Source organism: Actinoplanes sp. NPDC048967, assembly GCF_040649415.1.
In the GTDB taxonomy this organism is placed as follows: Bacteria; Actinomycetota; Actinomycetes; order Mycobacteriales; family Micromonosporaceae; genus Actinoplanes.
Genome location: NZ_JBEZFL010000005.1, coordinates 497,817 through 554,118, shown reverse-complemented (window position 1 = coordinate 554,118; position 56,302 = coordinate 497,817). Strand labels below are relative to the sequence as shown.

Below are 56,302 nucleotides of genomic sequence, written 5' to 3'. Positions count from 1 at the left end.
TAGTACTGGTTGGTATGGACCCGAGAGTGGACCGATGCGCCCGTGGGATTGGGTGACGAGCTGCTGCGCGGCAGCCAGACACCGTTTTCCGCATCGTTCACCCCGATACCGAACCGGTCGAGCTGCGCCCTCGCCGGAGCCGCCTTGGGCGAGTTGCCCGCGACGATGTGGTGGGGCGAGTGGGGTGTGCTCGGCTCGAGGTCACCGGCATCATTCAGAGCATTTCGCAGCTTCTCCGCGGATCCCTTCTCACAGTTATGGACGAGCACTGGCGTGTCGCCGGCCACCACGTAGTACGTGTGGGCACCGCTGACCGTGAGGTTGTAGACGGTGGTGCTGGTGGTGGTCGGATCCCCGACCAGTGCGACGCTGACCTCAGCGCCGGACTCGTCCCGGAGGGTGTCGCCGGTCCGGAGTTCGGCCGCCGGGATCCAGCCTCGGTCGGGGCTGTAGAACTTGTGTCCCGCGGTGGCGGTGATGACCGACGGCGGCCCGCCGCCACCGGAACCGGCCCCCACCAGGGTGAGCTCGACGAGGTCCTTGTCGCCGGTGCCCTCCACGGTGGCGGTCACCTGCTGCGGTTCGGTCGCGCCGGTCACCGGGTCGGTGGCGGTGACCGTGTCGCCCGGTTGCAGCTTCTCGATCGGCTTGGTGCTGCCGCCGGCCAGCAGCACCAGGGTGCCGGCGGCGAACGAGTTCGACGCGAGACGAGCCTTGTTGCCCTGGGCTATCTTGCAGCTCTCGCCGGTCGAGGATTCCTTTTTCTTCGCCTGTTTGGCGTTGTCGGCCGCCTTCTGCGAGGTCGCTTTGGCCCTGCCGCCGGCGTCCTTGGCCCCCTTCGCCGCCTTCGCCGCCTCGTCGGCGTACTTCTTGCTGTCAGCGGCCTCGTCCGCGGTCTGGGTGGCTTTCTTGATGTAGCGCGGGATGCTCGACAGCGCGTTCTTCGCCGATTTCAGCCGGCTGTACGCGTCGATGAGGCGGCGGCCGACCCCGATGGCCTTGATCGCCACCTTGGCCGCCTTGAACATCTTGCCCCAGGGCACGGCCTGCAGTGCGGTGGAGACACAGGCGACGATGTCGCCCTCGGTGATGCACTTCTTGGCGTCGTTGAAGCCGACCAGGTCGAGGATCAGATTGACGATCTCGTCGCCGATCTGCTTCACGAAGCCCTCGGACTCGTCGACGATCTTCTTCGCGTTCAGCCAGTCCGGGTTGTCGGTCGCCTGCTCGCCCTCGCCGGCGGACGGGGTGTTGGCGTCCGTGGTCCCCTGGCAGGCGCCCGGATTGTTGGCGCAGGCCATCGACGAGTAGTAGTCGACGTACGCCTGGGTCATCCCGTTGCCGTCCGGATCGCCCCCGGTGGGGTCGGTCAGCACGGTCGGGCGGGCATTGGTGTACGAGTACGTCGACACAGCCTGATCGGTGGCGGGCTGGGCGACCGGGTCCGCCGAGGCGAAGCGGCCGGTGCCCGGGTCGTAGCTGCGCGCACCCATCGCGTACCGGTCGCCCTGACTGACATCCTGGTACGTCCCGGCGTACTGCATCGGGTTGGCCGGCGCGTCCTCGGCTTCCTTGGTGCCGCCCTGGGTGAGGCCGGTGCCGCGGGCGACGCCGAACGCGTCGTAGTCGTAACTCCATTCCGGTGCCCCGGACGGGGAGACGACACCCGCCACACCCCCGAGCCAGTCGCGCAGGTACGAGTGCGCGGCCATCCCGTCGGCAGACGGCACTATCAAGGCGAGTGGCTGCCCGGACGGGTCGTACAGGTAATCGCGTCCCACCGTGCCGGTGGCGTCGGTCTGCCGTTCCTGGGCCAGCAGCGGCCGGCCGGCGTTGACGTCCCAGCTCCAGGTCTGGGTGACCGCACCCGCGCCGGAGCCGGTGACCGCCCTGATCCGGTTGCCCGTGGCGTCGTACGCGTAATTCGTGGTCTTGCCGCCGACGGTCGCCGACGTCATGGTGTGGTCCAGCGCGTACGTGAACCGCTCCGACCCGGCCTCGGTCTGGTTGCCCTCCAGGTCGTACGCGAACGAGCGGGTGCTCGAGCGGCTGCCCGTGACGCTCTCGCGGGTCAGCTGGTCGGCACCGTCGTACGTGTAGCTGGTCGTGGTGTTCTCGCCCGGAGCGACCCGGGTCTTGGTCTTGCGGTTGCCGACCAGGTCGTAGGTGTAGTCGGTGCGGTCGGCGACCGCGCCGGCGCAGGTCTGCGCGCCGAAGCACTCGGCGGTCAACCGGTTGGCCGCGTCGTACGTGTAGGCGGTGGCCTCGGTGACCGTCGGCTGGCCGGGCTCGCCGTCGGTCTCGACGACCCGGGTCGGGTTGCCGACCTTGTCGAGCGTGAGGTCGAACGCGGACAGCGTCGTGTCGCCCTTGGCCGCGGCGATCCGGGTCATCCGGCCGGCCCGGTCGTACTCCCGGCTCTCCGAGACGCCGGTCGACTCCGGGTAGGTGATCCCGGTCAGCTGATCCGCGACGTCGTACGAGAATCCGTACTCGGCGCTGCTCCCGCCGCGGGTGGCCGTGAGCGAACGGATCCGGTCGCCGGCGTCGTACGTGGCGCCGATCCGCGTGCCGTCCGGGTAGGTCCGTGCGGTGACCCGGTCGGAGCTGTCGTACTCGTACTTGAACGTGTCCTGCCCGCGGGTCACCGAGGTGAGCCGGTCGGTGACGTCGTAGACGTACGACTGCACGCCGGCCGGATCCGCGGCACTGACCACCCGGTTCTTCGCGTCGTAGCCGAACGAGTAGGTGACCCCGTCGGCGCCGAGCTGCTTGCTGGTCAGCCGGCCCAGGTTGTCGTAGGCGTAGAAGATGGACCGCGCCGGCCGGTTCGGGTCCGGTCGTCCCTCCTCGACGATGCGGGCGGTGACCTCCTGGATGAGGTTGGAGTCGGCGTCGTAGACGTACTCGCGGCGACGGCCGATCGGGTCGGTGGTCACGGTGGTGCGCCCGGCCCGGTCGTACTCGGTCGAGGCGGTACGGCCGAGCGGATCGGTCCGCTTGATCACCTGGCCGTTGGCGTTGTAGCCGTAGACCAGGCCCTGCCCGCCGGTCGCGTCCGGGCCGATGACCGTGGCGAGCCGGTCGGCGGCGTCGTAGGTGAAGCGGGTGGTCTTGCCGTTGGCGTCGGTCTGCGCCGTGGGCCGGTTGATCCCGTCGTACTCGATCTTGGTGGCGTTGCCCAGCGGGTCGGTCACGGACTCCGGGTTGCCGGCCCGGTCGTAGGCGTACCGGGTGGTGTAGTTGTCGGGGTCGGCGCCGGAGACGTTGCCGCGCGGTTCGGTGACCGCGACGACGCGGCCGTCGTCGTCGTACCGGGTGGTGATCACACCGCCGGTCGGGGTGGTCTGGCGGACCGGGTTGCCCGCGTCGTCGTATTCGATGCCGGCCGCGCCCGCGGCGGGCCCGGAGCTTCCGGTACGGCGGTTCGCCTCGTCGTAGGTGTTGGTCAGCTCTTCGCCGCGCTCGTTGGTCATCGAGACGACGTTGCCGTTGTTGTCGTAGCCGACCGTGGTGCCCTGCTTGAACTGGTCGCGCTGGGTGGTCGGCCGGTCCAGGGCGTCGAAGGCGGTGTCCACCTCGACCCGTTGACCGTCGGAGCCGTACGGCCGGTCGGCGCGGATCAGGTTGCCGTTGTAGTCGTAGTGGAAGACCGCAGTGAACAGGGCGGCCCGGGGCGGGTCGGCGTTGCCGCGCGGCGAGGTCTCGGTCGCCACCCGGCCGTTGCCGTCGTACGTCCAGGAGGTCTTGTTGCCCTCGCCGTCGGTCACCGAGGCGCGCCGCCCGCCGGGCGTGTACGTCGTCGCGACGACGTTGCCGATCGGGTCCTTGGCCTCGATGGCCCGGCTCGCCTTGTCGTAGGTGAAGCGGGTCGAGTTGCTCAGCGGATCGGTGGTGACGACCACGTTGCCGAGCTCGTCGTAGACCGTGCGGGACGGCTGGGCCTTGCCCGGCTGCCACACCTCGGTGATCTGGCTCTGCTCGTTGTAGACGTACCGCGTGCGGTAGGCGTCCTTGTTGCCGCCGGAGACGGTGCCGCGCGGGTCGACCACCGAGGCGAGGCGGCCGGTGCCGTCGTAGGTCATCTCGGTGCGCCGGCCGGTCGGGGCGATCTCCGCCGTACGGTTGCCGTGGGTGTCGTACTCGTAGCGGGTGACCTTGCCGCGCGGGTCGGTGCGGGAGACGAGCTGGCCCTTGGTGTCGTAGGCGTACTCGTACCCGGTGTCCTGCTTCGGGTTCTTCTGCCCGACCATCTCGTTGAACTCGTTGTACTTGTAGTCCCAGTCGTTCTTGCGACCGTCGGTGTACTTCGTCAGGTTGCTGCGGTTGTCGAACGTGCTGGTCTCGGTGAAGGCGAACGGCTCCGGCGCGGTCCGGGCGACCGGGTTGCCGCTGTCGTCGAAGCGGGTCTCCTCCTGGTTGCCCTTCGGGTCGACGACCAGGCTCTTGTTCAGCTTGCCGGTGTACCGGTGGTTGACGGTGTCGTTGCCGGCGTTCTGGCTGTAGAGCAGCACGTTGTTGCGGTAGCCGTCGACGACCGCCACGCCGTCCGGGTCGGTGGTGCGGGCGACCTGCTGGCCGGCGTCCCACCGGAACTCGGTCCGCGCGTTCTCCGGGTCCAGTTGCTCGGTGACCCGGCCCGCGGCGTCGTAGGTGTTGCGGATCAGCTTGTTGCCGCGGGCGTCGGTGATGTCGTTGAGCCGGCCGCCGGCGTCGTAGCCGTAGGTGGTGACGTTGCGGCGCGGGTCCTGGACCTTGAGCAGGCGCCCGTTCTGGTAGTCGAACTGGGTGGACCGGCCGTCCGGCAGCGTGATCTTCGTGACGAGCCGCAGGTCGGTACGGGACTCGAAGCGCACCACCCGCCCGCTCGCGTCGGTGACGGTGTTGAGGAGCCCTTCGGCGGTGTACGCGAACGTCACGCCGGAGCCGCGCGCGTTCTTGATGGAGAGGAGCTGACCGGTGGCGTTGAACCGCAGCACTCGCCGGTCCGGCGGCACCAGCTGCCACCCGCCGTCCACCTTGGACAGGTTCGCACGGACACCGGCCGGGCGGTCGTACGACCCGTCGGCGTTCGCGGTGTAGACCGCCTCGGAGCCGTCCTCCGCCCGCACCCGGACCGCGCCGTTGTCGGCGGCGATGATCCTGATGTCGTACGAGGAGCTCCAGCCCGGCCCGAACATGCCGGTGGCCGGGTTGCCGGACGAGTAGTAGCGCGCGTGGTTGAACGGGATGCCGTACGACGGCATCACGAAGTCCTTCTCCACCCGCAGGTAGGCGCCGGTCGCCGTGTTCACCGTCGCACCGCGCAGAGCCTGCGCGGTCACTGTCGGGCCGAGCACCGTGGCGCAGCCACAGCCGGTGGCCTGCCCGGCGGGCAGCGTCGGCACGTCGTCGGTCTTGCGCGGCCTGGCCTCCGCCGAGGCCGCGCTGGTCAGCTCCGTGCCGTCCGGCGCGACCTCGGTGATCGTCACCGTGTAGAGCCGCGCGGGGTCGAGCACCCAGCCGTCCGCGGCACCGAAGCTGCGGCACAGCAGAGCCGGGCTGTAGCACCGGCTCAGATCCGCCTGGCCGAGCTCGGCGGACCGCTGCTCGGCCCCGGACCCGACCTCGGTGACGGTCGCGAACCAGCGGCCCCACGACGTCGGATCACCGTCGTCGACGACGGCGTCCCAGTACACGACGAGCGAGGTGTCGCCGAGCAGGAATCCCGGGCGGGCGATCGGCCGGCCCGGCAACTCCGCCTGCCGGGCGGCCACCACCCGCGCGGCTGCGATCGCCTTGGCGCGCCGCTGGGCCTTCTCGGTCGCGGTCGGCACCCGAACCTTGCCGCCGGCCTCGACCGCGGGCGGCACCGGAGGCGCCGACTTACCGGCGGGCAGGCCGTGATTCTTGGTCGCCGTGGCCGGCAGCGGGCTGTTGACCGGGCCCGCACCCGGCGTCGCCGCCGGTGCGGCCGAGGCCCGCGTGGACGGCAGGACGAAGAGGAAAGAAATGACGAGTGCCCAGATCAGGGCATGGCTGAGCAGCCGGAACCGGCTGGAAACGCGCACGATGCACTCCCCCGTGGAGATGGCGTTGCAGTCCGCAGACACCATTACGCATCGATCCACGTCGACACATCCACCGAACGGTCCAGATGGGAGCGCTTCCACGGCCGGGCCGGGGCAAGAGGGGCCACATTCGTCGATACCAGCTGATACGGTCTCCCGCGTCGCATCGACACCAGTGACTTCACGGCCTCGCCGTGGCTGAGTTGTGCGGACAACTGAACATCGTGTCTTTTCGACTACGGGGGAAAGAAATGTCGGAGAGGAAGCACGGGCGCGCGCGCCTGTGGACAGTGATTGCTGCCTGTGTGGCGGTGACGGTCGCCGGCGGAGTCGCCGTGCCGACCGCGGCGACGGCGAGCCCCGCGGTGCTCGCGCAGGCCGCCGATACCACGATCGACGAGAAATACCAGGCGGCGGCCGTGCTGGGCTGGGTGCCCCGCGAGGAGGTCACGCTCACCGACCGCGACTTCGTCACGGTGCTCTGGGAGAAGGCCTCGGAGAAGCACAATCCCGCGGTGAAAGCGGCGGCGCTGGCCGCGTTCAGCGACGCCACCGATGCCGAGGCCGCCTCGGCCGAGTTCGTCCGGACCGGCATCTTCGCGGCGAACGACCGGGACGCGGCGCTGAAGGCGCGCAAGGCCGAGCTCGACACGCTCCGGTTGCGCGCGGCCCAGGAGATCAACTGGGTGCCGGCGACCACCGCCGAGCGCACCACCATGCTGGATCAGACGTTGCAGAACTACCTGCTGGCGCTCTGGCGCAAGGCGGCCACCTGGCCGGAGGTCAAGGCCGCGGCCGAACCGCTCACCGTCGCCGACGCCACCGACGAGCAGCGGCTGGACTTCCTCCAGCACGCGCTGTTCGACAAGGCCGAAGCCGACCGGCAGAACGAGATCGCCAACGGTAACGCCGAGGAGCTGGCGGCCCGCCAGGCCGCGGCGCTGCGCTCGGCGAAGGAGAAGGCGGTGGCCACCGCACTCAAGCGCTCGGCGACGCCGTACGAGCTGGACGAGCTGGAACTGCGCGAGCTCATCCACCTGTTCGCGGCGGAGAGCACCGGCCGGAAGGTCAAGTCGGACGCGACTGTCGCGTACGCCGACAGCGCCGAGGAGGCGTGGGTCGCCTTCGTCTTCACCGGGGTGCACCTCGCGAACAAGGTCGACCTCGACGAGCGCGACCTGTCCGAGGCGCGGGCCAACGAGGTCAAGGTGCGCGACATCATGTACGCCGCCGAGGCGGACGGGTTCAAGCCCACCGTGGTGACGACGGCCAAGAAGGCGCTCGAGGGCGTAGCCCTGGACCGTAGCCTCTACCTGCTCGGCGGCCACGACACCGCCCGCCAGGCCGACTTCATCCGGCCGTCGGCCGATCGCACCGTGATGATCCAGGCCAACGGCTACAACGGCTGCATCGCCCGGCCCACCCGCCTGCAGATGTTCGCCCGCGCCGACGTGCGGCTCCGGGTCGACCCGTGCAACGAGAACAACCTCATGCAGCGGTGGCTGCTGAAGGCGGACACCACCGCGGGCCGGTACAAGCTGTTCAACGCCTTCAACGGAACGTGGTGTCCGTTCCCGGAGCGGGCCAAGGTCCAGCAGGACGGCGCTCCGATCATGACCTTCGACTGCTACAACCCGCCGGACGGCGCGCCCGCCGCGGCGGACGTGTGGGAACTGCTCGACGGCGGTCAGGGCAACGTGGAGATCCGCAACGTCACCAACAACAAGGTGATCACCGCGGTGGCGGGCTCGGCCGCGGGTTCGCTCACCGTCGTGCAGAACCCCAACGGGCACACGGCCACCCAGCAGTGGCGGCTGATCGACCCGTCGCACCAGGGGAACGCGAGCAAGCCGCCGACGGGCTCCTTCCGCCTCAAGAACGTCAAGTCGGGTCGCTGTGCCCGGCCGGTCGGTGCGCTCGACAAGCCGGGTCAGGGCGGGCTCGCGTCCTGGGCCAACCTGGAAGTGCGCGACTGCGGCACCGGCACCGAGCAGATCTGGGACGTCGCCACGCTGTCCGACACGCGTTTCACTCTGCGCAACCGGGCCTCGCAGTACTGTGCCGTCCTCGGCGCCGACGACGACGCGGAAATGGCGATCCTCCGGCAGGGTGGGTGCACCAGCACCAATGCGCCCTGGGTCGCGATGTTCACCAAGGCGTCCGGGCTGTACCTGCGCTCGGGGGCCAACGGCGACTACATGGGCCTGCGCGACGGCGGCACCGCCAACGGCACGCTGGCGACCACGATGGAGTATTCGACGATCACCGACGAGCAGTGGATCCTCGAACCGGTGTCGGACGCCGCGACCCAGCCGACGCCGGTGTGGGTCGCCCCGGGCAAGCCGATCACCAGCTACTCCGGGACCGCCGTCACCTTCCAGCCGGAATGCAGCGGCACCGGCGTCCAGCTGAGTGTCGGCGCGTCCAGCACGACCTCCAAGCCGATTCGCACCCACGTGGCGAACCCGATCAAGAATCTGGTCCGGGCCGATGTCGCCACCGGCGGCACCACGGAGAACAACTGGCAGGTCTGCGTCGTGGCCAGTCCCACCAGCAGCAAGCTGGAAGTGACGCTGAAGAGCACGGCCTCCAAGGCCTTCGCCCGCGAGGGCACCAACCCCAGCGCGGGTCTCATCGCCGACCAGACGAACGCGGCCAACGCCGAGCGCTTCATCCTGCAGCTGCGCGGTTCCAAGGTGCGGCTGACCCTGGCCTACGACGTACTCCAGTCCAAGAAGACCAACAAGTTCGCGGTGCCCGACACGGCCGCGACGGGAACCCTGAACGGGGCCATCCGCTTCACGAGTGCGACCCCGGTCGCAGCCGGGGAGCTGGGCGTCTTCTGGTAGCGGATGCACCGCGGCGGGCGCACTGCCCGCCGCGGCTCCGTCCTTGCTCTCAAGTCTTCGCCGGCCCGGGGCATGCCCCGGGCCGCCGTTTCAGCGTGCCGTCAGGAGGCACCCCATGTTGAAGGTCGACACCCGGGGCCGGATGTTGCTGGTCGCCCTGGCATCCGTTCTCACCCTGCTCTTCGCACAGACACCGGCGGTCGCGGCCGCCAGCCAGGCCGACCGGGACCGGGTCCAGTGGCGGGCCATGTCCGACGGCCGCTGGGAGGTCCGCTCCGCCGCCGCCGTGGCGTTCAACGACAAGAAAGACCCCGACGCCGTCACCAAGTTCCTCAAGACCGGCCTGAACGCGGCCATCAACCGTGCGGCCGCCTTCGAACGCGCCAACATCGCGGAGATCAACTACTGGTTCCGGATCTCGCCCGCGGATTCAGCTGTCCACATCGGATGCGAGCGCGCGCTGGCGGCGACGCACGACGAGAAGGACGACTTCGTCCGTACCGGGCTGGCCATCGCCCGGGAGCTGGACGAGTCCGGTCAGCACCAGCACGAGGAGGAGGTGGCGAAGCAGGACCAGGCGGACCGTGACTTCGTCGCCTCCCTCGCCGACACGGACCCGGGGCTGCACGTCCAGCAAGCGGCGGCCGCGGCGGTCGAAGGCGGTACGGACGCGGACATCGCCGACTTCTTCAAGTACTACTGGGTCGCCGGGGCGCGACTCGACGACGAAGCGTACAAGCTCGCGATCAGCGACCTGGATCTCAAGGGGAACGCACGGCTGGCGCAGCTCCAGCAGGCGGCCCTCACCGCGGCGGCGAAGGAGGCCGGGGCCAGCGGGGAGGCCGCCGAGAAGCTGCACGCCGAGACTGTCGCCGCCTGGCACGCCGTCGCGACCGCGGCCACCGGCACCAGCGAGAACTGGGCCGCCGAACGCGACCGGGCAGCCCAGCAGGCGCAGAAGTGGACCGCCGTGGCCGAGTACGCCCGGGGCGCCACCACCGAACAGGACTGGTCCGCCGTGGTGGCTCGGGCCGGCACCAACGTCACGGCCTGGCAGGACGCGGTCCGCTGGGCCGAGCAGCAGACCGCCGAGTGGGCCCGGATCGCCGAGGAGATGGACGAGCGATGAGCCGGCGGATACTGCACGTCGCCCTGACCGCCGTCCTCGGCTTCTCGCTGGCCGGCACGGTCGTGACCGGGCCGGCGCACGCCGACCCGAAGCCGGCGGCCGTCGCGGCGGATGCCGTCGACTGGACCGAGGAAGAAGCGGACTGGTATCGCGACAGCGTCGCCGACATCGCGGTCTACGCGGCCGAGCCGGAGGTCCGTACAGCGGCCGCCGCAGCCCTGGCGGCCGGCACCACGCAGGCCGTGGCGGACTTCGTGGAGGTCGGCTGGGCCAAGGCCCGCACGGCCGCCGCCCAGCGCAAGAGCCGCGAGAAGAACCAGGTCAAGACCTGGGCCAGCACCGGCGGGAACAACGTCAAGAAGGCCGCCAACCTGGCGCTGACCGGCGGCGACTACGCGATCAGCGAATTCGTGGCGTACGGCTACGAGATCGCCGACCGGCTGGACCACCCGGTCGCCGACACAGCCGCCGAGCGGGAGCGGATCTACCAGCGCGTCGAGCTGATGATCACGATCGGCGGACCGACCGTCGTCGCCGAGGGTGGCGCGGCCCTCGCCTCCGGGGATCCGGCGGTCATCGCCGAGTTCTACACCACCGGCTACGCGGTGGCCAACAAGACCGACTGGGACAACCGCGAACGCGTCCGGCTCGCCATCGAGCTGCGCAACCAGACGCTGGACGACCTGACGGCGGCCGCCGGGGCCGCCGCGGCCGGGGCCCAGGCGCGGGCCGAGATCGTGGCCGCCAACATCGACGGCCTGCGGTACCTCGAGGACGCACTGCTCACCATGAGGCAGTCGGCCGGTGCGGCCAACGCCGCGGAGCAGGTCTTCGAGCAGGACCGGATGCAGCGCCCGAGCGGCGGGCGGGGCCGCACGGCTCTGCTGGAGGCCCACAAGGCCGACGCCATCGCCGGCGCGACCCGGGCCAGCCAGACGGCGACGCAGATGAACGCCGTCATCGCCCGGGTGCAGGTGGCGGCCAAGGACCTGAAGGAGTCCGGGCAGGACCACGGTCAGGACTGGGCGCAGGTCACCATCGCGGTCGGCCTGTCCGCGCAGGCGGCTGCGCATGCCGCCGCGACGGCAGCCGCGGCCGCCACCGCGACGCTCGCCGACAGCCTGGCCCTGGACGCCGACCAGAACGCGACGCTGCGCGCGAACAACGCGGCCCGCTGGCTGGCCGAGACCAAGTACCAGGAGAAGGTGGCCGCCGACCAGGCGGCCGTGGCCAAGCAGCAACAGAAGATCGCCGAGGCCGCGGCCAAGCGGGCCAAGGACCAGCGCGGCGTCGCCGAGAGCGCCGCCACCGACGCCCGCAAGCACGCGGACAACGCCAAGCAGCTGCGGGCCGACGCGCAGCGGGCGTCCGACAACGCGGTCGCCCAGGCCCAGACCGCGGCCTCGGCCCAGCTGGCGGCCAACGACGCCACTCAGCGGGAACAGGCGGCGATCGACCGGGTCAACCGGGCCGGCGAGGAACTCTCGGCGGCCACCAACCGGTGTTATGCGGCCGAGCAGGAGTACAACGCGATCACCGCGGCGCTGCAGAAGGCCCGCGATGAGGCCGAGGCGGCCGGGAAGGACGCCGACGAGGCCACCCGGGACCTGCAGATCCAGGCCGACCGGGCCCGCGACGCGTACCACGCGGCGCTGGCCTGGGCGGACAAGGCGCGGGCGGCCGCCAACGCGGCCCGCGACGAGGCCGAGAAGGCCAGTGCCGCGGCCAAGGTGGCCCGCAACGCGGCCAAGGCGGCGCAGCAGAGCGCGCTGACCGCCCGGCGCGCCTCGGACAAGGCCGGGCAGGCCGCGGTCGGCAGTGTGCAGGCCGCGGAGGCCGCCCGGGTCAACGCGGACCGGGTGGCGGACGAGGCCGGGGCCGCCGTGCAGGAGGCCGGCCAGGCCATCGTGCAGGCGGACATAGCCGGCAACGCGTCCGGCAGCGCCGCCGCGCTGGCTCAGCTGACCGTCGACCGGGCCGGCACCGCGAGCTACATCGCCGTTCGGTTCGCCGCGGTCAACGCCGATGCGCGGGACGCGTTGTCGGTCGCGTCCGAGTCGCTGGTGCTGGCTCAGGAGCAGGCCGCGGCGGCCGCGAAGCGCGCGGCCGAAGCCGAGGCGGCGGCGACCCACGCCGGCGAGCAGGCGCAGGACGCGGCCGCTGACATCAAGCCGGCGTACGAGTCGGTGGCCCGGGCGGTCGATTCGGCGAAGACGGCGATCGTCGCGGCCAACAAGGCGTACGAGGCCGCGGTGGCCGCCACCAACGACGCGAACAGCGCGACCGTGGCCGCCCGCACCGCCACCAACTGGGAGTCGGTGGCGTGGCGGGAAGCCAGCATCGCGGACAACGCGGCGCAGACGGCCAGCCTGGCCGCGGCCAGCGCGGGCCGGGCGTCGGCGAGCATCGACCGGGCGTACGCGTGGGCCAAGGGAGCCACCGCGAGCATCCACACCCAGGCCAAGAAGCTCGGCGACACGCTCAAGGGCCTGCAGGACGAGAAGGCCAAGCAGGACGCGATCCTGCGCGAGCAGCAGGAGTTCGAGGACAAGGTCGAGGAGGGCATCCTCAACTACCTCAAGTGCCAGGCCGCGATGACGGCCGCCTGCGAGAAGCTGTGGAACCTGGTGCAGCCGCACCTGCGTACGGCGCTGGACGCCAGCAAGAACCACATCGCCCTGCTGGCCAAGTGCTACACGGGTGACAAGCCCGCCTGTGACGCGGCGCAGGCCAACGGCGACAAGGTGCAGGACTTCTTCGTCCAGGTCGGCGCCGGCCTGCTCGAAGGGGCCAAGGGCTTCGTCACGGGTCTCAAGGCGCTGGCGGACTGCGGCAGCTGGATCGTGGTCGGCCTCAGCGGCGACTACTTCCGCAACAACTGCGGCAAGACCGTCGAGGGTCTGCGGCAGATGCCGAAGATGCTCCGCGAGCACCCGCTCGAGCTGATCCACATCTCCGAGTGGCGCGACAACCCGGGCAAGGCGTTCGGGCTGACCCTGTTCGACGTCGCCTCGTTCGCGATTCCGGGCGTGGGCGAGGTCGGCGGGGCGCTCAACAAGACGCTCGGCGGGCTCAGCAACCTGCTGCGTTTCAGCGTCACCCGGCTCTCCGGCGGCCTGGGCCGGCTGGAGCGGTTCGCCCTGCGCGTGGCCGACGTGCCGGGCGCGCCCGCGGGCCGGATCGCCAAGATCACCGGTGTCGGGCTGCGGCTGGAGAACGGCGTCGCGAAGTTCGACGAGGCGATCGCCCTCATCGACGACAAGATCTACAAGGTCGGTCCCACCACCGCCCGCCTCGACGCGCCGGTCGGCGAGCTCGAGGGTGCCGTCGTGCACTTCGACGGGGGCCTGGTCTCGGTCGAGAACGGGGTCGTCAAGATCCGTGATCTGGTGCTCAAGCCCAGTCACGACGTCGACCTGCCCGAGACGCCGGCCGCCTGCCGGTTGCTCGCGGCGGCGAAGACGGCGAAGGCCGCAACGGCAGCGAAAGCCGCCGCGGCGGTGCCCTGCAACGGCACGCAGCCCGACGGGAGCTGGTACAACCAGGAGAACGGTGTCCCCCTCACCCTCAACGCGGCTGACAACGCGGCCGCCGACGCGGCGCTCGCGGCGGCCAAGAAGGTCGAAGAGGGTGTCAGCGGTGGCCCGCGGAGCCTGACCCACCGGGTGCAGGAGCTGATCCAGACGGTCCCGGGCTCGTCCCGGGAGGGTTACGACTTCCGGCTGAAGGGCGCCGACTCGCTCAAGCGCAAGCTGGCCGCCGACCGCAAGAAGAACCCGCACCTGACCCCCACGGAGCTGGTCGCGGGGATCGGCGACAACATCCGGTACACCACGCTGTTCGAGGTGGAGCGCTACGTCTCCGGAGTGCAGGAGACCGTGCGGGCGCTCAAGGCCAAGGGTTACGAGCTGACCAAGGTCAAGAACGGCTGGAACGGCAGCATGGGCAACTACAAGGGCATCAACCTGACTTGGCGGGATCCGGAGACCGGCCACCTGTTCGAGCTCCAGTTCCACACCCCCGACAGCTTCTGGATCAACAAGGGCGAGCACCTCTACTACGAGATCAAGCGGCTCCCCGAGGGCGACCCGGGCGACACCGGAGAATGGGGCCTGACCAAGCAGGAGGCGAAGGAGCTGTCCACGGAGATGTGGTCGCACGCCGATCTGCCGGACGGGGCCGACGATCTCGACTTCGCCCTGGGAAGGTGATCAGGTGAATCAGTACTTCGCGGTCACCGACGACCGGCACGACGCCAAGGATCCCGTCACTGTCGTCCGGGTCGTCGAGGGCGCCGGGCCGTACGGCATCACCCGGCTCAACGACGACGCGGCGTGGGTGCGCACCACCCTGCTGGACCAGATCGAGTCCGGCGAGGTGCCGTACCGGCTGCGGTCGGTCTCGCGGAAGGCAGCCGCCCGCATCCGCGAGCGCCGGGAGAAGAAGATCGCCTTCCGGTACTCCATCCTGGTGCGGGACGACGATCCGAGCGACGAACCCATAGGTGTCCTGCGCGAATGGGATGCCGCGAGCGGCGACTCGTCGTACGCGGAGACGTTCACCCGGGACGGCGAATGGGAGCACACCACCGTGCGCCTGGACATCGAGCGGGGCAGCGACATCCGCAACCGGATCGTGCCCAGCGACGCGGCAACTGTGCACCGGTTCATCGAATCGCTGCCGGTGCGATAGGGCACGGAAAGCAGAGCGCCGGCCGGGTGGCTGTGACCATCCGGCCGGCGCTCTCAGTACTCCTTCTTGATGACGAAATAGGAGCCGCGGATGGTGCCGGCCAGCTTCGACTTCTGCCGGGCGAACTTGAACGCCCCGAGCTCCTCCGGAACGTCCATGCCGTCGGAGAGCTTGAAGCCGACCGCCCGTTTCCCGCCGTCGTCGAGCGTGTACATCACGTTGATCGACAGGCCGTTCTCGTAGAAGACGTAGGCCATTCGGATGTTCTCGACCTGGAAAGCCGTCGCCTCGAGCGGCGGCGAAGAGATGACCAGGCCGCGCTCCTCCTCGAGAATGCGGTTCACCCAGGCGATGGTCGGCTGCGCTTCACTCGCGGGCTCCACCGTGAAGGTGTGGTCGTATTTGTTCTTGAAATAGCGGGCCTCGTTCGCCCGCAGACCGGCCAGCGCATCCGCCACCGGCGACGACTCCAGGCCGACGGTCGAAACGGTGCCGAAGTCCACCGCATAAGACATGACAGCTACCTCCGCGTGTCGGCTCGTCCCGATCGGGCCGTCATCAGCGTAGCGGTGTGCGTGCTCGTTCCAGGTAGCGTTCGCTGCCATCGCGGGCCGGAACGCCGAGAAGTTCACGGTCACTGCCAAGGCGAGCGACCCGTACGGGATCGCTAGCCTGGACAGGACATCGACGAGGGTGGTGGCCGTGAACGGTATCGATGCTGCTGAAGACTGGCTGGACGCTTGGGTCGGGCAGACCAACGCCCAAGCGGCACGCAGCGTCGAGCTGTCGCGCCGCGTGGCCGCGCTGACCAGTACGGCGGAAGGGCGCGACGGCGCGATCCGGGTGACGGTCGGCTCGGCCGGTCAGGTCGAGCGCCTCGAGCTCAACGAGCGAGTCCACGAGCTGGCCGGCCCTCGACTGGCCGAGGGGATCATGGCGGTGATACGGCGTGCTCAGGCGGCCCTTTCCCGCCGTGTGGCTGAGGACGTGCAGGACACCGTCGGCGCGGACACCGAAACGGGACGCGCGGTGATCCGTTCCTTCGACACCCGGTTTCCCCCGGCCGAGCGCGAGGACGACCGGTGAGCGCGGACGTCGAGTTTGCGGCCGAGGCGGTGTTGCAGCATGCCGACGCGGTGAGCGAGGCCTCCGACGCCATGGCTCAAGCTCGGGCGGCAGCGGGCGAGGTCGTCATGGACAGCCAGGCCTACGGCCAACTCTGCCAATTCCTGCCGGCACTGCTGAGTCCGCTGTTCGGCACCATGACGGAGGTCATGAATCAAGCGGTGGACGCCGTCGCAGAGAGCGCGCTGAACCTCCGGAAGACCGCTGCCGACATGACGGCCACCGACTCCGGCAATGCCCGGAGAATGGACGCAGCCGGCGGCCCCGGCATCGAACTGCCGCTGTGACCGACAACCCGCTGGTCGCTCAAGCGCACAGCTCGACCACCTGGTACACGGGCCTCAGCCTGGTCGAGGACGCCGTACAGATCAACAGCGGCATCCAGAACGGCAGCTGGGTGGACGGCACGCTGGGTGGCGTCAGCGGCGGTCTGGACATGCTCGGCCTGGTCGTTGATCCCCTCGGTTCACTGGTGGCCTGGGGCGTCGGCTGGCTGATGGAGCACGTACAGCCGCTGAAGGATGCGCTGGATTGGCTGGCGGGCCAGCCCGACGAGATTGCCGCCCACGCTGCCACCTGGCGCAACGTCGCCGCGGCCACGACCGCCACCCAACAGCGATATGCCGACGCCGTGCGAACGCAGACGGCCGGCTGGTCAGGGGCCTCCGGCGATGCCTATCGCAGTCACGCGGCCCAGCAGGCTGAGGTCCTGGGCGGCATGGCCCAGGCTTCCCAGGCGATCTCGTCCGCGGTCGAGGGCGCCGGTCAGCTCGTCGGCCTGGTCCGCGGCATCGTCCGGGAACTGATCGCCCAGTTCGTGGCCACGCTCGCCGCTCGCCTGCCGCAATGGCTCGCGGAGGCAGGTCTGACTCTCGGCATCGCAACCCCGGTCGTCATCGGTCAGGTGGCCGCGCTGGTCGCCAAGTGGGTCGACCGGATCCAGGGTTTTCTTCGAGCACTGATCAGCAGTCTGCGGCGGCTCAGCGGCAAGCTCGATGACCTGACCGGCGTTCTTGACGGGCTCAAAGAGGCACTCCGAAAGCTCAGCCGTTCCGATCCGACCGCAGCCGCGTCCGACACGACGTCCGCAGCGCGCCAGACCGGGGGTGAGCTGCGGCGTCCGCGCGGCGACATCGACTTCGAGGACGCTTGGCCGGAGCAGGCCTACGACGCGATCCGGGCCGGCGACGACGAGCTTCCGGCGGTGGCCGCAAGCGCACGCGAGTACGGTTTCAGCGCCGACGACATCACGAGGATCAAGAATCACGTGTTCCGTGACGAGCACGTGCTCGATTCGTACGGTGAAAGCACCGTCGCCCGTTTCGACGCCAATCCTCGGATGGCTGAGGCGTGGCAGCGGCTCGCTGAGGGAAATCCTCACCCGGCGGACATCGACCTGTTGCGGCACGAGCGATTCGAGGCGGAGTACATGGCCAGCACCGGTGACCAGAGTTACCGGCGTGCGCACGCCGCCACGAACGAGGCCGGCTTCACGTGGGACCCTGAAGCCGCTGCTCGGGACGGCGTCGGCTATCAGCGAAGGGACTGACAGTGCTCGGTGACTTTGGGCGGTGCCGGCGATGACCGCCTCGATCGGCATCTGGGCACACGGTGACCCGACCGGCGCAGTGGTGCTGTACCGGTGGGAGGCCGATCAACAGACCGGGTTCGTGACCTTTGAGGTCTCCTCGCGGCGAATCCGGCCGGCGGACAGCACCGGCCGGCCGGTCGGGGATCTGCTGTTCGATCCGGCGCAGGACGAACCGTCGGGCACCGCAGCCGGCGTGGACCGGCGGTTGTTCGCTCAGGTGGTCGTCGCGATCATGCGCGCGTACCGGCGAGCGGGGAAGGCCCCGGAGACTGCCCACGCCTACTACTACTGAGAGCGCCGTCAGCCCTACGACTTGGGGGTGATCAGGTAGTCGTCGGCCTCGGGACTCCACTTGAGGTCGATCGCGTTGCTTGTCGCTGCTGCTTTGCAGAACTGGAGGAAGCTGCGGTAGCCCAGCTTCTTCTCGCTGAAGTCCGGCGCCACCTTGCGGACCTGGTTCTTCAGGCCGGACAGGGCCGCTGCGCCGGTGCTTCCCGCCAGGTCGGAGACCACGCCGCGGAGCAGCGCGAATGCCGCCTCCCGGTCCCCGTGCTCCGGCAGCGCCACCTCCGGGTCGCCCTTGGCCGAGCCGCCGCCGATCAGTTCGACCACGTTGTGCCCGGCCAGGTAGCGCAGCATTTCCCCGAACGCCCGGAACCCGTAGTCCGCCTCGTTGAAGGTCGGGTCCTTCCGCAGCAGCGTCCGCTTGAGCGTCGAAGCGGTCACCGTCCCGCTGGAACTGCGCTGCAGTCCCGCCACCGTCTGCGCGACCAGAGCCGACAGCGTCTCCACGTCCCGTACCGGCTCGCTCGGCGCCGGCTGCGGCTCCTGGACCACCACCGCCGGGATCTCCACGCCCTCGAGGCGGTCGTAATAGAGGAACTCGTCGCACGCCGGGGGCAGCAGCTTCGATGTTGATCTCTCGACCCCCACCCCGATGACCCGCTTGTTGAGCTCGCGCAGCTTGTGCACCAGTGGGGTGAAATCGCTGTCGCCCGTGCACAGCACGAAAGTCGAGATGTACGACCGCTCGAACGCCACCTCCAGCGCGTCCACCACCATCTTGATGTCGGCCGCGTTCTTGCGGGAGGCGCCCATCCGCTGCGGGATGTCGATGAGTTCGACGTGCGAGCGGGTCAGCATGCGGCGGTCCTCGTCGAAGTACGACCAGTCCGCGTACGCCCGGCGGACCACCACCCGGCCCCGCTCGGCGAGCGCGTCGGCCACCGGGCGCAGCTCGAAGGGCATGCCGCCCAGGTGGTCACGGGCGCTGATGGCCAGGTTCTCGTAGTCCAGGAACATCGCGATGCGCTCTTCGTGATCCACCCGGTCAGCGTACGCATGCCGGAGAGCCCCGCGGACGAAGCGTGAGAGGATCCCGCCCATGGAAAACGACCGGCTCGCCCTCGCGCAGGACCGTACGACCGCCGCCGCGACGCTTTACGAGCTGGCCTCCGACCCCTCCGTTCAGGTTCGCGCCGCCGTCGCCGCCCGGCCGGACGCGCCGGCGGAGGCGCTGCGGCCGCTCGCCCGTGATCGTGACCGCACTGTCCGGCAGGCGGTCGCCGGGAATCCGGCCACCAGTCAGGGCAACCTGCTGCGCCTCGTCGGTGACGCCGACCGGTGGGTGCGCTGGGCGGTCGCGGCCAACCCGTCCTGCGATGCCCGGGTCCGCCAGGTGATGGTGAAGGCGCAGGACAAGGAGTTGCGCGGGCTGCTCGCCGAGATGGGTGAGCTCGAGCCGGAGCTGGCCGCGATCCTGGTCAAGGACGCCTCCCCCGAGGTGCGGGAGCGGCTGGCCAGTCACACCTTCGACCCGGACGTCATCGCCGCTCTCCTCCAGGACCGGACGGTCCGGGTGCGCAAGGGTCTCGCCATCAACGAGCAGACCACCGCCGAGCACCGGCACGCGCTGGCCCAGGACTCGTCGCCCGATGTCCGCGCCGCGCTGGTCCGGGCGTTGCCGCTGGACGAGGCGGACCTGCGGGCCCTGGTCAACGACCGGTCGGTGGAGGTGCGGCGTTCGCTGGCCACGTCGGCCGTCACCCCGCCGCACATCCGGCAGGCGCTGGAGAACGACGCCGACGAGACGGTGGCCGAAGATGCCCGCCGGTATCGGGCCACCGCCGCGCCGGTGGCGGCTCCCCGCCCCGGGCACCGCCGGCCGATCGGCAAGCGCTTCCCGGGCCGGGCCGGCCGTTGATCAGCCGGCGGTGAGCTGGAGTGCTCCCCGGAGCAGGGCCACAGCCTGGGGCGCGACCGAGGCCTCGTCCAGCGGCCGGGCCGGGTCGGACAGCATCAGGCTCGCCGTGACGAGGTCACCGTCGGCGGCGCGGGCGAAGTAGTTGAGCGTCAGCACGCCGGGCTCCGATCCGCCCTTGAACCACACGGTCGGGAACTCCGCCGTGGGCAGGGCGACACCGCCGTCGTTGATGGTCAGAGCCGCGTTCACCGCGGGGTCGCGCTGCTGCCACAGGCCGGCGTACGCCTGGCACATGTCCACCGGTGAGCCGAACCATTCCACCTTGTCGATCATCCGCGGGTTCGGCCAGGCGGTGATCGACGTGAGCGGGACCCGGTCGAGCAGCGGCAGCATCCGCGCCCGCAGGGCCGGGCTCAGGGCGGCGTACGACGCCGCGGCGGCCGGGTAGTGCCACCCCTTGAGCACGAAGAACTCGCGGGTGGTCAGCACCGGGGCGTTCGGCGCCGAGTTGCCGAAGCGGGTGAACTGCCGCCGCACCGCCTCCCGGCCGACCCGGTGGATCAGGTGGTCGGTGGCCGTGTTGTCGCTGATGGCGATCATGTGGTCGGCGTACTCGGCGAGGGTGTGCACGGTGCCGTCCGGCTCGTTCTGCATGACGCCGGACGGCAGCGACTTCCAGGCCGGGTTCAGCGGCAACTCGGTGTCCCAGGACAGCCGGCCGGACTTCACGGCCTCGGCGAGAGCGCCCAGCACGTACAGCTTGAAGGCGGAACCGAGTGGCCGTACCGTGTCGGGATTTTTGCCGTGCACCAGCCGGCAGCCGGCCGGCGAGATCCGCATGGCCGCGAAGGACACCCGCGGCGCGAGCGTGCGCAGGCTGCGGTCGACGGCGGTCCAGGTGGTCGGGGCCGGGAGGTACGGGGTCAGGCGCAGTCCGGTGATCAAGCCGGACGGGTTGACGGTGAGGCTGATCAGCAGAGTGCCGGCGGGACTGGTCACGAGCTGCCGCAGCTGCGTCGGTGACGACGAGATGACCTCGGCCGGCGTGAACGGCGCCACCGGGCGCAGCGCCTCGTTCAGATCGGCGGCCAGCAGGGCCTGGTCGAGGTGCTGCGCCAACTCGTCGGCCGGCACCGGCAACCGGGCCGAAGCGTCGATCAACCAGGCGAACTGGGTCTCGGCCGGCGAGGCGGCCAGGGCGGGCGCGGCCGGCAGACCGAGCATCAGCGTCAGTGCCGCGAGGACCGCGACAATTCTCCGGACCATCAGAACCCCCGGGGGTACGGGCGAGGTCAGGCCGGCCGGATGAACAGCCCGGCCACCGTCCCCTCGCGACGGAAACTCACCTGGGCTGTGCTCTGCCCGGCCTCGAAATGCATCAGGACGTCGACCACCGTGAACTCCCCGGCGGCGTGCACCACCGGATCGCCGAACCGTTCGAACGCGCCGACGCTGCCCACGACCACCGCCCACACGGAAGCGAGCGCCTGGGTGTCGAGCTCCCGCCGCATCGTCTCGTCGAAGTCCCCGCGGACCCGGTCGAACCGGGCGGCCGCGAGGTGGGTGAGCAGGTCGAGCGCCTTGTCGCCCGCGCCGGGCAGGATCCCGGCCGACATCGGCTCACCCGTACGCGGATCGACGGGTCGCCCGAACCGCTGGAACGCCGCCTGCCGCGTGGTGCCCAAGACGTCTCCGATCTCCTGCCAGGTATGACCCTCGGCCCGGGCCCGATCGACCGCGGCGCGCAGGGAGTCCTGGGCTTCGAGCACCTGCCGGTGCACAGCCTGTACTTCTCCGAGAGTGCCGCCGACGCCCGGAGATGTCAAGGAAGAATTGACAGCCTCGCGCTGTCGACGGGCCGCACTGCGGCACGTCGAGTTGCAAAATCGCTGCTTACGACCAGGTCCAAGGCGAGCCGGGAGCGGGTTACCGCAGTATTCGCAATCCACAGCACGTAATACTAATCCGTGCCGACGCCGCACGGAATAGGCACGGAAAGATCAGGTCCGATGAGTCGCGAGATGCCGCACCAGGAGCGTGGCCACTTGCGCGGGCGCCTGCTCGGGCAGCCAGTGGGACACCCCGGCAAGCGTCTCGAACCGGTAGGGACCGTCGACGTAGCGTCCACAAAGCTCGGCGGCCACCCGGGAGATGAAGCGGTCTCCGTCGCTCCAGATGAAGAGCGTGGGCACCTCGATGCGGCCGGTCCGTTCCCGCAGCCCCAACGGTATGGCCCGATACCAGTTGATCGCGGCCTGCACAGCAGCCCGGTCGGCAGCCCTGGCGGCGTAGCGGGCCGCGCTCTCCGAGTCGAGCCCGGAGCTGCGCAGAGAGGCCCGCATCGCGTCACCGTTCCGGCGCGAGAGCAGGAACTCGGGCAGCCACGGCACTTGCCAGGCAGCCATGTACCAGGAGCGCAGAAACTGACTGCTTGAGGTAAGCGATTTCAGGAACGCCTCCGGATGGGGTACCGACATGGCGACCACCGAGCTCACCCGGTCGGGATGGTGGCCGGCCACGTACCAGGCCAGGGCCGCACCCCAATCGTGACCCACAAGATGGAAGCGTTCCGCGCCGGCGGCATCGGCCAGGGCCAGCACGTCCGCCGCGAGCCGGGAGATCGCGTACGCCCGGCGGCCCGCCGGCCTGGCACCGGCGGAGTAGCCGCGCTGGTCGGGGGCGAGCACGCGGTAGCCTGCGTCGGTCAGGGCCGGCGTCACCGCGTTCCAGCAGTGCCGGTCCTGCGGAAAGCCGTGCAGCAGCACGACCACTTCCGCCGTACCGGTGCCACCGGCAGCGCGCGTGTCGGTCACCTCGAAGCTGAGGCCCTCGCTGGTGAAGCGTTCCATCCCCGCATCCTCATGGACGGTCACCGATCCAGCCAGCGAGCGATCGACATACCGCGGGCCGGTCACCAGGATCACCCCTCAGGTGCGTGCGGGGTAACCGAGGATCTCGACCAGGTCCCCCGTGGCGGCGGCGAAGGCTTCGTGGATGTCGTCGTCGAAATGGCTCTGCCAGTCGCCCGGCAGACCCTTGCGGTAATGCGACGGCCGGGTCTCGTCCTCCGAGCCTTTGCGCATTCTGGAAAAGCTGTATCGTGCAAGCAGATCGGTCAGCTCGGCCGGCGGGATGACAATGCCGCAGTGCCGCATCATCCGGTCGATCTCATCGCGCTGCTGGTCTCCGGTCAGGTCCTCGTAGCGGAACAGCGGTATCGCATCTGATTCAGCCGCGGCCGCCCAGGAGCGCAGCGCCCGGAATGTGCCCCGCCCGGCGTGATGATCGATGAGATACAGCAGTCCGTCCTTGACCGACTTCTCGCGCAGCACTTTCCGGACCTGCGGGATATCACCCATCGGCGCATGCGAGTTGCGGGTGGAGAAGTAGCTCGAGACGACCATGTCGCGGGGGTCGCGCAACACGAAGAACGCCCGGTGGCGCTCGGGTTTCGGCAGGTCACGGAAGCGTCGGCGGGAGATGAACAGCGACGAGACGATCCGGTCTGGCGGGAAGGGCCGGGGGTGCCGCCACCGGTAGGCCCGCGGGTCGTACGGCAGCAGACCGGAGTAGCGATAGACCGTCGGATCTCCGAAGAGGGCTTTTATCCATTGGCTGGCCGTCTTGCGGACCGCGCAGTGATAGACGTTGTCGTATTCGCTTCGGGCGACGACCGGCACCGTGAGCCGCAGCCGCGCGTTGTGCGCTTCGAGCTGCGTTCGCCGAGCCGCGACGCGCAGGGAATTGGGCGTGTGCTGTTTGGTGTACATCACGGCGCGGCCGATCATCGCTGACCACAATTCCCATCTGCGAAGTGGGTAAATGTCGCCCGCTCGGCGGGCCGTCGCCGCCCGCAACGCAGCCCATGATAGGGCCTGTATAGACATCCGTGATAGTGATCAGCGTGCCTGATGCCAATAGATGTGCGGTAGGAGGGATTCGAACCCACTCAGCAAGGCACCTGCTTTACAGGCAGGCCCGACTCTCCCGCGTCGGCGCTACCGCGTGCGTCTGCTCCCAGCGCCCCGCCCCGCCGACTCGTCACGGAGCCGGCCGGGCCGATCACACTGCGCGTTCCCAGCAGGATTCGAACCTGCGACCTCGACGTTCGTAGCGTCGCGCGCTGTCCAGCTGCGCCATGGGAACGTGTCCTGCGTACCCGGAGAGGGATTCGAACCCCCAACCTTCCGACCCTGAATCGGACGCCTCTGCCGTTGGGCCACCCGGGCCAAAATAATTTCACCGAATGCGTTCAGGAACGATTCCGGGAATGAAAAAGCCGCCCTTTCCTCGGCTCGAGGTGGGCGGCGCAGACGCAGGCTCTGCTGCGCTAACCGCTCCAACACCCCAGCTCAAGGCCGGTCTCTCGGCCGCGAAGGTACACGTCGGACAGGGTGCGCGAATAAGCGATCTGCTGCGTCATGACGGTCAACTCCCTTCGAGGCCTCGGTGCGGTGCCGGTAACCAGAATGGCCGACCGCTCCGTTCCCGTCAACGCATTTGTGACCCGCGTGGCCGGCGGCGATCATGGGAGCATGCTGCTATCCACCGGACAACGTGTCGTCTTCATCGGCGACAGCATCACCGACTGCGACCGCCGGGGCGCCGCCGCGCCGTACGGGGACGGCTACGTCGACCTCGTCCGCAGCTTCGTCACCGCCGGCTACCCCGAGCTTGGTCTCAGCTGGGTCAACCGCGGGATCGGCGGGGACACCGTACGGGATCTGGCCGCCCGCTGGGAGGCCGACGCGATCAGCACCGCGCCCGACTGGCTGGCCGTCATGATCGGCATCAACGACATCTGGCACGGCTTCGGCAGCCATCCCCAGCTTGCCGTCCCCATCGACGAATATGCGACGACACTGCGCGACCTGTTGCGGCAGGCGGTCGATCGGACCGGTTGCCGGCTCATCGTCGCGGAGCCGTACCTCATCGAGCCCGACCGGGATGAGCCGCAGCGTGCCCAGACCGACCGCTACTGCCTGGCGGCCCGGGAGATCGCGGCGGAGTTCGGCGCGGTGAACGTGCGCACGCAGGACGCCTTCGATGCCGTGTTGCGTTCGACGGTGCCGGCGGACTGGGCCGACGACCGGGTCCATCCGAACCGGCCGGGGCACGCCGTCATCGCGCGGGCGTTCCTGGAGGCGCTGGGTTACGAGCCGGCCGGGCCGTTGTCGATGAACGCGTAGGTCGTCAGCAGGGGCGCGTCGCCCAGTTCCTCGGCGATCAGGCCGGTGCGCGGGAAGACCTGCAGGAAGGCGCCCTCGTTGCTGATCGCGTACGTGGGCCGGCCCTGCTTGTCCTTCGCCTTCAGCCGGCTGATGGTGAACAGCTGGCCGTCGCGGCGGGTGTCGCAGGCGGTCGCTTCCACGGTGAGCGGGCTGCTGCCGTTGTTCTTGATGCCCAGGCAGGACTGCTCGCCACCGGCGCCGGCCTTGGCGGTCTTGATCAGGAACTTGTCGCCGACCGGGGTCAGGACGAACAGCCCGAACTCGGCCTCGCCGTCGGTCGTGTTGAGCCGGCCGTCCTCGTCGACCGCGACGATCGACTCGCTGGACGGGATGGGCCTGATCACCACCTGCCGCCGGCCGGCCAGGATCGGGTCCGCGGTGCTGCTCACTGCGGGCTTGTTGCCGCTGCCCGCCTTGGTCGTCCTGATCGGGGCGGGCGTCGTGCCCGCGGAGGCCGGGGTGGTGAAAGCGACCGGCTTGCCGGACTGCCGGTCGCCGCGGGTGCACGCCTGCTGGGTGAGCACGAGACCGGCGGCCAGGACGCCGAAGAGAACAGTGGAACGACAGGTCCGCACGGGATTCCTCCAGATCGATGTGTTCCGACCCGGCCCATGGTGTCGATCAAGCGGCGACCACGGCGCGATCGCGGCGCACAGTGGCACGAACCCTGGAGGCGGCTACCCGGTGATCGGCAGAGCGGTCGCGAGCGGCCAGGCCACCACGAGTGACCCCACGAGCGCGATGAGCCACGCCGGCGCCGAGAAGCGGTGCAGCACGGCGCTCCAGACCGCCTGCCACAGCAGCAGCACGGCCAGCAGCGGAACGATGAGCAGCACAAACCCGAAGGTGAGCCCGACAACCGCCGCGCCCGTCAGTGCGACCACGGCGACCGCGGAGACGGCCAGGACGCCGAAGCTGTTGCCGGCCGTGACCCGCTCGGCGGCGTACGCGAGGACAGCGAAGCCCGCCCAGAGCAACCCGAGCAGCCACCACCTCGACCCACCGGGGATGGCGTAGGTGAGGCCGAGGTGCGTGGGCACGGCGATCGCCGTGGCCGCGTACCCGATGAGCAGGGGTGTGGCCAGCGCCAGCCGGAGCCTTCCCGGTGGGGTGACCGGCGCGGGGTCCGGGCCGACCGGGCCGCGCAGGCGGAGGTAGCCGAGGATCATGGCCCCGGCCACGCCGGTGAATCCGACGAGGTAGCCGCCGATGGACACCGGCAAGCGGTTGGTCGGCAGCAGCCGCGCGAGCAGGGCAGCGACCGCCGTGGCGCCGGCAGCGATCGCGAGGACCATGCCGAGCTGCGCCACCACGAGCCGCGGCCAGCGCCCCCGGGCGGTTCCGAACACCAGCCGGGCGAGGGGGAACAGCCCGGCCAGCAGGGCCGACAACAGCATCGCGGCCCCGGCGATCCCGCGGATCGGCGACGGCATCGCAGACCCGTTCGCGGGACGGCCGAAGCTCTCGTCCAGCCAGGCGGCGGTCTCCCGATGGGTACGCGGCGCGTAGAGGATGGAGATGTGCTCGACGCCGGGCACGACCACCACCCGCCCAGCGGCGCGTTCGGCCTCGGCCCGGAAGCCCGGGAACTCCAGCGCGCCGACCAGCAGCAGCAACCGCGCCGGGGGCTCCGGCAGCACAGTGGAGGCGTCCGGCAGCGAGAGCGCGACCGTCGCTGCGATCTCGGGGTGCGCCACCGCGTACCGGGTCACGGCCGAGGCGCCCATCGAGTGGCCCACCAGCGCGATCCTGGACGGGTCGACGTCGGGCAGCTGCCGCAGGTGCGCTGTTGCCACGTCGAGGTCACGCTGGAGGGCGGCGGTGGAGGAATCGGTGCTCGCGGCGCTGTCCGGCAGCGGTCTGCGGTTGGCACCGTGGCCGGAGAAGTCGAGCAGCACGACCACATAGCCCCGGGCGGCGAGGGAGTCGCCGAACTGGGCCATCAACCGCGCCGAGCCGGCGAAGCCGTGGGCGACCACCACTCCGGGACGGCGGGCACCGGCGGTCGGGTGGACCTCGTCGAGCGGCACGCCGCTGACGACCACGTGCTTGCGGGTCGCCTCGCCGGACGGGCCGGCCAGCAGCCAGCTCCCGGCGACCGCCACCAGGACGGCGAGCAATGTCACGACCAGCACACCGAAGCGGGACCGGGAAGCGTTGAGCACGCACGAGTGTGACATCAAACCGGCTTCCTTCTAGCATCGTCCTGGCGACCGCACGGCGTCGTCAGTCCGGAGAGGGAGCCCTGTGGGTGTTGCGCGCGCGTTGAGGCCGGCCCCGGTCAGCCCGCCCGTGCGATGGCCCGATCAGACTCTCGACGTCGCCGCCCTGCGCGCTGCCGGCCACCGGCCGGTCCCGTTCCGCGACGTGGTCCTGAAGGTCCATCAGCGGTGCAACCTGGCCTGTGACTACTGCTACGTCTACACGATGGCCGACCAGAGCTGGCGCGACCGCCCGATGATCATGGACTCGGCCACCTGGCAGGCGACCGCGACCCGGATGGCCGAGCACGCCGCCGCGCACAGCCTGCCCGCGATGCGACTCGTGTTGCACGGTGGCGAGCCGCTGCTGGCCGGCGTGGAACGACTGTCCCGTCTGGTCGCCGACTTCCGCGCCGCCTTCGACGGTGACTGCCGGCTGGACGTGCAGCTCCAGACCAACGCGGTGCTGCTGGACACCGAGCTGCTCGACTTTTTCGTGCGGGAGAACATCCAGGTCGGCGTGAGTCTGGACGGGACAGCGGCGAACAATGACCGCCACCGACGGCGCGCCGACGGACGGGGCAGCTTCGCGGAAGTCGATCGAGCGCTTCGTCTCCTCGGCAGTCCGCCGTACCGGGACGTCTTCGCGGGGTTGCTCTGCACCGTCGATCCCTCGACCGAACCCGTCGCGGCTTACGAGGCGCTGCTCGCGTACCACCCCACTGAGATCGACCTGCTGATCCCGCACGCCAACTGGTCCGCACCGCCGGAACGGGACGCCGCCGACTGGCTCATCTCGGTCTTCGACCGGTGGTACGGCGCCCCGCGGCGGGAGACAGGCATCCGCCTCTTCGAAGACGTGATCGCGCTGGTGCTCGGCGCCACGAGCCGGTCCGAGCAGGTGGGGCTGAGCCCGGTGGCGGTCGCAGTGGTCGAGTCGGACGGCTCGATCGAACAGGTCGACTCTCTCAAATCCAGCTATCCGGGCGCCTGCGACACCGGGCTCACCGTCTTCGACGATCCGCTCGACGCCGCCCTCGATCACCCCGGCATCGTCGCCCGCCAGATCGGTGCCGACGCCCTCTGCGCGACCTGTCAGGCCTGCCCGGTCCAACGCGTCTGCGGTGGTGGTCACTACGCCCACCGCTACCGGCCCGGTACGGGCTTCCTCAACCCGACGGTCTACTGCGCTGACATGCTGAAGTTGATCGGGCACATCAGCGAACGCGTGGGCATTGACCTTCGCCGCCGGATCAGGCCTGCTTGACGTGGGTCTTGGCCACCTCGGCCAGCTCGGGAGTCCATTCCATGGGCTGGTGCACGGATTTCGTGTGCAGCTCCACGTGCTGCAGCAGCTCCCCCTCCTCCGGCGTCGTGAACTGGGCGGGGCAGTCGTTGTTGAAATCAGCGCAACGGATCGAAACGGCCATGCACCTTGGCTACCCGGTGCTTCCGGCCTGAAACGGCCGGGAGCACCGAGCCGACCGGCTGAGCGCTAACCGGCGCAGTGGAAGTACGACAGCGTCGTGTGGGTCTTGGTCTGCTGCTCCCCGGTCAGATCGATCTCGTACGCCCGCAGCACCGAAGCGAGCTGGGCCGCCACCGGGACCGCGGCGCGGGCGGCACAGCGGGTCGACAGCTCGAGGATGCTGGAGCCGTCCGGATAGGTCCAGCGTTCGACGGCCAGCCGGAAGTCCGCGCCCTGGGGGAGGACCTTCTCGCGCCGTACGTCGACCGGCCCGAAGATCGACAGATCGCCGACGCGGGTCCGGCCGGGAAGCAGCGCCAGCTGCTCCTTCGAGAACAGGGCGCGCAGCGGCCGCTCGCCGCGCACCGCCTCGCGCACGTCGTTCCGGCCGAGCCGCCGGGCGATCGCGCCGGTGCAGACGAAGTGTCCGGGCATCGCGTCCACCTCGACGCCGAACCGCTTCGACCGGCGCGACCGGGCGGGCAGGTCGTCGGCGGCGCACGGCCGCAGCTTCACCACCGAGTCGTCGGCGCGGTCCTCGACGCTGCGGATGCGGGCCACCACCCCGTGCCGCTTCAGTTTCAGGTCGGCGGTGTCCAGGAAGTACACCTTGCGGGCGGACGCCCGGGAGAAGTCGACGCCCAGGGACGTGCAGGTGGCGGCGTGCGCGGTCGCGGGCACGACCAGCTTGAGCTCCACCCGGTCCGCGTGGCGGGTCGAGGCGAGCAGCCGATCCAGCTCACGGCCGGGCAGCTGCCAGAACTGCTGCGCGTCAGCCTTCGTCGCCGGATCCTGCACGAGCTGCATGTGGCGGTTCCTCCGGGGTCAACCATGGTCGAACAGGTCCGGGTTCCCCAGCGTACGCAAGTCATGCGTACAGGTGCTGGGCCGTGGGTCATGGATGTGCGGCGCCGGCGGGACCGGCGCCGCACATCCGGCCGGTCACGCCGGCCGGCGCCGGTTGAGCAGCGGGACCAGGTTGAGCAGCAGGCCGACCAGCGCCACGCCGGTCACCAGGTTGACGCCCGGGTGGAAGCCGCTGAAGTCGGTGCCCGCTCCCCCGTTCGTGAGCAGCGCCGTCAGCACGGCCAGCACCAGGGCCGCGCCCACCTGCCCCGAGGTCTGCACGAGACCGGAGGCCAGGCCCTGCTCGGAGTCGGCGATGCCCTGCGTCGCCTGGGCCATGATCGAGCTGAAGCCGAAGGCGAAACCGCCGCCCAGCAGCAGCATCGTCGGCAGGACCGTCACGGCGTAGTGCGGTGCGTTGCCCGCCGTCAGCAGGAACCACGCGTAGCCCAGCAGGAGTGAGGTCATCGAGCTGATCAGCAGGCGCGGGGTGCCGTACCGGTCGATCAGCCGGCCCACGAAGGGTGACCCGAACGCGACCAGCAGGCCCGCCGGCAGCAGCGCGAGCGCCATCCGCAGCGGCGACCAGTGCAGGACGTTCTGCAGGTACAGCGTCATCATGAACTGGAAGCTCAGGTAGGAGCCGAACAGCGCGATCATGCTCAGGTTGGCCCGGACGACCGTGCCGGTGCGCAGGATGCCCAGCCGGATCAGCGGGTGCCGGACCCGCTTCTCGGTGACGACGAAGCCGGCGAGCAGCGCCACCGACAGCAGCAGCGAGCCCAGGGTCAGCGGGTCTGTCCAGCCGCGGTCCGGCGCGGACACGACGGTGTAGACGGCCAGGAGCATTCCGGAGGTCAGGGTCGCGGCGCCGACCAGGTCGTGGCCGCCGCCCGCGGCCGGGCGGTCGCGCGGGATCAGCGCCATGCCGGCGATCAGGGCCCCGATCGCCAGCGGTACGGGGATCAGGAACGTCCACCGCCAGCCGAAGCTGGTGAGCAGCCCACCCAGGATCAGCCCGGACGAGTAGCCGCTCGCGCCGAAGACGGAGAACACCGACAGCGCGCGGTTGCGGGCCGGGCCCTCGTGGAAGGTGGTGGTCAGGATCGACAGGGCGGTCGGCGCGGTGAACGCCGCGGCCAGACCCTTGACGAACCGGGTGGCGATGAGCAGCGTGCCGTCGTCCACGAGGCCACCCACGAGCGAGGCCACCGCGAAGACGGCGAGGGCGATCAGGAAGACCTTGCGACGGCCGAGCAGATCGGCGGTACGCCCACCGAGCAGCAGCAGTCCGCCGTAGCCGAGCACATAGCCGTTGACGATCCACTGCAGCGACGTGGTCGACAGGCCGAGTTCGGTGCCGATGGACGGCAGCGCCACGCCGACCATCGAGACGTCGAGCCCGTCGAGGAAGAGCACCGCGCACAGGACCGCGAGCACGCCCCAGAGACGCGGGGTCCAGCGCTGGTCGACCGGCGTGGCCGGAGCTGCCGCCGGGAGGACGGCTTCTGAGATAGTCACGGACCAGAAGTTACATGCACGCGCATCCAATGTCGAAGCATCAATTTCGTGTGCATATAATTTGAGTGCATCTACTTCCCCCAGCCGTTAGGATGCGCCACATGACGTCCGACCCCGCCCTGGTGGAGCGCTGGCGCTCCCTGCTGACCAGCTACAACGAGGTCGCCGGGCACCTGGAGCGGGCGCTGCAGGAGACCCACGGCCTGACCATGGGCGAGTTCGAGACCCTCGACCGGCTGATCACGGTCACCTGTGAGAAGCGACGCATGCAGGAGCTCGCCGCGGACATGTATCTGAGCCAGAGCGCGCTGTCCCGGACCGTCGCCCGGCTGGAAAAGGGCGGCCTGGTCTGCCGCAGCCTGTGCGAGGACGACCGCCGAGGGGTTTTCGTCACGGTGACGGAGGAGGGCCTGCAGCGGCACACGGACGCCCGCGCCACCCACCGGGCGATCCTGGCCGAGCACCTTGGCGCCCAAACCACGGCCGGCTGAGGCAAAGCCCGGCGCCGGGTTACTCGGCCGTCGCGCGGTCCTGCCAGGTGCAGAGACAGACCTTGTTGCCCTGCGGGTCCGCCAGCACCCAGAAGCTCGGCGCCTCAGCGTCGCTGACCAGCGTGCCGCCCGCCGCCACCGCCGCGTCGATCCGCGGCTTGACCTGGGCCGGATCCACCCACACGTCCGGGTGCCAGTGCTGCCGGGGCTCCTCGCCGCCGGACTGCTGCAACCACATGACCGGCAGCGCGCCGTACGGGTCGCGCAGCTCGTCGCCGGCCGGTTCCATCGCCAGCACGGCGCCCCAGAACGGCAGGACCGCGGCAAAGTCCGGGCTGTCCAGGGCCAGCTCCAGCCGGGAGACGGTCGCGCCTTCGGTGGCCGTGCCGGCGTCGGCGGCGATGGTGGAGATCGTGCGGGCCAGCCGGAGGTCGCGACTGGTGACTGCGCGGACATCGTGACTGGTCAGGCGGATGTCGACGTGGGTGTACCGGAGGTCGAGGTCCGGGTGATGGTCCATCGTCTCCGCGGCCGCGCCGATCGCGTCGACGATGGCCAGCCCGGCCGCGAAGTCCCGGGTACGGATCCTGGTCTGGAGCCCACCGAGCAGGTAGACCCATCCGGCCGGGGCCTCGTCGGCGATCTGCTGTCCCGTCAGCTTGGTCATGCAGGGATGCTCGCACACCGGCGGTCCCGCCGCGATCAGCTCCAGCCGGCGTCCCGGCAGGCCTTGGTGAGCGCGTCGGCGTCGGCCTTCCAGGCCGTGGTGCTGTCGTTGGCGCTGTCCCCCACGGCCAGGACCCGGTCGGCGATCGTGTCGTTGTCGGTGCCGGCGGCCGACTTGCTGACCTTGTCGGCCAGGGCGAGCCGGGCCGCCGCCGTACGAGCCTCCGGGTAGCCGTCGGCGAAGTCGGTGCACGCCTGTTCGGCCGGGGCGTCGAGTACGCCGCCGCCCTGCTCCTCGCGGGCCGACCTGCCCACCGCCAGCCCCACCAGGACCACCGCGAGCACCACTGCTCCGATGATGACCTGACGCTTGTTGAGACTCAGCTTCACAACACTCCCTTGGAGAACGTACGGGCCGGAATCCGGTAGGCAGAGTATCCGCCGGCCGGGCTCCGGCCCGTAGGCACGAGGGTGCGCGTGCGGGGGATCAGCCGGCGCGGTGCGGCAGCTTCCAGCCCGGCCGCGGGAAGTGGCAGGTGTAGCCGTTCGGGATGCGCTCCAGGTAGTCCTGGTGCTCCGGCTCGGCCTCCCAGAACGGGCCGGCGGCGGTCACCTCGGTGACGACCTTGCCCGGCCACAGCCCGGAAGCCTCGACGTCGGCGATCGTGTCCAGCGCGACGCGCTTCTGCTCGTCGTCGGTGTAGAAGATCGCCGACCGGTAGCTGAGGCCGATGTCGCCGCCCTGGCGGTTCAGCGTGGTCGGGTCGTGGATCTGGAAGAAGAACTCCAGCAGCTCACGGTACGACGTGACGGCCGGGTCGTAGACGATCTCGATCGCCTCGGCGTGGGTCCCGTGGTTGCGGTACGTCGCGTCGGGCACGTCGCCACCGGTGTAGCCGACCCGGGTCGAGACGATGCCCGGGCGCTTGCGGATCAGGTCCTGCATTCCCCAGAAACAGCCTCCGGCGAGTACGGCCTTCTCTGCGGTCATCGCGATACACCTCTTTCTCGGCGGCCGCCGGACGACGGCTGCCTGCCCCACGAACGGTAGCGCGCCGGGGAGCCCGGCCGCGGGCGAGCGGCGACCCGATCAGGTGCGGTTCGCGCCGGTGGGCTTAGCGGTTCCGGTCCTGGGTAGGTGAAGGGACTGACGCGCTGGTCAGCACGGGTCGGCGTCGGAAGCAGGACGGAGATGATCATGACCGATACACAGTCGCGCACTGTGTGGCCGGCGGAGGCGTCGACCGCACAGCTCGTGAGCCAGATGACCGAGCAGGTGTCCACCCTCGTGCGGGACGAGCTGGCGCTCGCCCGCGTGGAGATGGTGGAGAAGGGCAAGCGCGCCGGGACCGGCGCCGGGCTCCTGGGTGGGGCCGGCGTGCTGGCCATGTACGGCGTGGGCGCCCTGCTCGTGACCATCGGAGCAGCCCTGGCAGTCGTGTGGCCCACCTGGCTGGCGGCCCTCGTGGTCACCGTCGTGGTGTTCGCCATCGCCGCGGTGGCCGCGCTGCTGGGCAAGAAGCAGGTCCAGCAGGCCGTACCGCCGGCGCCGACCGCCGCGGTCGACAGCGCCAAGCGGGACGTGGACGCGGTCAAGTCCGCCGTCCGGGACGGCAGGCACGGATGAGCAGCGACACCTCCACCCGGCTGAACGGCACGGCCCCGCAGAATCCGGCGCAGCTCAAGGCCGAGATCGCGCGTACCCGGGAAGACCTGGGCGAGACCGCCGCGGCGCTGGCCGCGAAGACCGACGTGAAGGCCCGCGTACGCGCCAAGGCCTCCGACGTCGCCGTCCGGACCACGGCGCTGGCGGGCACCGTCCGCGACCGGGCCGCGACGACGGTACGGCGTCCCGTGCCGGTGGCGATCGTCGCCGCGGTCGCCTCCGCGGCCACGGTGGCGCTGGTGCTGATCCGCCGCAGCCGCCGCTGACCTCTGACGCTCGGCAGCCCGTCCCGAACCGGGGCGGGCTGCCGTCGTCAAGTGAGCTGTTTTCCGGTTCCGCCGGTTTCCGGAGCTGATCCGAGGCGTAATAGGGCATGTGAAACGTCTGCTCACAGTGCTCAGCGCTCTCCTCCTGACCGTCACGCCGGCTCTCGTCCCGGCCACCCCGGCAGCCGCGGTGACCCCGGCCGACGCAGCACCCGCCTTCCACGTGGTCCGCCCCGGCGAGACGATCAAGAGCATCGCCCGGGCCCGCGGCCTGCGCCCGCGTGACCTGCGCGCCTGGAACGGCATCGTCAAACCGAACCAGCCCAGCGCGGACGGAGTGCTCAACCTGGCCCGTCCGGCCGCCGGACGGCTCTCCGGCTGGCGGTCCTCGATCGAGGTGGTGACCCCGGGCGCGGTGAACTGGGATCCCGCCAAGAAGTGCCCGGTACGCCCGGCCGACCTGCGCAAGGTCCGGGTCACCTACATCGACTTCTACGGCGTGTCCCACCAGGGCAGCATCATCGTGCACCGCACCATCGCCGTCCGTACCCAGCGGGCGTTCCGGACCCTGTACCGGATGCGCTTCCGGATCCAGGGGATGAGCCCGATGACCCTCAACGCGCCGTACATCTCCGACATGGCCGCGGTCACCTCGGGCTACAACTGCCGGGTGGTCAGCGGGAGCAAGACCTGGTCGCAGCACGCGTACGGCAAGGCCATCGACGTCAACCCGGTGCAGAACCCGATGGTCCGCGGCTCGTACGTCGACCCGGCCGCCGGCACCGACTTCCTGCGGCGCGACGTCTACCGCCGCGGCATGATGCACGCGAGCGGCGCGGTCCGGGCGTTCACCGAGCAGGGCTTCTACTGGGGCGGCCGGTGGAACAGCCTCAAGGACGACATGCACTTCAGCATGAACAACCGCTGATCACGTCCGGGAGGTGCCGTAAGCGGCGAAGGACCGCCGGTCGCCGTGCCAGGTCTGGGCGGACAGCGCGGCCAGGTCCGCGTCGTTGAGCTGGACCCGCGCGGCGGCGGCGTTCTCGGCCAGGCGGGCCGGACTGCGGGTGCCGGGGATCGGCACGACGTCCGGCCCCTGGGCGAGCAGCCAGGCCAGGGCGAGCTGAGCGGGGCTGATCCCGTACGCGGCGGCGATCGTGGCCAGCTCCTGCACCAGGGCGAGATTCGCGGTCAGGTGCTCACCGGCGAAGCGCGGATCGCCCCGGCGGAAGTCGCCGTCGCCGTACGAGGCCGGCAGCACCCCGGTCAGCAGCCCCCGCCCGAGCGGGCTGTACGGCACCAGCCCCACCCCGAGCCGCCGCGCCGCCGGGACGACGTCCCGCTCGGGTTCACGCCACGACAACGACCACTCGAACTGCACCGCCGCGATCGGATGCACCGCCACCGCCTGCTCGAGCTGCCCCGGGTCGGCCTCGGACAGCCCGAGGTGCCGCACCTTGCCCGCGGTGACCAGCTCGGCCATCGCGCCGACCGTCTCGGCCACCGGCACGGCCGGGTCGACGCGGTGCAGGTAGTACAGGTCGATGGTGTCGACGCCGAGCCGCTCCAGGGACGCGTCGCAGTACCGGCGCACGTGGTCGGGCCGGCCGTCCAGCCGCACGCCGTCCTCGCCGCGGACGATGCCGAACTTGGTCGCGAGCACGACCTCGGCGCGCCGGCCGGCGATCGCCCGGCCGACCAGTCGCTCGTTGTGCCCGCGGCCGTAGCTCATGGCGGTGTCGATCAGCGTGACCCCGAGGTCGAGGGCGGTCCGCACGGTGGCCACCGACTGCTCGTCGTCGGCCGGCCCGTACGCCTGGGAGAAGCCCATGCAGCCGAGGCCGAGCGCGGGCGTGGACAGGTTGCCGAGATGTCCCATGTCCCCCAGCCTGCGACGATGGCTTTCATAAGTCCAAGACTGCTTTGCGCTGCCATTCATCGCGCAGGACGATGAGTGGATGGAGCTGCGCCAGTTGACCTACTTCGAGGCCGTCGCCCGGCACGGTGGCTTCACCCGGGCCGCCGAGCAGTTGCGGGTGGCCCAGTCCGCGGTGTCCGCGCAGATCCGGGCGCTGGAGGCGGAGCTGGGCACGGCCCTGTTCGCCCGGACCACCCGCCGGGTGGCACTCACCGAGGCCGGGGAGTTGCTGCTGACCCGCTGCCGGCGGGTGTTCGGCGAGCTGGACGGCGCCCGTACGGACCTCGCCGAGCTCGCAGCCGTGCTGCACGGGCGGGTGACGCTGGGCTCGATGGCCGTGCGCGGCGGCTATGACCTGCCCGCCGCGCTCGCCGGCTTCCACACCCGCTTTCCGGGTGTCTCGCTGGCCCTGCGCACCGGGCTGATCGCCGAACTGCTGGCGCTGCTGGACGCGGGCGTGGTCGATCTGGTGCTCGGGCCGGTCCACGACGACCTGCCCGCGCGGTTCACGGCCCGGCGTCTGGTGGACGAGCAGGTCGTCCTGGCCCTGCCGCCCGGCCGCGCGGCGGTCCGGGAGCTGGCCGAGGTGCGCGACGAACCGTTCGTGTGCTTGCCGGCGGGCAGCGGACTGCGGGCCATCCTCGACCGGGCCGCCGCCGCGGCGGGCTTCGAGCCGCGGGTGCAGTTCGAGACCCACAGCGCGGCGAGCATCCGTGAGCTGGTCGGGGCGGGTCTGGCCGTGGCCCTGCTGGCCCACTCGGCCACGGTGGCTCCGGGACCGGCCGTCACCGTCGTACGGCTGGACCCCGCGCCGGCCCATCCGGCGATCGGCCTGATCCAGCACCGGGACCGGCGGCTGAGCGCCGCGGCCCGGGCCTGCCGCCAGGAGCTGATCAGGCGGGCCTGAGCAGGGCGACCAGGAAGTCCGAGCCAGGGCCGAACGGGCGCAGATCCCAGGTGGCCAGCAGCAGATCCTCGGCCAGCCCGGCAGCGGCCGCGTCGGCCCGGAAGTCGTCGAACTCATAGCCCCGGCCGGCGCCGAAGCCGATCGCCACCCGGCCGTTCCCACCCAGGTGGGCGCGCATCCGCCGGAGGATCTCACCGCGGGTGTCCGGGGCCACGAAGGTCATCACGTTGCCGGCGCAGACGATCACGTCGAAGCGGTCGGGCAGCTCCAGCTCGGTCAGGTCGCCGACCTGCCAGTCGGTGTCCGGATAGTCCTGCCGGGCGGCGGCGATCAGCTCCGGGTCAAGATCCACGCCGGTCACCCGGTGGCCGGCGCCGGCGAGCCGGCCGCCCACGCGGCCGGTGCCGCACCCCGCGTCGAGGATGCGCGCGCCGCGCGGGACCATCGCGTCGATCAGCCGGGCCTCACCGCCGAGGTCGGCGCCGTTGCTCGCCATGGTGCGAAAACGGTCGACGTACCACTGCGAGTGGCCGGGGTTCGCCGCGATCTGCTGAAGCCAGAGGTTCTCCACGTCAACGAACACTGCCAGACGCGACGGGCCCGGTCTCACGAAGAGACCGGGCCCACATTGATCCGGGACCTACCAGTTGCGGAAGTTGTCCTGGGTCTGCGCGTTGAACTCGTCGGTCAGGAACCGGCGGGCCGGGTTGGTCCGCGGGTCCTTGAGCTTGAGGACGTCCAGGCCCTTGACGATGTCGTTCGAGAAGACGTAGCCGTTGTACCAGTACGCGGACCACGAGCCACCCAGCACGAAGCTGTCGGCCGAGAGCGGGCCGCGCTCCCAGTAGGCGATCTCCTTGGGCTTGCGGGAGTTGGTGAAGTCCCAGACCGAGATGCCGCCCTGGTACCACGCCTGCACCATGATGTCGCGGCCCGGGACCGGGATCAGCGAGCCGTTGTGGGCCACGCAGTTCTCGTTCTCGGTGTTGGTCCGCGGGATCTTGAAGTAGCTGCGGAACTCCAGCTTGCGGTTCTTGCCCTTGCCGACGATGTCGTAGATCGCGTCGGCGCCCCGGTTGGGGCCGATCTCCGGGTTGCAGGTGGCCGCGCCGCCGCCGCCGAGCTCGTCGGTGAAGACGACCTTGGTGGCGTTGTTGTTGAAGGTGGCCGAGTGCCAGAACGCGAAGTTCACGGTGTCCCGCACGCTGGTGATCACCTTCGGCGCGCTGCGCACGGAGATGTCGAACAGCACGCCGTCACCCATGCAGGCGCCGGCCGCGATGTCCTTCTCCGGGTATGCGGTGATGTCGTGGCAGCCGGTCGTCGGGGACTGACCCTCGGCGCCACCCGGGTAGCCGCCGTCCGGGAACAGCACCGGGGTCGCCACCACGGCCGCGGCGGTGGGGTTCTGCACCGGCACCCGGACGACCGAGATCTTGTCGTGCGGCAGCGGGCAGTTCGGCTGGTCCGTGCCGGCCAGGTTGTACGACGACACGTACAGGTAGATCGAGTTGTCGCCGCGCTTGCCCGGAATCATCGTCTGGGTGTGCGAGCCGCAGTCGGTCTTGACCGACTTGAGGTACTTGGGCGACAGCGGGTCGCTGATGTCGAAGATCTTGATGCCTTCCCACCGCTCGCCGGGGGCGGCGGTGGTGGAGCCGGTGTTGTCGCAGGAGTCGTTCGTCCGCTGCGAGTCGGTGCCGAGGAACAACAGGTTGCCCTTGACCGAGACGTCGTTCTGCGAGCCGGGGCAGAGCACCTGCGCCGCGACAGCGGGCTCCTCCGGGTCCTTGATGTCGTAGACCGTGAAGCCGTTGTAGTTACCGGCGTATGCGTAATCGTCCTGGAAGGCGAGGTCGGAGTTCGTCGAGGTGGCGAACGGGCCCGTCTTCGGCAGGTTGGCGACCTGGTTGAGGTTGGGGGTGCTGGCGACCTCGTCGACACCGGGCGGGGTGCCGGGATCGAGCGCGGGGGCCTGTGCGGCGCCGCTCGACGGCGCCGACAACAGTCCGATGAGGACCGCGGCCGCGCTGACGCACGCCAGGCGCTTGAGCTGCCGCCCTCGTGAGGCAGAGTGCTTCATGGAGCTCCTTCCGGCTGCTGGCGCACCGAGGGGCAGGATGTAGTCACGGTCGGTGCGCATTCACCTTCGTCGCTACAGTAGTGGCCAGAGGCGGAACGCGGGGGACATTGTTATCCGGGCGAGAGGACCTGATGACTCGGCAAAGGACATTCATGCTGGTCAGCGCGGCAGCCGTGGTGCTGGCGGCCGGCGGGACGGCGATGGTCGCGCGGGCCGGCGACGACCGGTCGGCCGCCGCGCCGCGGCCCGCCGCGAGCTCCACGCCGCCGGTCCGCGTCGTGCTGCCCGGCAAGCCCGGGGAGTCGGCCCGGGTGAGTGACTCCGATCAGGTACGCGCACCCGACGGCTCGACGTACAACACGATCGACGTCGCGTTCGTGCAGATGATGATCGTGCACCACACCCAGGCGATCGAGATGGCCGAGCTGGCCCCGGAACGCGCCGGTGGCACCGGGCTGCGCGCGCTGGCCGCCCGGATCAGCGCCGCCCAGGGCCCGGAGATCACCTGGCTGAAGCGCTGGCTGCAGGACCGCAAGTTGCCCGCGACCGACCCGGGGCACGACCACAGCACCATGCCGGGCATGCAGTCCCCGGCCGACCTGGCGGCGCTCACCGCGGCCCGCGGTGCCGACTTCGACCGCAAGTTCGTCGCGATGATGACCGCGCACCACAAGGGTGCGATCCAGATGGCCGGCGACGTGCTGGGCGGCGGCAGCGACGAGGTGCTGCGCGAGACGGCCAACGAGATGGCCGTCGAGCAGGGCAGCGAGATCCGGCGGCTGGAGCAGCTCTGAACCTTGTTGCGTCGGTCACCTGATCGAGCTCCGGAGATGCGTTCCGTCCCGGTTCACCGATAGGTTGTCCGGTGTGGATGTGAGGAGTGTGCTTCGCCGTGCGCGGCTGCCGCTCGTCGTGTCCCTGTTCCTGGCCGCGCTGCTCGGGGCACCGACCGCGGCCGGCCCGGTCACCGATCCTCTGCCGGCACCCGTCACCGCCGCCGCGGCCGCAACCCCGGTCGCTCTGGCGCCCGCGCCGCTGCCCGAGGAGATCGTCACCGACCCGCCGGCCGCCGCCACGGCACCGGCCGGGCCCGTCCGGCTCGCCGCTCCCCTCCTGACCGACCAGGTCAGCACCGCTGCCACCGCGCCGCGGGGTCCCCCGCACACCGCCTGAACGTCTCGTCACGCTCTCGGCTCGGTTCGAGGGTGCTCGATTACTGACCTCTCGCGGTGGACAAGGGATAGATCATGGACTTCGCTGTGGAAATCTTCGTCGGCAACAGCGGCCGGATGGCCGCCATCTGGCTCACCCTGATCCTGCTGGCCCTGGTCGCGCTGTTCGCGCTGGCCCTGCCGCGCGGCGTGCACCGCCCCCGGCAGATCTCCGCCTGGCTGGCCGCCAACGCGGAGCAGAAGCGCGCCGAGGCCGAGCGCCGGGCCGCTGAGGCCGCCGAGGCGATCCGGTACGCCGACGAGATCACCGTGGCGGCGCGGGGCGCGGCCCACACCGCCGAGCGCCGCCGCGAGGAATGCCAGCGGGCGCAGGCGGCCGTCGAGGGCGCCTGGCAGGCGTACCAGCGGGCGGACGCGTCCCTGACCCGGGCTCGCCGCGCCGCCGCGTACGGCGTGCCGCAGAGCCCGGTCACCGACGAGGAGCGCGCGGACCGGGCCCAGGCCCTCCGCCGCTCCGCCCAGGCCGCCTACCGCCGGGGCGACCTCTCCGACACCCAGCTGCTGGACGCGCTGACCCACCGCAACGGCTGGGACCCGGCCCTGCACCCGGTCGAGCAGGAGCTCGCCCTCGCCCGGGCCGCGGTGACTCACCGCTTCAGCGCCTACCAGGACGCGCTGGACGCCGAGCAGGCCGCCTGGCAGGCGTCGGACATCGCCACCGCCGCCGTGCGCAGCCTGCGCCAGGAGGTGGCCAACGCGGAGGCGCTGGCCGAGGCGGCTCGAGTCGTCCTGCCGGAGAACGCCCTCCCGGCCCGCAGCGCCCGCCGCGTCCCGGCCGCCGCCTGACCGGCGTCATGCCGCCGACCTGAGCGGCTTGTCCCGCCCGCGGGTCTCAGCAGCGGTCCGCCGGCGGCCCTGGGCGGCGTCGTGCTGCCACCTTGAGCGGCCGTGCCGCCCACGGGCCTCAGCAGCGGTCCGCCGGCCGCCTGGGCGGCGTCGCGGGTCCGGCGGTGGCGTCAGGCCACGCCGCCGTTGACGTAGATCGTCTGGCCGTTGATCCACCGGGCCGGTCCGGCCAGCGATGAGATCACCTCGGCGATGTCCTCCGGGCGGCCCAGCCGCTCCATCGGGTTCATCTTGGCCATCCGCTCGATCGTCGCCTCGTCCTTGCCGTCCAGGAACAGCGCGGTCGCGGTCGGGCCGGGCGCCACGGCGTTGACGGTGATGTCGCGGCCGTGCAGTTCCTTGGCCAGGATCGGGCTGATCGCCTCCACGGCCGCCTTGCTCGCCGCGTACGCCGCGTAGGTCGGCAGGTGGAGCCGGGTCACCGAGGTGGAGAAGTTGATGATCGCGCCGCCGGCCCGGATCCGGCGAACAGCCTCCTGCGCCACCACGAAGGTGCCGCGGATGTTGGTGCGGTGCATCCGGTCGAGCTCGTCGAGGCTCAGCTCGGCGACGGGCGCGAGCAGCATGATGCCGGCCGCGTTGACGACCACGTCGATGCCGCCGTACCGCTGCTCGGCCCGGTCGAAGGCCGCCCGGACGGCGGTCTCGTCGGCCACGTCGGCCTGGATGGCGACCGCGGAGCCGCCGGCGGCCTCGATGACCGCCACCGTCTTCTCCGCCTCGGCTTTGTTTCCCGCGTAGACGATGACCACGCTCTGCCCGTCGGCGGCGAGACGCTCGGCGGCCGCGCGGCCGATGCCGCGGGATCCGCCGGTGACGATCGCGACGCGATTCCGGTTGCCGGTCATGATGACTCCCTCATTGCTTTCGTTGACGTCGCTAACCTAACCACGTTATCAACGCTAACGCCAAGGCGCTAACAGTAGAGTGTTATCGTTGTTACATGGCGCCGACCACCCGCGAACGAATCATCGAGGCAGCCGCCGCCCTGCTCACCGAGGGCGGCCGGGAGGCCGTGTCGACCCGGGCGGTCAGCGCGGCCGCCGGTGTCCAGGCACCCACCATCTACCGCGGCTTCGGTGACAAGCAAGGGCTGCTCGACGCGGTCGCAAGCCACGGCTTCGCCACCTATCTGCGCAGCAAGGCCGCCCTCGAGCCCGGCGACGACCCGGTCGAGGACCTGCGCCGCGGCTGGGACCTGCACGTGGCGTTCGGGGTGGAGAATCCGGCGTACTACGCGCTCATCTACGGCGAACCGCGGCCCGGCGTGCAGTCACCGGCCGCGCGCGAGGCCGCGGTGATCCTGGCCGGCCAGGTACGCCGCATCGCGGAGGCCGGCCGCCTGCGGGTGAGCGAGGAACGCGCCGCGCACCTGATCCACTCGGCCGGCGCGGGCATGACCTTCCAGCTCATCAGCATGCTCCCGGAGCAGCGCGACCCGGCCCTGTCCACGCTGGCCCGGGAATCGGTCATCGCAACCGTGACGACGGACTCCCCCGCTGCCGGCCACGACGGCGTGACCGGCCACGCCGTTGCTCTGCGCGCCGCGCTGCCGCAGCTCGCGGAGCTGTCCGGCGCGGAGCGGGCACTGCTGGACGAGTGGCTGAGCCGCATCACCGGCTAACCCAGACGCACCCAGGCGCCGCTGATGACCGACTGGGCCATCGCGTCCAGCGCCAGCGCGCTGTGCACGGCGTCGTCGAGGGTCGCGCCGTACGGCTTGCCCTCGGCGATCGACCGCAGGAAGTGGTAGGCCTCGACGACCTTCAGATCGTCGTAGCCCATCGCGATGCCGGCGCCCGGCTGGAACGCCGCATACTCCCCCGCCCCCGGTCCTACGTAGACGGTCCGAACCGGGAGATCCTGGTAGCCGTCGCCGGCGCTGACACTCAGCTCGCCCATCCGCCGGAAGTCCCAGGCCACCGAGCCGCGCGTGCCGTGCACCTCGAAGCCGTAGTTGTTCTGCTGCCCCACCGCGACCCGGCTGGCCTCCAGCACCACGCGGGCCCCCGAAGCGAGCCGCAGCTGACTGGAGACGTAGTCCTCGTTCTCCACCGGGCCCAGCTCGCCGCCGGTGGCCCGGCTGTGGCCGGCGGTCGCGCCGGTCGGCCGGGCCCGCTCGGTCACGAACGTCGCGGTGTCGGCGACCAGCGCGTCGATGTCACCGAGCAGGTGCCGCACGAGGTCGACGCCGTGCGCGGCCAGGTCGCCGAGCACCCCGCTGCCACCTCGAGCCCGCTCGAAACGCCAGCTCAGCGCACCCTCGGGATGAGCGGCGTAGTCGCTGAACAGCCGGAACCGCGCGTGCGTCACCGTACCCAGCTCACCGGCGGCGATCAGCTCGCGGGCGGCGGCCACCGCCGGGGCGTTGCGGTAGTTGAAACCGACGGCACCCTGGACGCCCGCCTCGCGGACCGCCGTGGCGACCGCCTGCGCGTCCGCGGCGTCCAGGCCGACCGGCTTCTCGATCCAGATGTGCTTGCCGGTCCGGGCCAGCGCCACTCCCAGCTCACGGTGCAGGAAGTTCGGCGCGGTGATGCTCACGGCCCGGACGCGCGGGTCGGTGGCCAGCTCGCGCCAGTCGAGGGTGGCACCGGCGAAGCCGTACTGTGCGGCCGCCTCGGCGGCGCGGCCGGGCACCTCGTCGGCGACCGCGACCAGCTCCGGCCGGACCCCGAGCTGCGGGAAGTGATGCGGGACCCGCAGGTAGGACTGGGTGTGCACCCGGCCCATCCAGCCGAAACCGGCGACGGCGACCCCGAGGGCTTCTCGACTCATCCGGCCAGTCTGCCCCAGCTACCGCAGAACCTGACCGACCTCGAGCCGGCCGGGCTGGAGGACGTCGGCGTAGGTGCCGAAACAGGCAGCGCGGCCGAGGCCGGGGACCTGGATGCGGTACTGCCGGGCCAGCGTGCTCAGCACGGACTTGTCGGCCGGCAGCTCACCCTGCCCCAGCCCGGGAATCACGCAACGCGGGGTGGGCAGGTCGATCCGCAGCACCACGTCGCCCAGCCGTAGCTCGGTGCCGGGCTCCGGATCCCGCGGCAGGTCGAGAATCACATTCGGACGGAACCGGGCGGCGGACACCGGAGCGCCGCCATTGCGCTCACCCAGCCGGTCCAGTTCACCCGTGGTCACGACGTGCAGCGCACCGAAGTCGGCGAACCGGCCGAGCCGTTCCACGCCGCCGACCGGGCTGACGGACTCCTCGCCGGGCAGGCTGCCCGCCATCCACTCCGGGACCATGCCGGCGTCGTCGGGCAGCACCCGGTGCAGGCGCGGATCGACCGGCGCGGTCCGGCTGAGCCGTACCGGCCGGCCCAGGTGGGCGGTCAGGGCCGCGTCGGCCTCGGCGCTGCCCGCTCGTACGGTGGACGGGCCGACCCGCAAGATGAGCTCGTCCTCGTGCAGGGACGTGCCGACCTCCAGGAGCCCGCCCCAGCGCCTGGGGTGCTTGGCGCTGCCGACCGTGCCGTCCTCGCCGTCCATGCAGGCCCAGATCCGGTCACCGGCCAGTCCGGTGCGGTCTACGTCGGCCGCGTCCAGGGCCTCGCCCAGCGCACTCTTCAGGGGATAGCGCCGAAGCGCGACGATTTTCGGCATACCACGATCCTATTTGTCCCCAGGCCGGCTCGCGGCCCCCCTTCCCCTCGGTCCGGCCCGGGACCTCCGCGCTTTCCACAGGCCGGCCCGAGAGCTCCGTTTATCCACCGACCGACCCGGCGCCTCTGCGCTTTCCACAGGCCGGCCCGGGACCTCCGTTTATCCACAGGCCGGCCCGGCGCCTCGCGCTTTCCACAGGCCGGCCCGGCGCCTCGCGCTTTCCACAGGCCGGCCCGGCGCCTCGCGTTTTCTCCTTAGGCTGGCCCGGTGACAACGTCGACCTGGCCTGCGACCTCCGCTCCTCGGCCGAGCAGCCGGACGGCGACGACGATGATCGGCACAAGGGCCAGGTGGCAGAGCGCGAGGGTCACCTTGCTGGTGACGTCGAGGTCCGTGGGCAGCGTCATGGCGACGATGGTGGCCACAGCCAGCAGCGGGCCGACGATCAGCGCGGTGCGGGTCACCCACGCGCCGAAGCGGGACAGCAGCGCCACCGTCACGAGCCCGGCCAGCAGCGGCAGGGCGCTGAAGGCCGCCACAGTGACGCCGTCGACCTCGGCCGGGCCGGTGGGTGTGGTGAAGCGGAAGGTGCCGCCGGCTGCTCGGCCGACGCCGTACAAGATCAGATTGATCAGCACCGCCGCACCGGCGGCGGCCGCGATCACCAGCCCCCGGCTACGCATCGGCCGGCTCCGTCCCCCGGATCAGGAACGCCTCGATGCGGTCGAAGGCTCCCACCCACACCTCGCTGACGAAGAAGTCGCGGACCTCGGGCACCGGGAAGCCGCTCTGCACGACGGTCATCAGGGTGCCGTCGCCGACCGCCTCGAAGGTGACCTCGATCCGGGTGCTCATCGTCATGCCGTCCGGGCTGGTGCCGGTGGACTCGGTGACCAGCCGGTGCGGCCGGTCGATCTCTACGAAGGTCTGCGTCTCCCGGAACAGGGTGTCGCGGTCGGGGCCCCACACGGCGGTCTGCTGACCGCCGACCCGCAGGTCCACCTCGATCTCGACGATGCCGGGCTGCTCGTCGAGGATGCTGAACCAGATCTTCTGCTGCTCGGCGTCGGTGTAGGCGTCGAAGACCTCGGCCGGTGTGGCCGGGAGCCGCCGGGTCATGCGCAGGTCGAGGGTCACGATGCGTTTCCTTCCGTGCCGTTGCGAAGGGTGAAGTAGGCGTCGAGGCCGTCGAGCTTGCGGGCCCAGAGCCGCTGGTAGAAGGCGATCCACGCCATGGCGTCGTCCAGCGGCGCCGGGCCCAGGCGGCACTGGCGCGACCGCCCGACCTTCTCCGTGACGACGAGGCCCGCGTCCTCGAGCACCTGGACGTGCTTCTTCATGCCGGTCAGGCTCATCCCGGCCGGCTCGGCCAGCTCGCCGATGGTGGCCGGGCCTTCGCCGAGCCGGACCAGGATCCGGCGGCGGTGCTGATCGGCGAGCGACGCGAACACCCGGTCGAGAACCTCTTGCTGAACCATGTGGTTCACCTTATGACACTGAACCACTCAGTTCAACATTGCTGAGGGATTGGCTGCCGTCGTCCCGGGTACCCGGCGCCCATGCGATTCGGAAACGTCGAGGTCCGGCCGCTCGGTGGCGGCATGGGTTGCCTGTTCATGGTCCTGGGGTCGATTCTGCTGTCGGTGCTGTGCACCCTGGGCGCGAACCTGTTCGTACGCTGAGAGGGCGGGCGACCCCCGTGGCCGCCCGCCCTCTGTTCAGTCCGTCCTCACCAGGTGCTGGGGGCCGGCGGCGCGACGACCGGCGGACGGTCGTCACAGGTGATCGTGTTCGGCAGCTCCCAGGGCGCCAGCCATGGGCCGGTCGTGCCGCCGCCGTCGTTACCGCCGAGGTCCGTCACGGTGAACTCCGAGCCGGTCGGCTTGAAACCGAACGAGCCGCAGTTGTTGATACCGACGGCACCCACGTTGCGGGCGTCGACGTTGGCGAACGAAGCCGAGCCGGCCACCCGGGCGCTGAGCACCGAGGTGCCGGTGCCGTCGACCCGGATGTCCTGGAAGGCGACCCCGTTGATCGAGTAGAGGTCCTTCACGCCCCAGTCGCTGACCAGCATGATCGCGTTGTAGGTGCTGTCCAGGTAGCGGTCGCCGGTCACCCGGATCCGGGCGTCGATGCTCCTGTCGAGGGCGTAGAACCAGATCGCGCCGAGGCCGATCTTCCAGTTGAGTTCGAACGTGCCCGCTCGTACCACGGTGTTGTTCTTGATCGTCAGCTCGCCGGCGAACGGCTCGGCGCCGAACCGGGAGCCCACGTGGATGCCGCTGCCCTCGCGGATCGGGTCGGCGATCAGGTTGTTCGACACGGTGTTGTCGGTGCCGCCGTAGATGGCGATGCCGTTGGCCAGCGTCGGCGTCTGCACGGTGTTGTGGTCGAAGGTGTTGCCCGCGTTCGTCGTCTTCTCCGCCCACATGGCCAGGCCGTCGTCGCCGGCGTTGCGGATGAAGTTGTTGCGCACCACCGAATTCGTGACACCGGTGTGAAAGTTGAGCGCGTCGGCGATCTGGTCGACGATCACGTTGCCGGTGACCCGCAGATTGCGCATCGGGCCGTCGAACCACATGCCGACCTTGGTGTGCCGGATGAACAGGCCCTCGATGCTGGAGTCGCTGAGCGCACCGCCGACGCCGTTCACCTGGTCGGTGTCGATGCGCTCGCGGACGTCACCCTCGATCGTGAAGCCCTTGAGGTGCACGTTGCGGCTGCCACCGTCGGCGGCATCCTTGCCGTAGAACCCGACGCCGGTGTGCACCGAGCCGTCCGGGGCGGGCTCGGCCAGCGTGACCTGCTTGCCCTTGATGATCGTGTGCCAGCTGCCGGCGCCCTCGATCGTCACGTCGTCGACGATGATGTGCCGGTTCACCTGGAACGTGCCCGGCGGCACGTACACCTTGAGCCGGGCCCGCTTGGCGAAGGCGATCGCCTTGTCGAACGCGGCGGCGGAGTCCCGCCGGCCGGTCGGGTCGGCCCCGAAGAGCAGCACGTTGGCCGCGACCAGGTCGACGTGCGGGCGGGCGACGAGCTGCGAGTCGAGCAGGTCGATGACCGTCCACGCGGCGCCGGCCGAGGCGGTGAGCCGGATCCGGTCACCCGCGCGGTAGGTGCGGCCGAGCAGCATCCGCTGCTCGTCGAAGAAGTGCATCGGCCGGAACGGCTTGTCGACCTGCGGCGTGGGGGTGGTGGCCGACGGTACGCAGCCGCACTCGGTGATCCACCAGTCGGGGTGCAGCAGGTCCGCGGTCGGGTCGTTGCTGAACGGGTACTGGTTGTAGAGGTACGCGTACTGCGAGGTCAGGGTCATCGTGCCGGCCCGCTTGCCGTTGACGACGACCTTCAGGGGTGCGGTGATCCCGCCGCCGGTGGGGGCGTCGGGGATGCTGTAGCGCACCGTGATCGCGTTGGCCGCGGCGGGCAGGACGAACTCGACGTACTGCCCCGGGGTCAGCTTGACCGCCGTACGCCCGGAGGCCTCACCGGCCACGGTGTAGGCGGCCCGGTCAGGGCCGATCCGGGAGCCGGTGAAGGTGGCGTTCTCCGCCTCCTGCTCGGCGAAGTCCACTGTCGCGCCGCGGCCGGCGACGAGGGCGGGATCGAGGCCGGCGCGGGTCACGACGGGGGCGGCCGGGGCGGCAGCGGCGGGGACGCCCGCGCCGAGCACCAGTCCCAACCCGACCACTGAGGCGGTAGCCAGGACGGGCCACCTCACGTTCACAGACATCGAGGAGCTCATTTCTCTCGGGAGCGCCCTGACCTTAGGTTGAGTGTGACGAACTCCACAAGCCTCTGTTGACTAATTTCGCGATTCTGCTCGCTTCTTCCAATCTTTTTCCACCAGAACCACGAACTTGCCGACGGCGACGCCCGCTTCCATGTCCTTGTGCGCCTGGACGATCTCGTCGAAGCGATAGGTGCGGTCGAGCGGCACGATCGCCTCACCGGCGGCGACCGCGTCGAGGAAGTCCTGAAGAACTGCTGGCGGCAGATCGTCGGCGTCGCCGCCGTAACCGGTCAGCCGGACACCCCTGGGGAGGTAACCGATGGGATAGAAGTCCGGCACGATCCACTCGTTGGACAGCATCCCGGCCATGCAGACGACCCCGAACCGGCCGGCGGAACGCAAGGTGTCCGGCAGCGTCGGCGTGCCGACCAGCTCGAGGGCGTTGTCCACCCCGGCCGGCAGGATCGCGCGCACCTGGGTGGCCACGTCACCGTCGTCGATGAGCACGTGGTCGACCCCGATGGCCCGCAACGCGTCCGCCTTGCCGGGGTTGCGGGTGGTGGAGAGCACGGTCAGGCCGCGGCGCTTGGCGAGGATCGCGGCGGCCATACCCACGGACGAGGTGCCACCCCGGATGAGCAGGGACTGGCCGGGTTGTGCGTCGAGGCCGTCGGTCAGCGCACCGTACGCGGTCTGCAGCATCTCCGGCACCGCGCCGAGCGTGGCCCAGTCCAGGTCGCTGCGGAACGCGATCACCTGGGTCGCCGGGACGCAGGTGAACTGGGCGTAGCCGCCGTCGAAGGTGCGGCCCATCCCGCCCATCATCGCGAAGACCTGCTGCCCGACGGCGAACTCACCACCGGGCACCGCGGCGACCACGCCGGCGGCCTCGATGCCGGGGACTCGCGGGAAGGTGACGCCGTCGGCGAGGCCGAGCCGGGTGTGCAGCTCGGAACGGTTCAGCCCGAAGGCTTTCACCTGGATCAGCACCTGGCCGGGCCGCGGCACCGGGATGGGCAGCCGGCGGATGCGCAAGGCTTCGGGAGGGCCCGGAGCCTCGAGCACTATTGCTTCCATAGAATTAGATTCCATGGAAGCAATGTAGTCCGGGTCGGCGGGGATGGCGCGGTGGCCTTGCGCACACATCTCGGCCGCTCAGCGCATGTCGGCCGCCAGGTTGACTCGGAGGTGGGCGTCGACCCAGGCCGCGACGGCCGCATCGCCGGGGTCCGGTCCGAGCCGGCCGGCCAGCGCTTCGGCTGTCTCGGCGACCCGGCGCAGCCCGGTCGTGCGCAACCCTGCCGCCGCTGCGCGCAGCCGTCCAGGCATCGTGGCGGGCGCGTGCTGGAGACCAGTGTGGGCCAGCTCGGCGAGCAGCGCCGCGGCCTCGTCCAAGGCCAGACCGATCGGGTCCGTGGCGAGAGACGGAGTGTCGTCGGGGTCAGCTCCGCGAGCGGCCTCGGCGAGGTCGGGAACCACCACGGAACCGTCGAGGGCGAAGCCGATCGGGTCGACCACCACGCCACCACCGGCGCGACGGACACTGCCGGCGACGTACCGCAGCTCCCCACGCAGGGCGGCGGCCATGCTGTCGAGCCGGCCCGGAGCGCAGGCCGTGTGGGTGGCGGACACCACGGCAGTGACCCCGGCGGCGTCGGCGATGACGGCATCCAGGCGCTGGGCACCGGGTGCGTAGCTGACTGCGTGGACCTCGGCGACCGGGATGACGCGTACCAGCTCCGCCTCGACCCGGGCCCGGACCGGTCGGGGCGGCAGCGCGTCGAGCTCGTCGGAAAGGGCGGCCAGGTCGTCCGCGATCAGCGCCGGCGGCAGATCCTTCCAGGAACCCCGCGACGTCATCGCCTCCGTGCGGCTCAACCGCCGGGTGCCGAGCCGAACAGCCCGGCTCGCACTACGGGCGGCGGACTCAGTGACGACGGCGCCGCCGGCCAGGGCACCGATGCTGACGCCGGCCACCCGTCGGCCGGCAAGCTCGGGCCCGCTGTCAGTGGTCTCGTAGGTGCGGCGCAACACGAGCACGGTGGCACTGTCGGCGTGGGCGAGGAAGATCTCGACCGTTCGCTCGCCGCCGATCGCGGATACGCGCGCACCGAGACCGTCCAGCCGGGCCCGGCGTAGCGGGGTCTCGGAAGCCTCGTCGGTCCCGAGCACCCGGGAGCGCAACGCCCGGCGTTCGGCGGTGCTGGTCACCGCGCGGCGGCGGGCGTGCAGCTCAGCCAGATGATCGGCCAGTGCCTCGGGTCGGTAACGGGCACTGCGGTCCCGGTAGGCCTCCAGCTGAGCGACGAGATCATCGACGGCGAGGAGGGGCCATCGCATCCGGGCGGCTTCCAGAGCGCGGCGGACCGCGGTCACCTCCGCCGTTATTCCGGCGCCGACGTGGACGGCACCCTCGCGGAGAACCACGTTCGTGAGGGCTACGGCGGCGTCCAGGGCTGGATTGTCGGTGGCGGAGGCGGTGCCGCCTACCTGCACCTGCGCGTCGACGTCGGATCGGGCGGACGCGTCCGCTTCGCGGAATGCCCAGACGGCCAGGGCCAAGACGTCATCGCGGGCCCCGGCGACCGCGTCGGTCCGGGCGAAACCCAGATCGCCGGGTACGAGGAAGCGCACGGTCGCGGTGGGCAGTTCCACACTGGGCACCGGGTCGCCGGGTCTTGCCCGGTGCACCCGGGCAAGGTAACCCGTGCGCAGCGTCCGGCGGGCGGTGGCCATCATGCGTGCGCCGATCCGGGCCAGGAGTTCGCCGTCGGTGAAGTCGCCCGGTGACCATCCGGTTTGTGCCGTGGTGGTCGTCGCGGGCTCGTCCGCTGCGTGGCCCGGGTCTGGGTCGGCGGGTGGCCTGACTGAGGGAGCTCGCTGCTCGGATGAGGCTTCCGGATGACCGGTGGTTGGGTGATCGGTTTCGCCGCTGTGGTTCAGGTAGGCGAGGACCAGGCCGACGATGTGCCGGCACACGCCGGGGGCGCCGCAGCTGCATCGTCCCTGTTCGAGGCCGCCGGTCGGCAGAGCGGTGGTCACGCCGCCGTCGTAGGTGGCGTGGACTGTCGCTTCGTCGTCCTCGCTGATTGCCGGGGCTGAGCGCTCGATCTCCCGCGCTGCCCGCTTCACCAGGCCTCGGTTCGTCAGCTCCGCCAACGTCGCCGGCGTCAGCGCCCGCAGGTCTGCCCTCACGTCGCCCTCCGACAGCCGGCTGCGCTTGCCGCGAGTGTGGCGGCGCTCATCGGCCCACCTGTTCGGCGACGAAGGACGCCAGCTCACCCGGTGTCATCGCGCCCACCGAGGCGCCCACGTCGGCCAGTTGCTGGGCTGTTTCGCGGTCGAAGCTGGGGTTCGCGTCCTGGTCCAGGGCGGCCAGGCCGAGGACCTTGGTGCCCTGCTCGACAAGTTCCCGGACCGTACGGATCAGCAACGCCGGGGAACCGCCCTCGTAGAAGTCGGTGATCAGGACGACGATGGCCCGGCGGGGCTGGTCGATCAGGCCGGCACCGTAGCGGACCGCGCGGCCGATGTCGGTGCCGCCACCGAGCTGGACCTTCATCAGCAGCTCGACCGGGTCGTCGACCTCGCTGGTCAGGTCGACCACGTCGGTGTCGAACGCGACCAGGTGCGTCCGTACGCCCGGCAGTCCCCACAGGCAGGCCGCCGTCACCGCGGAGTGGATGACCGAGTCGACCATCGAGCCGGACTGGTCGACGAGCAGGATCACCTGCCACTGCTCAACATGCTTGCGGCTACGGGAGAAGAAGTGCGGCGTCTCGATGTACAGCCGGCGTTCGTCCGGGCGGTAGTGGCCGAGGTTGGCGCGGATGGTCCGCCGCATGTCGAAGTCGCGGGCCTGCTTCCACCGGCTCGGCCGCCGGGCCCGGGTGCCGGTGAACGCCGCCCGTACCTCGGTGGCCATCCTCGCCATCAGGTCGCGGACGACGGCTTCGACGATGCGGCGGGCCAGCCGCAGCACCTCGGGGTTCATCAGGTGCTTGGTCCGCAGGACGGCTTTGAGCAGCGCCGGGTTCGGCTCGATCCGTTCCAGCACGGCCGGATCCGTGACGATGTCGGTGATCTCGTAGCGTTCGATGGCGTCGCGCTGCAGTCGTTCGACCGTCTCGCGGGGAAAGAGCCGGTTGATGTCGTTCAACCAGTCCACAGTGGTCAGCACGGACGGACCGTCACCGCCGGCCCGGCCCTGGCTGCGCCGGACGTCGCGTTTCTCGAGTTCGCCGTCGCGGCCGTAGAGCCAGTCCAGCGCCGCGTCGCAGGCGAGGCCGTCCGCCCCGAGCGGTCCCAGCTTCGCCGCCGGGGCGCCGAGGACCAGCCGCCAGCGTTCGAGATCCGGATCAGTCATGGCCTCCACCCGTCAGTCCCTCGCGGCGCAGTACGGCATCGACCCGGTCGTCCAGCACCATCCCGGCGGCGACCAGCTCGGGATCGGTGACGCCGCGCAACAGGCTGCGCCCGGTGCCGGACAGGCCACGGCGTTCCAGCAGCCGGCCGGCGATGATCTCCCGCTCGCGCGGCGGGAAGAACTCGAACGCCTGCCGCAGCCCCGGCACCGCGACGAGGAATTCCTCAGCTGCCATGGCGGACAGCAGTTCGTCGAGCAGCCCGATCACGGCCGGGGTGTGCAGCACCTCCTCCCGCGCGAGGGCGAAGAGACCGGCCAGCCAGTCCCCCGCCGACTCGGGATGGAAAGCACCACGCACCGCGCGCTCAGGATCAAGCTCCCCAGCTTGAGAATCTGGCGGAAAACCCGCCGACACCGGGTCGAGCGGAACATCCGGTGCTGGTTGCAGGGCCCAGCGCAGACCGAACGCAGCACCCCGCAGATCAGGCGGCGCCTCGGCATCGGCCGCGACTCGGGCCGCCACCTCCAGCGCCGCCGTCAGATCAAGGTCCAGCTTCGGGCGGGCGTACCGCAGAGCGTCGCGGCAGGCCGCCAGCGCCCCGATCCGCCCCAGGTCAGCGGCCGCGGACCGCCCGTGCACGCCCTCGGCCAGCCACAGGATGCGCCGCACCGACGCGACGATGACCACCGCGAGCGTCGCACTCTGCGCCGTGCCCAGGATGCGGTCGTGCCGCCACATCGTGAGGACGACCGCGAGCATCCGGCCGAGTGAGCCGAGGTCGGCCGCCGCCGCGACTGTGCTTTCGATGGCCGACAGCGCCTGCTTGGACACGTCCGCCGTGCCGGACAGAGCCGCGTCGAACAGTACGGCCGCGAGCAGGTCCACGTCGCGGCCGGCGTGGGCGGCGCGTTCGGCCAGGACCGCCGCGCACGCGTCGGCGAGGGTGGCACCGTACGCGCCGGCCTCGATGAATGCGGTGAGCCGTTCCGGGCTCGGTCGTAGCGTCCAGCGTTCCTTGAGGATCGGGTCGAGGCCCGTCGACGGGCCGGAGTCGCGGCGGAATCCGGGCACGGCCAGTACGCGGACCCGGTGCAGGACCTGGCTGCGGGCCCGGTCCGCGGCGACGGTCAGGTCCAGGTCGAGATCGTCACTTGCGTCCAGGCCGAGGCGTTCGAGCTCCGCGTTGACGTGGTGCACCAGCGGCGGCGCGGGCGTGCCGGGGTGCAGGCGACCGACGCGCGTGCCGCTGAGCGCGGCGACCATCTCGACCACGACCGGATGGCTACCGGTCCGGAGGGTGCCCCGGGCCGCCCACGGCAGGGGTACGTCCAGCGCCTCGTTCACCAGCGCGGATGCCAGCCCGTCCAGCACATCCGTACGGGCCGGATGCCGATGCCCCCGTACGGTGGCCAGCCCCTCCGCGGTGACCCGGGCCGCGATGAGGTCCGCGGTGGACACCGGCTGTTTGCGTTCGCGGAGCCGTCCCGCCACCGACTCGGTGAGGTGTCGCGCCGCGGCCTGCGGCCCCGACTCCCACAGCTCCTGGTAGTAGCCGGGCGACGGCATCCCGCTCTGGTAACCGTCGAAGGCGTCCAGCCGCCGGAACGAGTACGGCACCAGGAAGCTCCCGCCGACCGCGTCCGGTGGCAGCATCGGCACCTCGGGCCACCCCGCTGCCGACGGATCACTCGCGAGCGCGGACACCAGCGCGGGCCGGTGGAACCCGCCGGTCACCACCACGACCGGCCGCTCCCCCGCTTCGGTGGCCGCGGCCCGTACCCATTGCGCCATGTACGCCTCGCGTGCGGTGTCCGACTCGCCGGCCGCCGACTCCCCGCGTACGAGATCGAAGTAGACCGCGAGTCGTTCCGCCAGATCGTGGTCGGCGGCGATCTCGAAGAGGTGGTCCCACAGCACGTCCACGTTGTCGACGCCGAAGCTGCCGCACAGCCGCTGCATCACGTCGGCGTAGCGCAGTTCGGCGTCCGCATAGCGGTTGCTGCGCCCGGCGAAGGCGGGATGCCAGGCCGGCAGGTCGATGAACTTCAGCTCGGCCCCGACCGCGCGGCCGTGGGTGAGGGCCAGCCATTCCGGCGAGTACGCGCAGAACGGCGCCCACGACCCGTGCCGCCGCTCGCCGTCGCGGTAACTGCTGAACACGGCGACCGGCAGCTCATGGCCGAGCAGCAGCTCCCCGATCCGCTCGTTGAGATCCGCCGGCCCCTCGATCAGCACGTACGCGGGCCGCAGCTCCTCGATCGTGGCGGCGACCAGCCGGGCGCACGCCGGGCTGTGGTGGCGGACCCCGATGAACGTGACCGTCACGGCTCAGCCCGGCAGCAGGTGACGGGCGTTGTGCAGGGCCTGCCACTGCTCGCCGTTGCGCCAGGTGACCTGCTGGGCCAGGTAGCGCCGCAGCTTCGCCAGGTCCTCCGGGTTGTCCTTGGCCGCGGTGCCGGCGAGGCAGGAGACCAGGTCCTCGGCCGTGCCGGGCTCGCCGCGCAGGAACCAGCCCCGCAACCCGACCGCGTGGGCGACGGAGACCGCCTCGGCGGTGCTCATGACCGCCGACAGCCGGTCCATCGAGTCGCCGCGGGCGGTCTCCCCGGTGCGCAGCTCCCGGAAGGTGGTGACCAGCACCTCGAGAACGTCGCGGCGGGGCTCGGCGGTGACTCCGGACCGCCGCAGCAGCGCCGCCGCCTCGGCCTCGACCAGAGCCAGCTCGGTGCCGAAGTCCGCGATCGGGAAGACCGTCTCGAAGTTGAAGCGCCGCTTCAGGGCCGAGCTCATGTCGTTGACGCCGCGGTCGCGGGTGTTCGCCGTGGCGATGATGCTGAAGCCGTCGCGGGCGAACACCATCGACTCCGGGCCGGTCAGCTCCGGGATCGCCAGGACCCGGTCGGACAGCGGGGAGAGCAGGCAGTCCTGGACCTCCAGCGGGCAGCGGGTGATCTCCTCGAAGCGGACGGTGCGGCCCTCGGCCATGCCGCGCAGCAGGGGCGCGGGCACCAGCGAACGCGGCGACGGGCCGTCGGCGACGAGCAGGGCGTAGTTCCACGAGTAGCGGATCTGGTCCTCGGTGGTGGCGGCACCGCCCTGGATGGTGAGGGTGGAGTCGCCGCTGACCGCGGCGGCGAGCAGCTCGGACAGCAGGGATTTCGCCGTGCCGGGCTCGCCGACCAGCATCAGCCCGCGGCTGGTGGCCAGCGTGATCAGGGCGCGTTCGATCAGTGAGGGGTCGCCGACAAACTTGCGGCTGATGCCCAGCTTGCTGTCACCGACGACGAACCGGCGGGCGGCCTGCACGCTGAGCACCCACCCGGGCGGGCGCTCGGCGGTGTCGGCCGCCCGCAGCCGGGCCAGCTCATCGGCGTAACGCACCTCGGCCGGGGGCCGCTGCACCTGACCGGCGGACTCGGCAACCTCCACAACAGACTCGGGACCGAGCCCGACCGCCGGAGCGGAGGACGGACCGGCCAGACCGGAGGCGGCGCGGGGCGAGCCCGAGGCGGAGGCCGGCGAGGCGGAGGCCGGCGAGGCGGAGGCCGGCGAGGCGGAGGCCGGCGAGGCGGAGGCCGGCGAGGCGGAGGCCGGCGAGGCGGAGGCCGGCGAGGC

Annotated in this window: 51 protein-coding genes and 3 tRNA genes (1 of these 54 running past the window's edge); 21 read left to right on the top strand and 33 right to left on the bottom strand. The window is 70.9% G+C overall.

Annotation, left to right across the window (positions count from 1 at the left end; genetic code table 11):
- A protein-coding gene (locus tag AB0C12_RS24305) for a DUF6531 domain-containing protein (protein WP_360551532.1) crosses the window boundary here: on the bottom strand, positions 1–6,050 show its 5' portion. Its footprint begins 103 nt before the window's first position; 6,050 of the gene's 6,153 nt are visible here — the first part of the coding sequence; it begins with the start codon at positions 6,048–6,050; its stop codon lies off the left edge, out of view.
- 335 nt (positions 6,051–6,385) lie between these two features.
- Between AB0C12_RS24305 and AB0C12_RS24300 the strand changes: the two genes are divergently transcribed.
- The 4 genes from AB0C12_RS24300 to AB0C12_RS24285 all read left to right on the top strand — a co-directional run bounded on the left by AB0C12_RS24300 (position 6,386) and on the right by AB0C12_RS24285 (position 14,720).
- Entirely contained in the window at positions 6,386–8,899 is a 2,514-nt protein-coding gene (locus AB0C12_RS24300; protein WP_360551530.1) for an RICIN domain-containing protein, read from the top strand.
- A gap of 115 nt (positions 8,900–9,014) precedes the next feature.
- A complete protein-coding gene (locus AB0C12_RS24295; RefSeq protein WP_360551528.1) occupies positions 9,015–10,028 on the top strand; it encodes a hypothetical protein in 1,014 nt (337 codons plus the stop codon).
- The gene (locus AB0C12_RS24290; RefSeq protein WP_360551526.1) at positions 10,025–14,239 is read left to right on the top strand and encodes a hypothetical protein; all 4,215 of its coding nucleotides are present in this window, start codon (positions 10,025–10,027) and stop codon (positions 14,237–14,239) included. Before AB0C12_RS24295 ends, AB0C12_RS24290 begins: the two co-directional genes overlap by 4 nt.
- Before the next feature lie 4 nt (positions 14,240–14,243).
- Complete coding sequence (locus tag AB0C12_RS24285) at positions 14,244–14,720, top strand: hypothetical protein (RefSeq protein ID WP_360551524.1); 477 nt, start codon at positions 14,244–14,246, stop codon at positions 14,718–14,720.
- A 53-nt stretch (positions 14,721–14,773) separates the two neighbouring features.
- On the opposite strand, the gene AB0C12_RS24280 is transcribed toward AB0C12_RS24285, so the two are convergent.
- Positions 14,774–15,352 carry a phage tail protein gene (locus tag AB0C12_RS24280; RefSeq protein WP_360551522.1) on the bottom strand — a complete coding sequence of 193 codons (579 nt, stop codon included), beginning with the start codon at positions 15,350–15,352 and terminating at the stop codon, positions 14,774–14,776.
- A 70-nt stretch (positions 15,353–15,422) separates the two neighbouring features.
- Here AB0C12_RS24280 and AB0C12_RS24275 point away from each other — a divergent pair, with 70 nt between their 5' ends.
- From AB0C12_RS24275 to AB0C12_RS24260, 4 genes are read left to right on the top strand one after another with little or no spacing between them, the layout of a single operon-like run.
- Positions 15,423–15,806 carry a YbaB/EbfC family nucleoid-associated protein gene (locus AB0C12_RS24275; RefSeq protein WP_360551520.1) on the top strand — a complete coding sequence of 128 codons (384 nt, stop codon included), beginning with the start codon at positions 15,423–15,425 and terminating at the stop codon, positions 15,804–15,806.
- Entirely contained in the window at positions 15,803–16,132 is a 330-nt protein-coding gene (locus AB0C12_RS24270; RefSeq protein ID WP_360551518.1) for a hypothetical protein, read from the top strand. Before AB0C12_RS24275 ends, AB0C12_RS24270 begins: the two co-directional genes overlap by 4 nt.
- On the top strand, positions 16,129–17,394 hold the full coding sequence (locus AB0C12_RS24265) for a WXG100 family type VII secretion target (RefSeq protein ID WP_360551516.1): 1,266 nt from the start codon (positions 16,129–16,131) through the stop codon (positions 17,392–17,394). Before AB0C12_RS24270 ends, AB0C12_RS24265 begins: the two co-directional genes overlap by 4 nt.
- Before the next feature lie 31 nt (positions 17,395–17,425).
- A complete protein-coding gene (locus AB0C12_RS24260) occupies positions 17,426–17,728 on the top strand; it encodes a hypothetical protein (protein WP_360551514.1) in 303 nt (100 codons plus the stop codon).
- Positions 17,729–17,742: 14 nt separating this feature from the next.
- Here the strand turns inward: AB0C12_RS24260 and AB0C12_RS24255 are convergent, their stop codons facing one another.
- Positions 17,743–18,762, bottom strand: coding sequence for a PIN domain-containing protein (locus AB0C12_RS24255; RefSeq protein WP_360551512.1), 1,020 nt, complete (start codon positions 18,760–18,762; stop codon positions 17,743–17,745).
- 58 nt (positions 18,763–18,820) lie between these two features.
- Here AB0C12_RS24255 and AB0C12_RS24250 point away from each other — a divergent pair, with 58 nt between their 5' ends.
- Positions 18,821–19,639, top strand: a complete 819-nt coding sequence (locus AB0C12_RS24250; RefSeq protein ID WP_360551510.1) for a hypothetical protein — start codon at positions 18,821–18,823, stop codon at positions 19,637–19,639.
- On the opposite strand, the gene AB0C12_RS24245 is transcribed toward AB0C12_RS24250, so the two are convergent.
- From AB0C12_RS24245 to AB0C12_RS24215, 7 genes are all read right to left on the bottom strand, one after another.
- Positions 19,640–20,905 carry a serine hydrolase gene (locus AB0C12_RS24245; RefSeq protein ID WP_360551508.1) on the bottom strand — a complete coding sequence of 422 codons (1,266 nt, stop codon included), beginning with the start codon at positions 20,903–20,905 and terminating at the stop codon, positions 19,640–19,642.
- Between the two features lie 26 nt (positions 20,906–20,931).
- The gene (locus AB0C12_RS24240) at positions 20,932–21,420 is read right to left on the bottom strand and encodes a DUF3887 domain-containing protein (protein WP_360551506.1); all 489 of its coding nucleotides are present in this window, start codon (positions 21,418–21,420) and stop codon (positions 20,932–20,934) included.
- Between the two features lie 219 nt (positions 21,421–21,639).
- Positions 21,640–22,563, bottom strand: coding sequence for an alpha/beta fold hydrolase (locus tag AB0C12_RS24235; RefSeq protein ID WP_360551504.1), 924 nt, complete (start codon positions 22,561–22,563; stop codon positions 21,640–21,642).
- 3 nt (positions 22,564–22,566) lie between these two features.
- Entirely contained in the window at positions 22,567–23,427 is an 861-nt protein-coding gene (locus AB0C12_RS24230; protein WP_360551502.1) for a sulfotransferase domain-containing protein, read from the bottom strand.
- Between the two features lie 136 nt (positions 23,428–23,563).
- Positions 23,564–23,644: transfer RNA gene (locus AB0C12_RS24225), tRNA-Tyr, on the bottom strand.
- A gap of 67 nt (positions 23,645–23,711) precedes the next feature.
- Positions 23,712–23,785: transfer RNA gene (locus tag AB0C12_RS24220), tRNA-Arg, on the bottom strand.
- 10 nt (positions 23,786–23,795) lie between these two features.
- Positions 23,796–23,868, bottom strand: a tRNA-Leu gene (locus AB0C12_RS24215).
- A 306-nt stretch (positions 23,869–24,174) separates the two neighbouring features.
- Here AB0C12_RS24215 and AB0C12_RS24210 point away from each other — a divergent pair.
- Complete coding sequence (locus tag AB0C12_RS24210; RefSeq protein WP_360551500.1) at positions 24,175–24,828, top strand: SGNH/GDSL hydrolase family protein; 654 nt, start codon at positions 24,175–24,177, stop codon at positions 24,826–24,828.
- On the opposite strand, the gene AB0C12_RS24205 is transcribed toward AB0C12_RS24210, so the two are convergent.
- Entirely contained in the window at positions 24,792–25,445 is a 654-nt protein-coding gene (locus AB0C12_RS24205) for a hypothetical protein (protein ID WP_360551498.1), read from the bottom strand. The genes AB0C12_RS24210 and AB0C12_RS24205 overlap by 37 nt on opposite strands.
- Positions 25,446–25,547: 102 nt before the next feature.
- Positions 25,548–27,035 carry an alpha/beta fold hydrolase gene (locus AB0C12_RS24200; protein WP_360551496.1) on the bottom strand — a complete coding sequence of 496 codons (1,488 nt, stop codon included), beginning with the start codon at positions 27,033–27,035 and terminating at the stop codon, positions 25,548–25,550.
- A gap of 127 nt (positions 27,036–27,162) precedes the next feature.
- On the opposite strand from AB0C12_RS24200, the gene AB0C12_RS24195 reads away from it, so the two are divergent.
- The gene (locus tag AB0C12_RS24195) at positions 27,163–28,338 is read left to right on the top strand and encodes an FxsB family cyclophane-forming radical SAM/SPASM peptide maturase (protein ID WP_360551494.1); all 1,176 of its coding nucleotides are present in this window, start codon (positions 27,163–27,165) and stop codon (positions 28,336–28,338) included.
- Here the strand turns inward: AB0C12_RS24195 and AB0C12_RS24190 are convergent.
- The 3 genes from AB0C12_RS24190 to AB0C12_RS24180 all read right to left on the bottom strand — a co-directional run bounded on the left by AB0C12_RS24190 (position 28,325) and on the right by AB0C12_RS24180 (position 30,906).
- Positions 28,325–28,501: a DUF1059 domain-containing protein gene (locus AB0C12_RS24190; protein ID WP_360551492.1), complete on the bottom strand. Its 177-nt coding sequence runs from the start codon at positions 28,499–28,501 to the stop codon at positions 28,325–28,327. The two genes, AB0C12_RS24195 and AB0C12_RS24190, sit on opposite strands and share 14 nt — an antisense overlap.
- Before the next feature lie 65 nt (positions 28,502–28,566).
- A complete protein-coding gene (locus AB0C12_RS24185) occupies positions 28,567–29,346 on the bottom strand; it encodes a hypothetical protein (protein ID WP_360551490.1) in 780 nt (259 codons plus the stop codon).
- Positions 29,347–29,481: 135 nt separating this feature from the next.
- A complete protein-coding gene (locus AB0C12_RS24180; RefSeq protein ID WP_360551488.1) occupies positions 29,482–30,906 on the bottom strand; it encodes an MFS transporter in 1,425 nt (474 codons plus the stop codon).
- Between the two features lie 101 nt (positions 30,907–31,007).
- Here AB0C12_RS24180 and AB0C12_RS24175 point away from each other — a divergent pair, with 101 nt between their 5' ends.
- Positions 31,008–31,397: a MarR family transcriptional regulator gene (locus AB0C12_RS24175; RefSeq protein WP_360551486.1), complete on the top strand. Its 390-nt coding sequence runs from the start codon at positions 31,008–31,010 to the stop codon at positions 31,395–31,397.
- Between the two features lie 19 nt (positions 31,398–31,416).
- On the opposite strand, the gene AB0C12_RS24170 is transcribed toward AB0C12_RS24175, so the two are convergent.
- The 3 genes from AB0C12_RS24170 to msrA form a co-directional block, all read right to left on the bottom strand.
- Entirely contained in the window at positions 31,417–32,064 is a 648-nt protein-coding gene (locus tag AB0C12_RS24170) for a 4a-hydroxytetrahydrobiopterin dehydratase (protein ID WP_360551484.1), read from the bottom strand.
- 35 nt (positions 32,065–32,099) lie between these two features.
- The gene (locus tag AB0C12_RS24165; RefSeq protein WP_360551482.1) at positions 32,100–32,453 is read right to left on the bottom strand and encodes a hypothetical protein; all 354 of its coding nucleotides are present in this window, start codon (positions 32,451–32,453) and stop codon (positions 32,100–32,102) included.
- 97 nt (positions 32,454–32,550) lie between these two features.
- Positions 32,551–33,054, bottom strand: coding sequence for a peptide-methionine (S)-S-oxide reductase MsrA (msrA, locus tag AB0C12_RS24160; RefSeq protein WP_360551480.1), 504 nt, complete (start codon positions 33,052–33,054; stop codon positions 32,551–32,553).
- Between the two features lie 207 nt (positions 33,055–33,261).
- On the opposite strand from msrA, the gene AB0C12_RS24155 reads away from it, so the two are divergent.
- From AB0C12_RS24155 to AB0C12_RS24145, 3 genes are all read left to right on the top strand, one after another.
- Positions 33,262–33,690, top strand: coding sequence for a phage holin family protein (locus AB0C12_RS24155; protein WP_360551478.1), 429 nt, complete (start codon positions 33,262–33,264; stop codon positions 33,688–33,690).
- A complete protein-coding gene (locus tag AB0C12_RS24150) occupies positions 33,687–33,995 on the top strand; it encodes a DUF3618 domain-containing protein (protein ID WP_360551476.1) in 309 nt (102 codons plus the stop codon). The genes AB0C12_RS24155 and AB0C12_RS24150 overlap by 4 nt, the downstream gene beginning before the upstream one ends.
- A gap of 109 nt (positions 33,996–34,104) precedes the next feature.
- A complete protein-coding gene (locus AB0C12_RS24145; protein ID WP_360551474.1) occupies positions 34,105–34,923 on the top strand; it encodes a M15 family metallopeptidase in 819 nt (272 codons plus the stop codon).
- Here the strand turns inward: AB0C12_RS24145 and AB0C12_RS24140 are convergent, their stop codons facing one another.
- Complete coding sequence (locus tag AB0C12_RS24140) at positions 34,924–35,874, bottom strand: aldo/keto reductase (protein WP_360551472.1); 951 nt, start codon at positions 35,872–35,874, stop codon at positions 34,924–34,926.
- 79 nt (positions 35,875–35,953) lie between these two features.
- Here AB0C12_RS24140 and AB0C12_RS24135 point away from each other — a divergent pair, with 79 nt between their 5' ends.
- Positions 35,954–36,820, top strand: coding sequence for a LysR family transcriptional regulator (locus AB0C12_RS24135; protein WP_360551470.1), 867 nt, complete (start codon positions 35,954–35,956; stop codon positions 36,818–36,820).
- Here AB0C12_RS24135 and AB0C12_RS24130 read toward each other — a convergent pair.
- A complete protein-coding gene (locus tag AB0C12_RS24130) occupies positions 36,807–37,316 on the bottom strand; it encodes a class I SAM-dependent methyltransferase (protein ID WP_360551963.1) in 510 nt (169 codons plus the stop codon). The genes AB0C12_RS24135 and AB0C12_RS24130 overlap by 14 nt on opposite strands.
- Positions 37,317–37,460: 144 nt before the next feature.
- The gene (locus tag AB0C12_RS24125; protein WP_360551468.1) at positions 37,461–38,903 is read right to left on the bottom strand and encodes a hypothetical protein; all 1,443 of its coding nucleotides are present in this window, start codon (positions 38,901–38,903) and stop codon (positions 37,461–37,463) included.
- A gap of 152 nt (positions 38,904–39,055) precedes the next feature.
- Between AB0C12_RS24125 and AB0C12_RS24120 the strand changes: the two genes are divergently transcribed.
- From AB0C12_RS24120 to AB0C12_RS24110, 3 genes are all read left to right on the top strand, one after another.
- Positions 39,056–39,697 carry a DUF305 domain-containing protein gene (locus AB0C12_RS24120; protein WP_360551466.1) on the top strand — a complete coding sequence of 214 codons (642 nt, stop codon included), beginning with the start codon at positions 39,056–39,058 and terminating at the stop codon, positions 39,695–39,697.
- An 88-nt stretch (positions 39,698–39,785) separates the two neighbouring features.
- Entirely contained in the window at positions 39,786–40,076 is a 291-nt protein-coding gene (locus AB0C12_RS24115; RefSeq protein WP_360551464.1) for a hypothetical protein, read from the top strand.
- A gap of 74 nt (positions 40,077–40,150) precedes the next feature.
- Positions 40,151–40,921: a hypothetical protein gene (locus tag AB0C12_RS24110; RefSeq protein ID WP_360551462.1), complete on the top strand. Its 771-nt coding sequence runs from the start codon at positions 40,151–40,153 to the stop codon at positions 40,919–40,921.
- 170 nt (positions 40,922–41,091) lie between these two features.
- Here the strand turns inward: AB0C12_RS24110 and AB0C12_RS24105 are convergent, their stop codons facing one another.
- Positions 41,092–41,829 carry an SDR family oxidoreductase gene (locus AB0C12_RS24105; RefSeq protein WP_360551460.1) on the bottom strand — a complete coding sequence of 246 codons (738 nt, stop codon included), beginning with the start codon at positions 41,827–41,829 and terminating at the stop codon, positions 41,092–41,094.
- A gap of 95 nt (positions 41,830–41,924) precedes the next feature.
- Here AB0C12_RS24105 and AB0C12_RS24100 point away from each other — a divergent pair, with 95 nt between their 5' ends.
- Positions 41,925–42,605, top strand: a complete 681-nt coding sequence (locus tag AB0C12_RS24100; RefSeq protein WP_360551458.1) for a TetR/AcrR family transcriptional regulator — start codon at positions 41,925–41,927, stop codon at positions 42,603–42,605.
- On the opposite strand, the gene AB0C12_RS24095 is transcribed toward AB0C12_RS24100, so the two are convergent.
- From AB0C12_RS24095 to AB0C12_RS24075, 5 genes are all read right to left on the bottom strand, one after another.
- A complete protein-coding gene (locus AB0C12_RS24095) occupies positions 42,602–43,759 on the bottom strand; it encodes a Gfo/Idh/MocA family oxidoreductase (RefSeq protein WP_360551456.1) in 1,158 nt (385 codons plus the stop codon). The two genes, AB0C12_RS24100 and AB0C12_RS24095, sit on opposite strands and share 4 nt — an antisense overlap.
- 18 nt (positions 43,760–43,777) lie before the next feature.
- On the bottom strand, positions 43,778–44,584 hold the full coding sequence (locus AB0C12_RS24090; protein ID WP_360551454.1) for an MOSC domain-containing protein: 807 nt from the start codon (positions 44,582–44,584) through the stop codon (positions 43,778–43,780).
- 254 nt (positions 44,585–44,838) lie between these two features.
- Positions 44,839–45,267 carry a DUF6069 family protein gene (locus AB0C12_RS24085; RefSeq protein WP_360551452.1) on the bottom strand — a complete coding sequence of 143 codons (429 nt, stop codon included), beginning with the start codon at positions 45,265–45,267 and terminating at the stop codon, positions 44,839–44,841.
- Entirely contained in the window at positions 45,260–45,721 is a 462-nt protein-coding gene (locus tag AB0C12_RS24080) for an SRPBCC domain-containing protein (RefSeq protein WP_360551450.1), read from the bottom strand. The genes AB0C12_RS24085 and AB0C12_RS24080 overlap by 8 nt, the downstream gene beginning before the upstream one ends.
- A complete protein-coding gene (locus tag AB0C12_RS24075; protein WP_360551448.1) occupies positions 45,718–46,062 on the bottom strand; it encodes a metalloregulator ArsR/SmtB family transcription factor in 345 nt (114 codons plus the stop codon). The genes AB0C12_RS24080 and AB0C12_RS24075 overlap by 4 nt, the downstream gene beginning before the upstream one ends.
- 81 nt (positions 46,063–46,143) lie before the next feature.
- Here AB0C12_RS24075 and AB0C12_RS24070 point away from each other — a divergent pair, with 81 nt between their 5' ends.
- Positions 46,144–46,266: a hypothetical protein gene (locus tag AB0C12_RS24070; RefSeq protein WP_360551446.1), complete on the top strand. Its 123-nt coding sequence runs from the start codon at positions 46,144–46,146 to the stop codon at positions 46,264–46,266.
- Positions 46,267–46,313: 47 nt separating this feature from the next.
- On the opposite strand, the gene AB0C12_RS24065 is transcribed toward AB0C12_RS24070, so the two are convergent.
- The 6 genes from AB0C12_RS24065 to AB0C12_RS24040 form a co-directional block, all read right to left on the bottom strand.
- Positions 46,314–48,320 carry a glycosyl hydrolase family 28-related protein gene (locus AB0C12_RS24065; protein WP_360551444.1) on the bottom strand — a complete coding sequence of 669 codons (2,007 nt, stop codon included), beginning with the start codon at positions 48,318–48,320 and terminating at the stop codon, positions 46,314–46,316.
- Between the two features lie 72 nt (positions 48,321–48,392).
- On the bottom strand, positions 48,393–49,412 hold the full coding sequence (locus AB0C12_RS24060; protein ID WP_360551442.1) for a zinc-binding alcohol dehydrogenase family protein: 1,020 nt from the start codon (positions 49,410–49,412) through the stop codon (positions 48,393–48,395).
- Between the two features lie 63 nt (positions 49,413–49,475).
- Entirely contained in the window at positions 49,476–51,515 is a 2,040-nt protein-coding gene (locus tag AB0C12_RS24055; RefSeq protein ID WP_360551440.1) for a hypothetical protein, read from the bottom strand.
- A gap of 46 nt (positions 51,516–51,561) precedes the next feature.
- Entirely contained in the window at positions 51,562–52,686 is a 1,125-nt protein-coding gene (locus AB0C12_RS24050; RefSeq protein ID WP_360551438.1) for a VWA domain-containing protein, read from the bottom strand.
- On the bottom strand, positions 52,679–55,012 hold the full coding sequence (locus tag AB0C12_RS24045) for a DUF5682 family protein (RefSeq protein WP_360551436.1): 2,334 nt from the start codon (positions 55,010–55,012) through the stop codon (positions 52,679–52,681). The genes AB0C12_RS24050 and AB0C12_RS24045 overlap by 8 nt, the downstream gene beginning before the upstream one ends.
- 3 nt (positions 55,013–55,015) lie before the next feature.
- Positions 55,016–56,116 carry an AAA family ATPase gene (locus tag AB0C12_RS24040; RefSeq protein ID WP_360551961.1) on the bottom strand — a complete coding sequence of 367 codons (1,101 nt, stop codon included), beginning with the start codon at positions 56,114–56,116 and terminating at the stop codon, positions 55,016–55,018.
- Positions 56,117–56,302: the final 186 nt, after the last annotated feature.

Coding starts and splice junctions, on each gene's coding strand:
- AB0C12_RS24075 (WP_360551448.1), bottom strand. CDS start 46,062: ATGGTTCAGCAAGAGGTTCTCGACCGGGTGTTCGCGTCGCTCGCCGAT.
- AB0C12_RS24295 (WP_360551528.1), top strand. CDS start 9,015: ATGTTGAAGGTCGACACCCGGGGCCGGATGTTGCTGGTCGCCCTGGCA.
- AB0C12_RS24105 (WP_360551460.1), bottom strand. CDS start 41,829: ATGACCGGCAACCGGAATCGCGTCGCGATCGTCACCGGCGGATCCCGC.
- AB0C12_RS24120 (WP_360551466.1), top strand. CDS start 39,056: ATGCTGGTCAGCGCGGCAGCCGTGGTGCTGGCGGCCGGCGGGACGGCG.
- AB0C12_RS24070 (WP_360551446.1), top strand. CDS start 46,144: ATGCGATTCGGAAACGTCGAGGTCCGGCCGCTCGGTGGCGGCATGGGT.
- AB0C12_RS24130 (WP_360551963.1), bottom strand. CDS start 37,316: ATGGCGAGCAACGGCGCCGACCTCGGCGGTGAGGCCCGGCTGATCGAC.
- AB0C12_RS24155 (WP_360551478.1), top strand. CDS start 33,262: ATGACCGATACACAGTCGCGCACTGTGTGGCCGGCGGAGGCGTCGACC.
- AB0C12_RS24175 (WP_360551486.1), top strand. CDS start 31,008: ATGACGTCCGACCCCGCCCTGGTGGAGCGCTGGCGCTCCCTGCTGACC.
- AB0C12_RS24170 (WP_360551484.1), bottom strand. CDS start 32,064: ATGACCAAGCTGACGGGACAGCAGATCGCCGACGAGGCCCCGGCCGGA.
- AB0C12_RS24140 (WP_360551472.1), bottom strand. CDS start 35,874: ATGGGACATCTCGGCAACCTGTCCACGCCCGCGCTCGGCCTCGGCTGC.
- AB0C12_RS24095 (WP_360551456.1), bottom strand. CDS start 43,759: ATGAGTCGAGAAGCCCTCGGGGTCGCCGTCGCCGGTTTCGGCTGGATG.
- AB0C12_RS24135 (WP_360551470.1), top strand. CDS start 35,954: ATGGAGCTGCGCCAGTTGACCTACTTCGAGGCCGTCGCCCGGCACGGT.
- AB0C12_RS24050 (WP_360551438.1), bottom strand. CDS start 52,686: ATGACTGATCCGGATCTCGAACGCTGGCGGCTGGTCCTCGGCGCCCCG.
- msrA (WP_360551480.1), bottom strand. CDS start 33,054: ATGACCGCAGAGAAGGCCGTACTCGCCGGAGGCTGTTTCTGGGGAATG.
- AB0C12_RS24250 (WP_360551510.1), top strand. CDS start 18,821: ATGGAAAACGACCGGCTCGCCCTCGCGCAGGACCGTACGACCGCCGCC.
- AB0C12_RS24190 (WP_360551492.1), bottom strand. CDS start 28,501: ATGGCCGTTTCGATCCGTTGCGCTGATTTCAACAACGACTGCCCCGCC.
- AB0C12_RS24125 (WP_360551468.1), bottom strand. CDS start 38,903: ATGAAGCACTCTGCCTCACGAGGGCGGCAGCTCAAGCGCCTGGCGTGC.
- AB0C12_RS24110 (WP_360551462.1), top strand. CDS start 40,151: ATGGACTTCGCTGTGGAAATCTTCGTCGGCAACAGCGGCCGGATGGCC.
- AB0C12_RS24210 (WP_360551500.1), top strand. CDS start 24,175: ATGCTGCTATCCACCGGACAACGTGTCGTCTTCATCGGCGACAGCATC.
- AB0C12_RS24185 (WP_360551490.1), bottom strand. CDS start 29,346: ATGCAGCTCGTGCAGGATCCGGCGACGAAGGCTGACGCGCAGCAGTTC.
- AB0C12_RS24150 (WP_360551476.1), top strand. CDS start 33,687: ATGAGCAGCGACACCTCCACCCGGCTGAACGGCACGGCCCCGCAGAAT.
- AB0C12_RS24090 (WP_360551454.1), bottom strand. CDS start 44,584: ATGCCGAAAATCGTCGCGCTTCGGCGCTATCCCCTGAAGAGTGCGCTG.
- AB0C12_RS24060 (WP_360551442.1), bottom strand. CDS start 49,412: ATGGAATCTAATTCTATGGAAGCAATAGTGCTCGAGGCTCCGGGCCCT.
- AB0C12_RS24100 (WP_360551458.1), top strand. CDS start 41,925: ATGGCGCCGACCACCCGCGAACGAATCATCGAGGCAGCCGCCGCCCTG.
- AB0C12_RS24260 (WP_360551514.1), top strand. CDS start 17,426: ATGACCGCCTCGATCGGCATCTGGGCACACGGTGACCCGACCGGCGCA.
- AB0C12_RS24065 (WP_360551444.1), bottom strand. CDS start 48,320: ATGTCTGTGAACGTGAGGTGGCCCGTCCTGGCTACCGCCTCAGTGGTC.
- AB0C12_RS24290 (WP_360551526.1), top strand. CDS start 10,025: ATGAGCCGGCGGATACTGCACGTCGCCCTGACCGCCGTCCTCGGCTTC.
- AB0C12_RS24230 (WP_360551502.1), bottom strand. CDS start 23,427: ATGATCGGCCGCGCCGTGATGTACACCAAACAGCACACGCCCAATTCC.
- AB0C12_RS24245 (WP_360551508.1), bottom strand. CDS start 20,905: ATGGTCCGGAGAATTGTCGCGGTCCTCGCGGCACTGACGCTGATGCTC.
- AB0C12_RS24085 (WP_360551452.1), bottom strand. CDS start 45,267: ATGCGTAGCCGGGGGCTGGTGATCGCGGCCGCCGCCGGTGCGGCGGTG.